This window comes from Burkholderia sp. 22313 (genome assembly GCF_052045245.1).
Taxonomy (GTDB): Bacteria; Pseudomonadota; Gammaproteobacteria; order Burkholderiales; family Burkholderiaceae; genus Burkholderia.
Genome location: NZ_JBQEON010000036.1, coordinates 1 through 56,623 on the forward strand (window position 1 = coordinate 1; position 56,623 = coordinate 56,623).

At 67.0% G+C, this 56,623-nt stretch carries 50 protein-coding genes, 1 other RNA gene, 1 pseudogene and 1 riboswitch (1 of these 53 cut by a window edge); of the genes and pseudogenes, 22 read left to right on the forward strand and 30 right to left on the reverse strand.

Annotated features, from left to right (window positions below; all coding sequences use genetic code 11):
• The 5 genes from ACTJKF_RS25245 to ACTJKF_RS25265 all read right to left on the reverse strand — a co-directional run.
• Positions 1-908: electron transfer flavoprotein subunit alpha/FixB family protein (locus ACTJKF_RS25245; RefSeq protein WP_440626763.1), on the reverse strand; the 908-nt coding region annotated here is incomplete at its 3' end.
• A gap of 16 nt (positions 909-924) precedes the next feature.
• A complete protein-coding gene (locus ACTJKF_RS25250; protein WP_440627099.1) occupies positions 925-1,674 on the reverse strand; it encodes an electron transfer flavoprotein subunit beta/FixA family protein in 750 nt (249 codons plus the stop codon).
• 230 nt (positions 1,675-1,904) lie between these two features.
• Positions 1,905-2,699, reverse strand: a complete 795-nt coding sequence (locus ACTJKF_RS25255) for a MetQ/NlpA family ABC transporter substrate-binding protein (RefSeq protein WP_440627101.1) — start codon at positions 2,697-2,699, stop codon at positions 1,905-1,907.
• Positions 2,700-2,726: 27 nt separating this feature from the next.
• The gene (locus tag ACTJKF_RS25260; protein WP_175690000.1) at positions 2,727-3,380 is read right to left on the reverse strand and encodes a methionine ABC transporter permease; all 654 of its coding nucleotides are present in this window, start codon (positions 3,378-3,380) and stop codon (positions 2,727-2,729) included.
• Positions 3,370-4,404: a methionine ABC transporter ATP-binding protein gene (locus ACTJKF_RS25265; RefSeq protein ID WP_440627103.1), complete on the reverse strand. Its 1,035-nt coding sequence runs from the start codon at positions 4,402-4,404 to the stop codon at positions 3,370-3,372. The genes ACTJKF_RS25260 and ACTJKF_RS25265 overlap by 11 nt, the downstream gene beginning before the upstream one ends.
• A 204-nt stretch (positions 4,405-4,608) precedes the next feature.
• On the opposite strand from ACTJKF_RS25265, the gene ACTJKF_RS25270 reads away from it, so the two are divergent.
• A complete protein-coding gene (locus tag ACTJKF_RS25270) occupies positions 4,609-5,529 on the forward strand; it encodes a lysophospholipase (RefSeq protein ID WP_440627105.1) in 921 nt (306 codons plus the stop codon).
• A gap of 22 nt (positions 5,530-5,551) precedes the next feature.
• Here ACTJKF_RS25270 and ACTJKF_RS25275 read toward each other — a convergent pair whose 3' ends face one another.
• Complete coding sequence (locus ACTJKF_RS25275; RefSeq protein ID WP_440627107.1) at positions 5,552-6,475, reverse strand: histone deacetylase family protein; 924 nt, start codon at positions 6,473-6,475, stop codon at positions 5,552-5,554.
• A 168-nt stretch (positions 6,476-6,643) separates the two neighbouring features.
• On the opposite strand from ACTJKF_RS25275, the gene mltB reads away from it, so the two are divergent.
• Positions 6,644-7,861: a lytic murein transglycosylase B gene (mltB, locus tag ACTJKF_RS25280; protein ID WP_440627109.1), complete on the forward strand. Its 1,218-nt coding sequence runs from the start codon at positions 6,644-6,646 to the stop codon at positions 7,859-7,861.
• 75 nt (positions 7,862-7,936) lie between these two features.
• On the opposite strand, the gene cysM is transcribed toward mltB, so the two are convergent.
• The 16 genes from cysM to gyrA all read right to left on the reverse strand — a co-directional run bounded on the left by cysM (position 7,937) and on the right by gyrA (position 25,687).
• Positions 7,937-8,839 carry a cysteine synthase CysM gene (cysM, locus tag ACTJKF_RS25285; RefSeq protein WP_440627111.1) on the reverse strand — a complete coding sequence of 301 codons (903 nt, stop codon included), beginning with the start codon at positions 8,837-8,839 and terminating at the stop codon, positions 7,937-7,939.
• Positions 8,840-9,045: 206 nt separating this feature from the next.
• Positions 9,046-9,390: a ComEA family DNA-binding protein gene (locus ACTJKF_RS25290; RefSeq protein ID WP_440627113.1), complete on the reverse strand. Its 345-nt coding sequence runs from the start codon at positions 9,388-9,390 to the stop codon at positions 9,046-9,048.
• A 73-nt stretch (positions 9,391-9,463) separates the two neighbouring features.
• Positions 9,464-10,456 carry an ADP-glyceromanno-heptose 6-epimerase gene (rfaD, locus tag ACTJKF_RS25295; protein WP_440627114.1) on the reverse strand — a complete coding sequence of 331 codons (993 nt, stop codon included), beginning with the start codon at positions 10,454-10,456 and terminating at the stop codon, positions 9,464-9,466.
• 58 nt (positions 10,457-10,514) lie between these two features.
• Positions 10,515-11,465 (reverse strand): D-glycero-beta-D-manno-heptose-7-phosphate kinase, encoded by a 951-nt coding sequence (rfaE1, locus tag ACTJKF_RS25300; protein WP_440627116.1) that lies wholly within the window; start codon positions 11,463-11,465, stop codon positions 10,515-10,517.
• A 7-nt stretch (positions 11,466-11,472) separates the two neighbouring features.
• A complete protein-coding gene (locus tag ACTJKF_RS25305) occupies positions 11,473-12,873 on the reverse strand; it encodes a UDP-glucose dehydrogenase family protein (protein WP_440627117.1) in 1,401 nt (466 codons plus the stop codon).
• 90 nt (positions 12,874-12,963) lie between these two features.
• Positions 12,964-14,136, reverse strand: coding sequence for a lipopolysaccharide assembly protein LapB (lapB, locus tag ACTJKF_RS25310; protein ID WP_440627118.1), 1,173 nt, complete (start codon positions 14,134-14,136; stop codon positions 12,964-12,966).
• A 53-nt stretch (positions 14,137-14,189) separates the two neighbouring features.
• Positions 14,190-14,483, reverse strand: coding sequence for a lipopolysaccharide assembly protein LapA domain-containing protein (locus tag ACTJKF_RS25315; protein ID WP_440627119.1), 294 nt, complete (start codon positions 14,481-14,483; stop codon positions 14,190-14,192).
• A 210-nt stretch (positions 14,484-14,693) separates the two neighbouring features.
• On the reverse strand, positions 14,694-15,017 hold the full coding sequence (locus ACTJKF_RS25320; RefSeq protein ID WP_034187427.1) for an integration host factor subunit beta: 324 nt from the start codon (positions 15,015-15,017) through the stop codon (positions 14,694-14,696).
• 22 nt (positions 15,018-15,039) lie between these two features.
• Positions 15,040-16,752, reverse strand: a complete 1,713-nt coding sequence (rpsA, locus tag ACTJKF_RS25325; protein ID WP_440627121.1) for a 30S ribosomal protein S1 — start codon at positions 16,750-16,752, stop codon at positions 15,040-15,042.
• Between the two features lie 145 nt (positions 16,753-16,897).
• A complete protein-coding gene (cmk, locus tag ACTJKF_RS25330) occupies positions 16,898-17,584 on the reverse strand; it encodes a (d)CMP kinase (RefSeq protein ID WP_440627123.1) in 687 nt (228 codons plus the stop codon).
• 14 nt (positions 17,585-17,598) lie between these two features.
• Positions 17,599-18,903, reverse strand: coding sequence for a 3-phosphoshikimate 1-carboxyvinyltransferase (gene aroA / locus ACTJKF_RS25335; RefSeq protein ID WP_440627125.1), 1,305 nt, complete (start codon positions 18,901-18,903; stop codon positions 17,599-17,601).
• Between the two features lie 13 nt (positions 18,904-18,916).
• Positions 18,917-19,843 carry a prephenate dehydrogenase/arogenate dehydrogenase family protein gene (locus ACTJKF_RS25340; RefSeq protein WP_440627127.1) on the reverse strand — a complete coding sequence of 309 codons (927 nt, stop codon included), beginning with the start codon at positions 19,841-19,843 and terminating at the stop codon, positions 18,917-18,919.
• Between the two features lie 187 nt (positions 19,844-20,030).
• A complete protein-coding gene (gene pheA / locus ACTJKF_RS25345; RefSeq protein WP_440627128.1) occupies positions 20,031-21,113 on the reverse strand; it encodes a prephenate dehydratase in 1,083 nt (360 codons plus the stop codon).
• Between the two features lie 33 nt (positions 21,114-21,146).
• Entirely contained in the window at positions 21,147-22,229 is a 1,083-nt protein-coding gene (serC, locus tag ACTJKF_RS25350) for a 3-phosphoserine/phosphohydroxythreonine transaminase (protein WP_440627130.1), read from the reverse strand.
• 172 nt (positions 22,230-22,401) lie between these two features.
• Entirely contained in the window at positions 22,402-23,001 is a 600-nt protein-coding gene (locus ACTJKF_RS25355; RefSeq protein ID WP_440627132.1) for a DUF2059 domain-containing protein, read from the reverse strand.
• Between the two features lie 82 nt (positions 23,002-23,083).
• A complete protein-coding gene (gene gyrA / locus ACTJKF_RS25360) occupies positions 23,084-25,687 on the reverse strand; it encodes a DNA gyrase subunit A (RefSeq protein ID WP_440627133.1) in 2,604 nt (867 codons plus the stop codon).
• A 535-nt stretch (positions 25,688-26,222) separates the two neighbouring features.
• Between gyrA and ompA the strand changes: the two genes are divergently transcribed.
• From ompA to ssrA, 4 genes are all read left to right on the forward strand, one after another.
• Positions 26,223-26,891, forward strand: a complete 669-nt coding sequence (ompA, locus tag ACTJKF_RS25365; RefSeq protein ID WP_440627135.1) for an outer membrane protein OmpA — start codon at positions 26,223-26,225, stop codon at positions 26,889-26,891.
• 152 nt (positions 26,892-27,043) lie between these two features.
• A complete protein-coding gene (ubiG, locus tag ACTJKF_RS25370; protein WP_440627137.1) occupies positions 27,044-27,742 on the forward strand; it encodes a bifunctional 2-polyprenyl-6-hydroxyphenol methylase/3-demethylubiquinol 3-O-methyltransferase UbiG in 699 nt (232 codons plus the stop codon).
• A gap of 13 nt (positions 27,743-27,755) precedes the next feature.
• The gene (gene gph / locus ACTJKF_RS25375) at positions 27,756-28,472 is read left to right on the forward strand and encodes a phosphoglycolate phosphatase (RefSeq protein WP_440627139.1); all 717 of its coding nucleotides are present in this window, start codon (positions 27,756-27,758) and stop codon (positions 28,470-28,472) included.
• Between the two features lie 17 nt (positions 28,473-28,489).
• Positions 28,490-28,859: a transfer-messenger RNA gene (gene ssrA / locus ACTJKF_RS25380) on the forward strand.
• Between the two features lie 271 nt (positions 28,860-29,130).
• On the opposite strand, the gene ACTJKF_RS25385 is transcribed toward ssrA, so the two are convergent.
• The 3 genes from ACTJKF_RS25385 to ACTJKF_RS25395 all read right to left on the reverse strand — a co-directional run bounded on the left by ACTJKF_RS25385 (position 29,131) and on the right by ACTJKF_RS25395 (position 31,266).
• Positions 29,131-29,484 carry a DUF4148 domain-containing protein gene (locus tag ACTJKF_RS25385; protein WP_440627141.1) on the reverse strand — a complete coding sequence of 118 codons (354 nt, stop codon included), beginning with the start codon at positions 29,482-29,484 and terminating at the stop codon, positions 29,131-29,133.
• Between the two features lie 304 nt (positions 29,485-29,788).
• Complete coding sequence (locus ACTJKF_RS25390; RefSeq protein ID WP_440627199.1) at positions 29,789-30,058, reverse strand: hypothetical protein; 270 nt, start codon at positions 30,056-30,058, stop codon at positions 29,789-29,791.
• 101 nt (positions 30,059-30,159) lie between these two features.
• Complete coding sequence (locus ACTJKF_RS25395; protein ID WP_440627143.1) at positions 30,160-31,266, reverse strand: substrate-binding domain-containing protein; 1,107 nt, start codon at positions 31,264-31,266, stop codon at positions 30,160-30,162.
• Between the two features lie 131 nt (positions 31,267-31,397).
• On the opposite strand from ACTJKF_RS25395, the gene ACTJKF_RS25400 reads away from it, so the two are divergent.
• From ACTJKF_RS25400 to ACTJKF_RS25415, 4 genes are read left to right on the forward strand one after another with little or no spacing between them, the layout of a single operon-like run.
• A complete protein-coding gene (locus ACTJKF_RS25400; RefSeq protein WP_440627145.1) occupies positions 31,398-31,898 on the forward strand; it encodes an NAD(P)H-dependent oxidoreductase subunit E in 501 nt (166 codons plus the stop codon).
• Complete coding sequence (locus tag ACTJKF_RS25405; protein WP_440627147.1) at positions 31,895-33,472, forward strand: formate dehydrogenase beta subunit; 1,578 nt, start codon at positions 31,895-31,897, stop codon at positions 33,470-33,472. The genes ACTJKF_RS25400 and ACTJKF_RS25405 overlap by 4 nt, the downstream gene beginning before the upstream one ends.
• Positions 33,473-33,489: 17 nt before the next feature.
• Positions 33,490-36,441, forward strand: a complete 2,952-nt coding sequence (gene fdhF / locus ACTJKF_RS25410; protein ID WP_440627149.1) for a formate dehydrogenase subunit alpha — start codon at positions 33,490-33,492, stop codon at positions 36,439-36,441.
• Positions 36,442-36,448: 7 nt separating this feature from the next.
• Positions 36,449-36,700 carry a formate dehydrogenase subunit delta gene (locus tag ACTJKF_RS25415; RefSeq protein WP_440627151.1) on the forward strand — a complete coding sequence of 84 codons (252 nt, stop codon included), beginning with the start codon at positions 36,449-36,451 and terminating at the stop codon, positions 36,698-36,700.
• An 8-nt stretch (positions 36,701-36,708) separates the two neighbouring features.
• Here the strand turns inward: ACTJKF_RS25415 and ACTJKF_RS25420 are convergent, their stop codons facing one another.
• Positions 36,709-38,355: an FAD-dependent monooxygenase gene (locus ACTJKF_RS25420; RefSeq protein ID WP_440627153.1), complete on the reverse strand. Its 1,647-nt coding sequence runs from the start codon at positions 38,353-38,355 to the stop codon at positions 36,709-36,711.
• 131 nt (positions 38,356-38,486) lie between these two features.
• On the opposite strand from ACTJKF_RS25420, the gene ACTJKF_RS25425 reads away from it, so the two are divergent.
• Positions 38,487-40,325, forward strand: a complete 1,839-nt coding sequence (locus tag ACTJKF_RS25425; protein ID WP_440627154.1) for a tetratricopeptide repeat protein — start codon at positions 38,487-38,489, stop codon at positions 40,323-40,325.
• Positions 40,326-40,402: 77 nt separating this feature from the next.
• On the opposite strand, the pseudogene ACTJKF_RS25430 reads toward ACTJKF_RS25425, so the two are convergent.
• A pseudogene (locus ACTJKF_RS25430) lies at positions 40,403-40,630 on the reverse strand (MFS transporter); the annotation flags it as partial.
• A 123-nt stretch (positions 40,631-40,753) separates the two neighbouring features.
• On the opposite strand from ACTJKF_RS25430, the gene ACTJKF_RS25435 reads away from it, so the two are divergent.
• Positions 40,754-41,782 (forward strand): hypothetical protein, encoded by a 1,029-nt coding sequence (locus tag ACTJKF_RS25435; RefSeq protein WP_440627156.1) that lies wholly within the window; start codon positions 40,754-40,756, stop codon positions 41,780-41,782.
• A gap of 79 nt (positions 41,783-41,861) precedes the next feature.
• Here ACTJKF_RS25435 and ACTJKF_RS25440 read toward each other — a convergent pair whose 3' ends face one another.
• Together ACTJKF_RS25440 and ACTJKF_RS25445 are read right to left on the reverse strand one after the other, a co-directional pair.
• Positions 41,862-42,557, reverse strand: a complete 696-nt coding sequence (locus ACTJKF_RS25440; protein WP_440627158.1) for a DUF2968 domain-containing protein — start codon at positions 42,555-42,557, stop codon at positions 41,862-41,864.
• A 113-nt stretch (positions 42,558-42,670) separates the two neighbouring features.
• Positions 42,671-43,867: a gamma-glutamyl-gamma-aminobutyrate hydrolase family protein gene (locus ACTJKF_RS25445; RefSeq protein ID WP_440627160.1), complete on the reverse strand. Its 1,197-nt coding sequence runs from the start codon at positions 43,865-43,867 to the stop codon at positions 42,671-42,673.
• Between the two features lie 279 nt (positions 43,868-44,146).
• Here ACTJKF_RS25445 and ACTJKF_RS25450 point away from each other — a divergent pair, with 279 nt between their 5' ends.
• The 8 genes from ACTJKF_RS25450 to ACTJKF_RS25485 all read left to right on the forward strand — a co-directional run bounded on the left by ACTJKF_RS25450 (position 44,147) and on the right by ACTJKF_RS25485 (position 52,121).
• Entirely contained in the window at positions 44,147-44,827 is a 681-nt protein-coding gene (locus tag ACTJKF_RS25450; protein ID WP_440627162.1) for a GntR family transcriptional regulator, read from the forward strand.
• 7 nt (positions 44,828-44,834) lie between these two features.
• A complete protein-coding gene (locus ACTJKF_RS25455) occupies positions 44,835-46,211 on the forward strand; it encodes an amidase (RefSeq protein ID WP_440627164.1) in 1,377 nt (458 codons plus the stop codon).
• A gap of 139 nt (positions 46,212-46,350) precedes the next feature.
• A complete protein-coding gene (locus ACTJKF_RS25460; protein ID WP_440627165.1) occupies positions 46,351-46,863 on the forward strand; it encodes a disulfide bond formation protein B in 513 nt (170 codons plus the stop codon).
• Positions 46,864-47,461: 598 nt separating this feature from the next.
• Positions 47,462-48,466: a xanthine dehydrogenase accessory protein XdhC gene (xdhC, locus tag ACTJKF_RS25465; RefSeq protein WP_440627167.1), complete on the forward strand. Its 1,005-nt coding sequence runs from the start codon at positions 47,462-47,464 to the stop codon at positions 48,464-48,466.
• A gap of 18 nt (positions 48,467-48,484) precedes the next feature.
• Positions 48,485-49,510 (forward strand): adenosine deaminase, encoded by a 1,026-nt coding sequence (locus tag ACTJKF_RS25470; RefSeq protein ID WP_440627168.1) that lies wholly within the window; start codon positions 48,485-48,487, stop codon positions 49,508-49,510.
• 27 nt (positions 49,511-49,537) lie between these two features.
• Entirely contained in the window at positions 49,538-49,921 is a 384-nt protein-coding gene (locus tag ACTJKF_RS25475; protein ID WP_440627170.1) for a hypothetical protein, read from the forward strand.
• Entirely contained in the window at positions 49,918-51,240 is a 1,323-nt protein-coding gene (guaD, locus tag ACTJKF_RS25480) for a guanine deaminase (protein ID WP_440627171.1), read from the forward strand. Before ACTJKF_RS25475 ends, guaD begins: the two co-directional genes overlap by 4 nt.
• A gap of 92 nt (positions 51,241-51,332) precedes the next feature.
• Positions 51,333-51,470: riboswitch (yybP-ykoY riboswitch) on the forward strand.
• Positions 51,471-51,548: 78 nt separating this feature from the next.
• Positions 51,549-52,121, forward strand: a complete 573-nt coding sequence (locus ACTJKF_RS25485; protein ID WP_012328109.1) for a TMEM165/GDT1 family protein — start codon at positions 51,549-51,551, stop codon at positions 52,119-52,121.
• 50 nt (positions 52,122-52,171) lie between these two features.
• Here ACTJKF_RS25485 and ACTJKF_RS25490 read toward each other — a convergent pair whose 3' ends face one another.
• On the reverse strand, positions 52,172-52,873 hold the full coding sequence (locus tag ACTJKF_RS25490; RefSeq protein WP_440627173.1) for a DUF4136 domain-containing protein: 702 nt from the start codon (positions 52,871-52,873) through the stop codon (positions 52,172-52,174).
• A 186-nt stretch (positions 52,874-53,059) separates the two neighbouring features.
• On the opposite strand from ACTJKF_RS25490, the gene pepN reads away from it, so the two are divergent.
• Both pepN and ACTJKF_RS25500 read left to right on the forward strand, forming a co-directional pair.
• A complete protein-coding gene (gene pepN, locus ACTJKF_RS25495) occupies positions 53,060-55,753 on the forward strand; it encodes an aminopeptidase N (RefSeq protein ID WP_440627175.1) in 2,694 nt (897 codons plus the stop codon).
• Positions 55,754-56,044: 291 nt separating this feature from the next.
• Positions 56,045-56,623: the 5' portion of a class 1 fructose-bisphosphatase gene (locus ACTJKF_RS25500; protein ID WP_440627177.1), read on the forward strand. Its footprint extends 435 nt past the window's final position; the window shows 579 of its 1,014 coding nt (coding positions 1-579); its start codon is at positions 56,045-56,047; its stop codon lies off the right edge, out of view.

The following is a 56,623-nucleotide window of genomic DNA, read 5'->3' on the forward strand; positions in this document are numbered from 1 at the left end:
AGATCGCCGACGAGGCCGTAGTCGGCCACGCTGAAGATCGGCGCTTCCGGATCCTTGTTGATCGCGACGATCACCTTCGAATCCTTCATGCCGGCCAGATGCTGGATCGCACCCGAGATGCCGACCGCGATGTACAGCTGCGGTGCGACGATCTTGCCGGTCTGGCCAACCTGGTAGTCGTTCGGCACGTAGCCGGCGTCGACTGCGGCGCGCGAGGCGCCCAGTGCTGCCGACAGCTTGTCCGCCAGCGGCTCCAGCACCTTCGTGTAGTTTTCGCTGCTGCCCAGACCGCGGCCGCCCGACACGATGATCTTCGCGCTGGTGAGTTCGGGACGGTCCAGCTTCGTCACTTCACGGCTCACGAACTGCGACTTGCCGGCATCTGCCGCCGCTTCGATCTTGTCGACCGATGCGCTGCCGCCTTCCGCGGCAACCGGATCGAAACCCGTTGCACGCACCGTGATGACCTTGATCGGGTCGCTCGACTGCACCGTCGCGATCGCATTGCCTGCGTAGATCGGGCGTTCGAACGTGTCAGCGCTGACGACCGCCGTGATGTCCGAGATCTGCGCGACGTCCAGCTTCGCGGCGATCCGCGGCGCGATGTTCTTGCCGTACGCGGTGGCCGGCGCGAGGATGTGCGAGTAATCCTTCGCGATGTTCAGCGCGGTCGCCTCGACGTTTTCCGCCAGGCCTTCGGCCAGTTGCGGCGCGTCGGCCAGCAGTACCTTCGAAACACCTGCGATCTTCGCTGCTGCGTCGGCTGCCGCTTGCGCGTTGTGACCCGCGACCAGCACGTGGATGTCACCGCCAACGAATTTGCCAACTTCGGCCGCCGCTGCCACCGTGTTCAGCGTCGCGGCCTTGATCGACGCGTTGCCGTGTTCTGCAATCACCAGAATCGTCATTTCTTTGCGCTCCCTCTTACAGCACCTTGGCTTCGGTCTTCAGCTTCTCGACCAGCGTCTTCACGTCCGGCACCTTCACGCCGGCCGCGCGCTTCGGCGGCTCGACCACCTTCAGCGTCTTCAGACGCGGCGCGACGTCCACGCCCAGCTCTTCCGGCTTCACCGTTTCCAGCGGCTTCTTCTTCGCCTTCATGATGTTCGGCAGCGTCACGTAGCGCGGCTCGTTCAGGCGCAGGTCGGTGGTGACGACCGCCGGCAGCGTCAGCGACAGCGTTTCCGCGCCGCCGTCGACTTCGCGTGCGACCGTTGCCTTGCCGTCGGCGATCGTGACCTTCGATGCGAACGTCGCTTGCGGCAGCCCTGCCAGCGCGGCCAGCATCTGGCCGGTCTGGTTCGAATCGTCGTCGATCGCCTGCTTGCCGAGGATCACCAGCTGCGGCTGCTCCTTGTCGACCAGCGCCTTCAGGATCTTCGCGACGGCCAGCGGCTCGACGCTGTCGTTCGATTCGACGAGGATCGCGCGATCCGCGCCGATCGCCAGCGCCGTGCGCAGCGTTTCCTGCGCTTGCGCCACGCCGACCGACACGGCGATCACTTCGGTCGCCACGCCCGCTTCCTTCAGGCGCACCGCTTCTTCAACAGCGATTTCGTCGAACGGGTTCATCGACATCTTCACGTTCGCGATGTCGACGCCCGTTTGATCCGACTTCACGCGGACCTTCACGTTGTAATCGACCACTCTTTTCACTGGCACCAGGATTTTCATGCACACGCTCCAAAGTTACGAATACGACCAGAGGCCATTCTATAGCGAGGCCTCATGACTGCGCGGCCAAGCGGCCCAATCCATCGCGGCTATCGAGGATAGCGCTCCTCGTCGGCGCGCCGGCAATAGCGAACGGTCGTTCTATTTTAAAAGAGAAAAAACCCGGACGCAAAGCCCGGGGTTTCGATCATCGACTCTAATCGTCAGCCGGGCGCGCCCTGTACCTCGTGTTACCAGGCGGCGATGACCGCGCCGCCGAACTTCTGTTCGATGAACTGCTTCACTTCCGCGGAATGATAGGCCGCGACCAGCTTCGCGACCCACGGCTTGCTCCGGTCGGCCTCGCGAATCGCGAGAATGTTCGCGTACGGGCCGTTCGGGCCCTCGATAGCGATCGCGTCCTGTTTCGGTTTCAACCCCGCTTCCATCGCGTAGTTGGTGTTGATCGCCGCCGCATCGACGTCGCCAAGCGAGCGGGGAATCTGCGCCGCATCGAGTTCGACGATCTTCAGCTTGCGCGGATTGTCGACGATGTCGAGCGGCGTCGCCTTCAGTCCGGCGTCCGCGCGCAGCTTCAGCAGCCCCTGCTTCTGCAGTAACAGCAGCGCACGGCCGCCGTTGGTCGGATCGTTCGGCACCGCGATGCGCGCGCCGGCCTTCAGCTCGGCCAGCGACTTCACCCGCTTCGAATAGATGCCCATCGGGAACGTGACGGTATCCGCGACCTTGATCAGCTTGTAGCCGCGATCTTTCACCTGCGCCTGCAGATACGGATCGTGCTGGTAGCTGTTCGCGTCGAGATCGCCCGACGCGAGCGCCGCGTTCGGCTGCACGTAGTCGGAGAATTCGACGACGCGGATGTCGAGGCCGCTCTTGGCCGCGACCTTCTTCACCACGTCCATGATCTGCGCGTGCGGGCCGCCCGTCACGCCGACCTTGATGGTTTCGGCCTGCGCGTGCGCGCTCGCGAACAGCGCGGCCGCGCCGAGTGCGGCCGCGAACTTCAGCATGAAGCGTCGTTGCATCGTCTCCCCCAACGGATGAATCTGGTTTTACTTGTGGCTCAGCCGGCGCACGAGCCAGTCGCCGAACGATTGCGCGATCTGCACGAACACGATCAGGATCGCGACGACCGTCCACATCACTTCCGGCAGATAGCGCTGGTAGCCATAGCGGATCCCCAGATCGCCAAGCCCGCCGCCGCCGATCGCACCGGCCATCGCAGAATAACCGACGAGCGACACGAACGTGATCGTCAAGCCCGCGACGATGCCCGGCAGCGATTCGGGCAGCAGCACCTTGAACACGATCTGCGACGTCGTCGCGCCCATCGACTGCGCGGCCTCGATCAGCCCGCGATCGACCTCGCGCAGCGCGGTCTCGACCAGTCGCGCGACGAACGGCGCGGCCGCGAGCGTCAGCGGCACGATCGCCGCGGCCGTGCCGATCGACGAGCCCGTGACGAGCCGCGTGAACGGAATGACCGCGACCAGCAGGATGATGAACGGCGTCGAGCGCACCGCGTTCACGATGCCGCCGAGCACGCGATTCACGCCGAGGTTCTGCAGCACGCCCTGGCGGTCGGTCAGGTACAGCAGCACGCCGAGCGGCAGCCCGACGAGCGCGCCGACCGCTCCCGAGATGCCGACCATGATCAGCGTCTCCCAGAACGACTGCACGAACATATCGAACATCTCACTCAACATACGAAAGCTCCTCTACCACCACACCTTGCTCGCGCAGGAACGCGAGCGCCTGCCCGACCTTGCCCGGTTCGCCGCCCGCGAGCACGGCGAGCGACCCGAACGCCTGCCCCTGGATCTCGTCGATCTGGCCGTGCAGGATGTTGAAATCGAGTTCGTACCGGCGGATCGTCTCCGACAGGATCGGCTGATCGACGCCGGAGCCGGTGAACGCAAGCCGCAGCAAATGCCCGCTGCCCGTCTTCAACCGCTCGGCCACGCGTGCCTTCATCGCCGGCGGCAGTTCCTGCGCGATCACGTCGCCGATCAGCGCGCGCGTCACTTCGTGATGCGGCTGCAGGAATACGTCGATCACACGGCCTTCCTCGACCACGCGGCCCGCGTCGAGCACCGCCACGCGATCGCACACCTGCTTGATCACTTCCATCTGGTGCGTGATCAGCACGATCGTCAGGCCGAGCTCGCGGTTGATGCGCTTCAGCAGGTCGAGAATCGAGCGCGTGGTCTCGGGGTCGAGCGCCGACGTCGCCTCGTCCGACAGCAGCACCTTCGGCTTGCTCGCGAGCGCACGGGCGATGCCGACGCGCTGCTTCTGGCCGCCGCTGATCTGCGCCGGATAGCGATCCTTCTGCGCGGACAGCCCGACGAGGTCGAGCAGCGGCAGCACGGCCGCCTCGATGTCGGCACGGCTCGCGCCGGCGAGCTCGAGCGGCAGCGCGACGTTGTCGAACACCGTGCGCGACGACAGCAGGTTGAAGTGCTGGAAGATCATGCCGATTTCGCGGCGCGCTTCGCGCAGCGCACCGGCCGGCAACAGCGTGAGATCGCGCCCGCCGACGACGACGTTGCCTTCGGTCGGCCGCGTGAGCAGGTTGATGGTGCGCACGAGCGTGCTCTTGCCGGCGCCGCTTCGGCCGATGATGCCGAACACCTCGCCCTGCGGGATCGTCAGGTTGACGTTGTGCAATGCGTCGACCCAGCCGGACGGCCCGGGGAAACGCTGCGACAGATTGCGTAATTCGATCATGTAAACAAAACGGCGGCCGACAGGCGGTCGGCCGCCGATGCATCTGGAATAACCGGCGATTTTACCGCAAACGCCTCATTCCCCTTAATAATCGATTTCGATCTTTTCATAACCAGACGAAATTAGAGGCGCGCCGCTGGGCCGCTGCGGGAATGCCGCGACTATGATCGCGATCACGACGCCAACGAACAGGGGACCCGCCAGATGACCGCCACCACTACGCCGGCCGCCGCGCCCGCCGCCACCGCACCGGGCCCGACGTCGCCGCCCGCGCCCCGCATGGGCCGGCTGCGCACCGGGGACGGGCTCGAACTGGCGTCGTACCGCTGGCCGGTCGGCGACGGCACGGCGCCGCCGCGCGCGACGATCGCGCTCGTGCATGGCCTCGCCGAGCATGCAGGCCGCTACGCGGCGCTCGCTGCCCGACTGAACGCGGCCGGCATCGACGTGCTGGCGATCGATCTGCGCGGGCACGGCCAGTCGCCCGGCAAACGCGCGTGGGTCGAGCGTTTCGACGGATACCTGAACGATGCCGATGCGCTCGTGGCCGAGGCCGCCCGCGGCAATTCGCCGCTCTTCCTGATGGGACACAGCATGGGCGGCGCCATCGCGGCGCTGTATGCGATCGAACGCGCGCCGGCCCGCGGCCATGCGCTGACGGGCCTCGTGCTGTCGAGCCCCGCGCTTGCACCGGGACGCGACGTGCCGCGCTGGATGCTCGCGATGAGCCGCTTCATCAGCCGCGTGTGGCCGAGCTTTCCCGCGATCAGGATCGATGCGGCGCTGCTGTCGCGCGATCCGGCCGTCGTCGCGGCCAATCGTGCCGATCCGCTCGTGCACCACGGCGCGGTGCCGGCGCGCACCGGGGCCGAAATCCTCGACGCGATGGGGCGCATCGAATGCGGTCGCGGCACGCTGCGCGTGCCGGTGCTCGTCTATCACGGCACCGAAGACAAGCTGACCGAGCCCGACGGCAGCCGCGCGTTCGGCACCCGCGTCGGCTCGCCCGATCGCACGCTGACGCTATACGAAGGCGGGTTCCACGAAACGATGAACGATCTCGAGCGCGACCGCGTGATCGATGCGCTGATCGCATGGATTCACGCGCGCGTGCCGGCGCGCTGAACGCGCGCCGCCCCGCTGCCGGTCAGATGCCGGCCAGCACGCGCAAGTGCGCGACGACGCTGCGCCCGAGTGCGGACAGGTTGTAGCCGCCCTCGAGACAGCTCACGATGCGGCCCTGTGCATGCCGCCGCGCGACGTCGACGACCTGCGCCGTCAGCCATTCGAAATCGGCCTCGACGAGACCGAGGTTGCCGATGTCGTCCTCGCGATGTGCGTCGAAACCGGCCGACACGAACAGCATTTGCGGCTTGAACGCGTCGAGACGCGGCAGCCAGAACATGTCGACCGCTTCGCGGATCGCCATCCCGTTGCTGCGCGCGGGCATCGGCAGGTTGACCATGTTCGGCGCCTGGTGATCGACGCCCGAGAACGGGTACAACGGATGCTGGAAGAAGCTGCACATCAGCACGCGCTCGTCGTTCGCGAACGCGGCTTCGGTGCCGTTGCCGTGATGCACGTCGAAATCGATGATCGCGACGCGCTCGATCCCATGGACGTCGAGCGCATGGCGCGCCGCGATTGCAACGTTGTTGAAGAAGCAGAAGCCCATCGCACGCGCGGGTTCCGCATGATGGCCGGGCGGCCGGACGCTGCAGAACGCATTCGCGTAGCGGCCTTCGATCACCGCGTCGGTCGCCGCGATCGCGGCGCCGGCCGCACGCAGCGCAGCGCGCCAGGTGTCTCGGTTCATCAGCGTATCGGGATCGATCTCGACGTAGCCGTCGACGGGCGTCATGCTGCGGATGTAGTCGATATGTGCCTGCGTATGCACGCGGCCCAGTGCGACCTCGCTCGCGAACGGCGCGGATTCGTGCACGATCAGGTCGTCGATGCGGCTCGCGATCAGCTGATCCTGGATCGCCGACAGTCGGGCCGGGCATTCCGGATGCCATTCCCCCATCTCGTGCAGCATGCAGTCGGGGTGCGTATAGAAGGCGGTTGCCATAAGCTGTCATCCGCGGCGCGAGGTGCGCCGCAGGTCTCCATCAATGATGTCCATCGTCTGCCGCGAATTCGCCGCTAACTTACCACAACGGTGCGCTGCTTCGCCCCGGCGCGCCGGATGCGCGGGTATACTGCGCCGAACCCCATCGCCCTGTCCGCCCGCTTCGACATGAATTCCAGCAAGCCTGCCGCCCTTCTCTCCAGTCTGTTCCACGTTCGCGTTCCGCTCGTTGCCGCCGCCGTCGCCGCTACGCTGGCCGCCGCACCCGCCGTCGCGCAGACGCAGCCTGCGAAGTCCTCCGGCACGCTCGTCGCTCAGGCGCAACCGCAGCAGCCGGCGCCGCAAGGCCAGACCTTCGAAGAGGAAATCGTTCCGCAGCGTTACGCGAACAACCCGAAGGTCGATGCGTTCATCGACGAAGTGGCGAGCCGCGACGGTTTCGATTCCGCGAGCCTGCATGCGCTGTTCTCGCGCATCAGCTACTCGGCCACCGCCGTCAAGCTCGTGAAGCCCGCGCCGACGCCTTCGGTGAAGAACTGGCGCGTCTATCGTTCGCGCTTCATCGAGCCGATCCGCATCAACGCGGGCGTGAAATTCTGGAAGGCGAACCAGGCGACGCTACAGCGTGCGTCCGCGGAATTCGGCGTGCCGCCCGAAGTGATCGTCGGCATCATCGGCGTCGAAACGATCTATGGGCGCTACATGGGCAACTTCCGCGTGCTCGACGCGCTGACGACGCTCACGTTCGACTATCCGGACACGCCGAATCGCGACAGCCGCCAGGCGACCTTCCGCAAGAACCTCGAGGATTTCCTGGTCTGGGCCCGCGACAACCAGTTGGACCCGACCACCGTGCTCGGCTCGTACACGGGCGCGATCGGCATCCCGCAGTTCCTGCCGAGCAGCATCCGCGAGTACGCGGTCGATTATGACGGCGCAGGTCACGTCGATCTGCGCAGCAGTCCTGCCGATGCGATCGGCAGCGTCGCGAACTACCTGAAGCAGCACGGCTGGGAAACCGACCGCCCGGTGGTCTGGCGCATCACGCCCGACACGGGCAGCCTCGGCATCGCGCAGGCCGCCGCCGACGGCCAGCCCGAGCCGCACTGGGCGCTGTCGCAACTGCTGCGCGCGGGCATGACGCTCAACGAGCCGATGGTCAACATCACCACCGAGGCCGGCACGCCGGTCACCGTGGTCGACCTGCCGTCGCCGGGGCGCGCGACCGAATACATGCTCGGCCTGAAGAATTTCTACGTGCTGACGCGCTACAACCGCAGTTTCTTCTATGCACTCACCGTGTACCAGCTCGGCGAAGCCGTGAAGGCGCAGATGGAAGCGAGCGGCGCACTGCCGCTGCCGCCCGTGGACACGCAGGCGCAGTAAGCGCGGGTCCGCCAAACAATAAGCGCCGCTTGTGCGGCGCTTTTTTTCGCTTGATCCCGCGCGGGCCGACCGGACTCAGGCAGGAAACACGCCGGTCGACAAATAGCGATCGCCGCGATCGCAGACGATGAACACGATCGTCGCGTTCTCGACCTGGCGCGCGATGCGCATCGCGACTTCGCATGCGCCGCCCGACGAGATGCCGGCGAAAATGCCTTCGACGGCCGCGAGCCGGCGCGCCATCGTTTCCGCCGCGGCCTGGCCCACGTTCTCGACGCGATCGATGCGGCTGCGATCGAAGATCGTCGGCATATAAGCCTCCGGCCACTTGCGAATGCCCGGAATGCGCGACCCGTCTTCCGGCTGCGCGCCGACGATCTCGATCGCCGGATTCTGTTCCTTCAGATAGCGCGACGTGCCCATGATCGTGCCCGTCGTGCCCATTGCCGACACGAAGTGCGTGATGCGCCCTTCGGTGTCGCGCCAGATCTCCGGGCCGGTGGTTTCGTAGTGCGCGACCGGATTGTCGGGGTTGCCGAATTGATCGAGGATCACGCCCTTGCCTTCGCGCTGCATCTGCTCCGCGAGGTCGCGCGCCAGTTCCATCCCGCCCTTCACCGGCGTCAGGATGATTTCAGCGCCGTAAGCGGCCATGCTCTGCCGACGCTCGACCGACAAGTCCTCCGGCATGATCAGCACCATCTTGTAGCCGCGGATCGCCGCCGCCATGGCGAGCGCAATGCCCGTGTTGCCGCTCGTCGCCTCGATCAGCGTATCGCCCGGCTTGATGCGACCGCGCGCCTCGGCCTTGCTGATCATCGACAGCGCCGGGCGATCCTTCACGGAACCGGCCGGATTGTTGCCTTCCAGCTTCGCGAGCACCACGTTGTTGCGTGCGCGAATCTCGTCGTCCGGCAGGCGGACCAGTTGCACGAGCGGTGTGTTGCCGATCGTGTCTTCGATAGTTTTGTAAGCCATGGGGATACCGTGAGTGCGAGGCCGATCAATCGATTGATTGTAAACCACCGCAGGGGCCCGCGCCGGCAACCCCATTACGACGATGGAATAGGCATGCCGCACAATTCACGATGGTGCGCGTGCAGCATGCACGCAAAAAACCCGCGGCATGCCGCGGGAAGCCGTCGCAATGACGGCGACTGAAGGAGCCTTGTGTCGTGCGGGCGTTACTTCTGCGCCGTGCGGGCAGGTGCCGCGGCGGGTTTCGCCGCAGCGGGCTTGCCGGCGGCGGGCGCCGCCGCACCCGAACCGGCCGCACCGATCGTCAACCCCTCCTGCTGAAGGCGCTCGACCGTATGGCCACCCATGCCCTTCACGCGCGACGCGAGATCGTCCGCACTCCTGAACGGACCGCGTGCGCCGCGCTCGTCGAGAATCGCCTTTGCCCGCGCCGGGCCGATGCCCTTGATGCCGACGAGCGCATCCTCGTTCGCGGTGTTGACGTCGACGGCCGCCCAGGCCGACGCGATCGCGCCGAACATCGCGGCGGCGGCAAACCATTTCCTGATCATGTGCTGGATCTCCGATGAAAACGGCCGGCGGCTGCCGACCGTGAGACCCAGTCTAGCGATGCGACGCCTGCGTTTAAACCTGGCCGGACAGCCAACGAACGTAACGGTCGACACCTTCCTGCACCGTCAGGAACGGGGCATCGTAGCCAGCCGCACGGAGTTTCGTCTGGTCGGCCTGCGTGAAGCACTGGTACTTGCCGCGCAGCGCGTCCGGGAACGGCACGTATTCGATCAACCCTTGCTCGACCTGCTGCGCGAGCGTCAGCGGCGGCTGGTTGTCGAGCGCGCGCAGCGTGTTGACGACCGTCGACGCGATGTCGTTGAACGGCTGCGCACGGCCGGTGCCCAGGTTGAAGATGCCCGACTTCTCCGGATGATCGAAGAAGAACAGGTTCACCTTCGCGACATCCTCGACCGACACGAAATCGCGCGTCTGCTCGCCTGGCGCATAACCGTTGTACTCGCCGAACAGCTTGACCTTGCCTTCCGCGCGGAACTGGTTGAAGTTGTGGAACGCGACCGACGCCATGCGCCCCTTGTGCGTCTCGCGCTGGCCGTACACGTTGAAGTAGCGGAACCCGGCGATCTGGCTCTTCGCGCTCGGCAGCACGCGGCGGATCACCTGGTCGAACAGGAACTTCGAATAGCCGTAGACGTTCAGCGGCGCCTCGACCTCACGCTCCTCGACGAAACGCGTCGAGCCGCCGTAGATCGCTGCCGACGACGCGTACAGGAACTGCGCGCCCTGCGCGAGGCACGCATCGAGCACCGCGCGGCTGTAGCGGAAGTTGTTGTCCATCATGTAGCGGCCGTCGGTTTCCATCGTGTCCGAACAGGCGCCTTCGTGGAACACCGCACGCACCTTGCCGAAATCGCCGCGCGCGAAGCGCTCGACGAATTCTGTCTTGTCGAGATAGTCGTCGATCTCGCAATCGACGAGATTCCGGAACTTGTCCGCGCGCGTCAGATTGTCGACCGCGATGATGCGCGATTCGCCACGCTCGTTGAGCGCCTTGACGATGTTCGCGCCGATAAAACCGGCTGCGCCGGTGACGATGAGGGTCATGGTCGTCCTGCCTGAAAAATGGGAGGCATGCGTGCGGCGCACGCGCCGCACGCTACGCTCAGTGAAACAGTTCGTCGTAGTCGACGGTCGCCGTGCCAAGCTTGCCGACCACGATCCCCGCGGCGCGATTCGCAAGCACGACGGCATCGACGAGCGGCACGCCCGCGCCGAGCATCGTCGCGACGGTCGCGATCACGGTATCGCCCGCGCCCGACACGTCGTACACCTCGCGCGCGAGCGCCGGCGCGTGCAGTTCGCCCGAGGCGGAAAAGAGCGTCATCCCCTCTTCCGAACGCGTGAGCAACAGCGCATCGAGATCGAGCTCCGCGCGCAGCTTCGCGACGCGTGCACGCAGGTCGTCTTCCGAGTGCCACTGACCGACGACTTCGCGCAACTCGGCACGATTCGGCGTGATCAGCGATGCGCCGCGATAGCGCGCCCAGTCGCCGCCCTTCGGATCGACGAGCACCGCCTTGCCGGCCGCGCGCGCCTTCTCGATCATCGTCGTCACGTGTGTCAGGCCGCCTTTCGCGTAATCCGACATCAGCACGACGTCGTGCTGCGGCAGCAGCGCATCGAAACGCGCAAGCCCGGCGAGCAGCACTTCGTGGGTCGGCGTCGCCTCGAAGTCGACGCGCAGCAACTGCTGCTGGCGCGCGAGCACGCGCAGCTTGATGGTCGTCGGCAGCGCCGCATCGCGCTCGAGATGGGGTGTCACGCCGCTGCTGCCGAGCAGCTCGACGATCCGCTCGCCGGGTTCGTCGCAGCCGACCACGCACAGCAGCCCGGCCTGACCGCCGAGCGTCACGGCGTTGCGCGCGACGTTGGCCGCGCCGCCGAGCCGCTCTTCCTGACGCTGAACGTGCACGACGGGCACCGGCGCTTCCGGCGAGATACGGTCGACGTTGCCGAACCAGTAGCGGTCGAGCATCACGTCACCGACGACGAGCACGCGGGCGCGCGCGAGCTGCGCGCGCGGTACCGGCACCACTTCGCGAAGGGCAGTCATCGTGCGCTCATCCTCGGGAAAGAGACTGGGGATCGACACGCGGGCGTCCGATCGCATGGTAGTCGATGCCGAGTTCGGCCATCGCGTCCGGCTCGTACAGGTTGCGCCCGTCGAAGATCACCGGCGCCTTCAGCTCCGCCTTCAGGCGCGTGAAATCCGGGCTTCGGAATTCCTTCCACTCGGTGACGATCACGAGCGCATCCGCGGCGCTCACGGCCGCGTCCTGGGTATCGACGAAGTGCAGGCGCGCGAGCGCGTCGGCATCTTCGCCGAGATCGAGTGCGAACACGCGGCGCGCCTCGTCGATCGCAACCGGGTCATAGGCGCGCACGGTAGCACCGCGCCCGAGCAGCGCGGCGATCAGCCGACGGCTCGGCGCCTCGCGCATGTCATCCGTATTCGGCTTGAACGCAAGGCCCCAGACCGCGAATTCGCGACCAGTCAGGTCCGAGCCGAAGCGCTGCTCGATCTTGCCGATCAAGACATCCTTCTGCGCGGAGTTGGCCGCTTCGACGGCCTCCAGGATCCGCAGCGGCTGGCCGTTCTCGCCCGCGGTGCGGATCAGCGCCTGCACGTCCTTCGGGAAGCACGAGCCACCGTAACCGACGCCCGCGTACAGGAAGTGATAACCGATGCGCGGATCGGAGCCGATCCCGCGGCGTACCGCCTCGATGTCGGCGCCGACCTTGTCCGCAAGGTTCGACATCTCGTTCATGAACGAGATACGCGTCGCGAGCATCGCGTTCGCCGCGTATTTCGCGAATTCCGCCGAACGCACGTCCATGTAGATCGTACGCTCGTGATTGCGGTTGAACGGCGCGTAAAGCTTCTTTATCTTCTCGCGCGCCACCGTGCCCGTCTCGTCGTCGTCGACGCCGATGATGATCCGGTCCGGGCGCATGAAGTCCTCGACGGCCGCCCCCTCCTTCAGGAATTCCGGATTCGATACGACCGAGAAGCGATGCGCGACGCTGCCGCCGAGCCCGCGGGCGGCAAGCGCCTCGTCGACCACGCCGCGCACGCGCTGCGCGGTGCCGACCGGCACCGTCGACTTGTCGACGATCACCTTGAAACCCGTCATGTGACGGCCGATGTTGCGCGCGGCCTCGAGCACGTATTGCAGGTCGGCCGACCCGTCCTCGTCGGGCGGCGTGCCGACCGCGATGAACTGGATCTCGCCGTGCGCGACGCTGGCCTCGATGTCGGTCGAGAAGCGCAGGCGCCCGGCCGCGCGGTTGCGCGCGATGATGTCCAGCAGACCCGGTTCGTGAATCGGCATCCCGCCGTTGTTCAGGATGTCGATCTTGCGCGGATCGACATCCAGACAAAAGACGTCGTGGCCGATCTCGGCGAGACAGGAACCCGTGACAAGACCGACATAGCCGGTGCCGATGATCGTGATTTTCATAGATGTTCCGGTACGTCCCGGTAATTGACTAACTTGGCCGCCGGGCCAGACCCGGCGGCAACCGCGGCGCGTCGGCGCTGCCCGCCGGGATCAGCCCGGCATCGCAGGTTCGACGCGGCGCGGCGCATAGGTTTCCCAACCGCTGCATCCGGGGCACTGCCAGTAGAAGAGCCGTGCCCGGAAACCGCAATTCTGGCACGTATAGCGTGGCAGATTCTTGGTGCGCTGCTTGATCAGCGCGCGCATCATTTCAAGCTCCTTACGACGCGGCTCGTCGGCAGCCGCGATCTGCGCGTCGAGCAGATGCAGCATGCCCGACAGGTTCGGCGACTTCTCCATCTGCGTACGCGCGAGCGTATGCGCCGCTTCCTGGCCGCGCATCCCGGCGATGTGCTGATATGCGATATCGAGCAGGTCGTTCGACGGATAGCGCTCGACGTAATCCATCAGCAGCTCGGCGCCCTCGACCGGTTTGTCGAGCGCGACATGGGCCTTCATCAGCTTGTCGGCGACGAGCGGCAGATACGCCGGGTTTTGCGCTTCGACACGCTTCCAGTGCTCGATCGCGGCCGCGGAATCGCCCGCCGCCGCCGCCGCATCGCCGGACAGGATCGTCGCACGGACATTCTGCGGGTTTTCGGCAAGCGCAAGCTTCAACTGTTCGGCTGCAGCCGCCGCGTCCTTGCGCTGCAGCGCGTCCTGCGCGAGCTCGCAATGGAACTGCGCGATTTCGGTGCCAAGCGGCTTGTCGCTCATCGACTCGATGCGCTTCGCGGTATCGATCGACTTGTTCCAGTCCTTCTCGATCTCGTAGATCGTCAGCAACGCCCGCTGCGCGCCCAGCGCGTAGTCGCCGTCGGCGAGCCGGTGGAACGCCTCCTCGGCACGATCGAGCAGGCCGGCCTTCAGGAAGTCCTGGCCGAGCTCGTACAGCGCATGGTCGCGCTCGTTGACCGGCAGGTCCGTGCGGCTCAGCAGGTTCTGGTGCACGCGAATCGCACGGTCCGTTTCACCGCGGCGGCGAAACAGGTTGCCGAGCGCGAAGTGCAGCTCGACCGTCTCGGGGTCGAGCTTCGCAACCTCGATGAACGCGTCGATTGCCTTGTCCGGTTGTTCGTTCAACAGAAAATTCAGGCCGCGGAAATACGATCGCGGCAGGTTGGCGCTCTCCGACAGGAGATTCTTCAGGTCATAGCGTGACGCCGCCCAGCCGAGCGCAAACGCCACCGGAATCGCGAGCAACCACCAGAAATCCAGATCCATGCGAAATATCGAAGCAGAGACGAAAACCGCGCGAGGGTCGCGCGGCGTCCGTGTTAAATGACGGGCGGCATCGGCGGCTGATCGACGACGGCCGGGGTTTCGCGCGCCGCGCGCAGATCGCGCTTCAGGCGCCCGTTCTCGAGACGCAGGCGGAAGATCGCCGGCAGTGCGGACAACAGACCGGCCAGCAGGCCCACGACGAAGAACGCGAGGCCGATCAGGATCAGCGGCGCTTGCCAAGCATAGCCGGCCAGGAAATTCAGCGTCGCGGTTTGCGTATTGGCCAGCGCGAGCACCAGCAGCAGCACGAACACCAATACCCGGATCAGCCAGACGATAAACTTCATGTAGCCCTCTCTTTGTTGAGGTTTGCCGTAGCGCGCGACTCCCCTTCGCGGCGCCGAATCGACCCGTATTGTAAAGGAAGCGTTTCCGCGTCACCGCACATCCTGCGGGTACGCATGGCCACACGGCCGCTGGAAATGAAAAAAGCGCCCGCAAGGGGCGCTTTTCTTTTCAGCCTTCGCCGGACAGGTTCCGGGCAAACCGAATGACGCTCAACGCTCGTCATCCGGATCGTCAGCCTTCAGCGGTTCACCCGCGCGGCCGTCGACGCGTTCACGCAATTCCTTGCCAGGCTTGAAGTGCGGCACGAACTTCTCGGGCACCTGCACTTTCTCCCCCGACTTCGGGTTGCGTCCGACGCGCGCCGGGCGACGGTTGAGGCCAAAGCTGCCGAAACCCCGAATTTCAATGCGATGCCCTTTGGCCAGGGCGTCGGACATCGCATCGAGCATCGTTTTCACCGCGAAATCCGCATCCTTGAGGACAAGTTGCGGAAATCGCAGTGCCAGCTGCGCGACCAACTCGGATTTGGTCATACTTCAGCAGACCTCGTAAGGCTTACTGGTTCTGGCCGTCGAGCTTCGCCTTCAGCAGCGCGCCGAGGTTGGTCGTACCGGTCGCAGCAGCGCTGGTGTCGGACTGCAGGCCGCGGATCGCTTCCTGTTGTTCAGCCGAATCCTTCGCCTTGATCGACAGGTTGATGCCGCGCGACTTGCGATCGATGTTGATCACCATCGCGTTGACCTTGTCGCCTTCCTTCAGCACGTTGCGCGCATCTTCGACGCGATCCTGTGCGATTTCCGATGCGCGCAGGTAGCCTTCGATGTCGCCCGTCAGCGTGATGACCGCGCCCTTTGCATCGACCGACTTCACGACGCCGTCGACGATCGAGCCCTTGTCGTTCATTGCAACGTAGTTGCTGAACGGGTCGCCTTCGAGCTGCTTGATGCCGAGCGAAATACGCTCCTTCTCGACGTCGATACCGAGCACGATTGCTTCGACTTCGTCGCCCTTCTTGTACTTGCGAACAGCTTCTTCGCCGGTTTCGCTCCACGACAGGTCCGACAGGTGGACCAGGCCGTCGATGCCGCCCGGCAGACCGATGAACACGCCGAAGTCGGTGATCGACTTGATTGCGCCCGTGATCTTGTCGCCCTTCTTGAAGTTGCGGCTGAAGTCATCCCACGGATTCGGCTTGCACTGCTTCATGCCGAGGCTGATACGACGGCGGTCTTCGTCGATCTCGAGGACCATGACTTCGACTTCGTCGCCCAGCTGGACAACCTTCGACGGCGCAACGTTCTTGTTGGTCCAGTCCATTTCCGACACGTGGACCAGGCCTTCGATGCCCGATTCCACTTCGACGAATGCGCCGTAGTCGGTGATGTTCGTGACCTTGCCGAACAGACGCGTGCCCGACGGGTAACGGCGCGAGATGCCTTCCCACGGATCGTCGCCCAGTTGCTTGATGCCCAGCGAGACGCGGTTCTTCTCCTGGTCGAACTTGAGGATCTTCGCGGTGACTTCCTGGCCAACCGACAGGACTTCGCTCGGGTGACGCACGCGACGCCATGCGATGTCGGTGATGTGCAGCAGGCCGTCGATGCCGCCGAGGTCCACGAACGCGCCGTAGTCGGTGATGTTCTTGACCACGCCGTTGACGATCGCGCCTTCCTTCAGCGTCTCGAGCAGCTTTGCGCGCTCTTCGCCCTGGGTCGCTTCGATCACTGCACGACGCGACAGCACGACGTTGTTACGCTTGCGATCGAGCTTGATCACGCGGAATTCGAGCGTCTTGCCTTCGTACGGGGTCGTGTCCTTGACCGGACGGGTGTCGACCAGCGAACCCGGCAGGAACGCGCGGATGCCGTTGACCATCACGGTCATGCCGCCCTTCACCTTGCCGGTGATCGTGCCGGTGACGAGTTCGTTGTTGTCGAGGGCCTTTTCCAGCGACAGCCACGATGCAAGGCGCTTCGCCTTGTCGCGCGACAGGATCGTGTCGCCGTAGCCGTTTTCGAGTGCGTCGATCGCGACGGACACGAAATCGCCCGACTGCACCTCAACCTCGCCCTGATCGTTCAGGAATTCCTCGATCGGAATGTAAGCCTCGGACTTCAGGCCTGCATTGACGACCACGAAGTTGTGGTCGACGCGCACGACTTCGGCGGAAATCACTTCGCCGGCGCGCATGTCTTGACGGGTCAGCGACTCTTCGAACAGAGCCGCAAAGGATTCGGTATTCGGGGTGGAGGTTTGCAGGTCGGACATAAAAATCTGATTGTGCATGGATCGCTGTGCCACGCCGGCCGGAATGGCAGGCTGAAAGGGCCAGATCGAGGTCCACACGGGGTTAAGGGTTTGAAACACGCTTCGCACACACTTGCGCGCGAAGCACCTACTGCTGCCCGCCTTCTCAGGCGGGCTGGCCGAGCGCCCGGTACCACTGCAGCACCTGGTCGACGGCTTCGTCGACCGAAAGCGCCGACGTATCGAGCAGCTCGGCATCTGCCGCAGGCTTCAGCGGCGCGGCTGCGCGATTGCTGTCGCGCGCGTCACGTTCACGAAGATCCCGGAGCAAGTCATCTATATTAGCAGAAAAACCTTTTTGCATCAATTGCTTATGCCGTCTGGTCGCGCGTGCCTCGACGCTGGCCGTCAGGAACACCTTCAGCACGGCGTCCGGGAAGATCACGGTGCCCATGTCACGCCCGTCGGCAACGAGGCCCGGCGTCTTGCGGAACGCGCGCTGGCGCGCGACCAGCGCGGCGCGCACCGGCCCGTGCACGGCGATCGCCGACGCGCGGTTGCCGATCGCTTCCGCGCGGATGTCGTTCGACACATCGACGCCGTCGAGCTGTGCGCAGCCTTCGCGGAATGTGATGTGAAGATCGTCGATCAGCTTCACGAGCGCATCGATGTCCTCCGCCGCGATGCCGTAGCGCACGCTCGCGAGCGCCGCTAGACGGTACAGCGCACCGCTGTCCAGCAGGTGGAAGCCAAGGTGCGCGGCGACGAGTGCCGCGACGGTGCCCTTGCCGGAAGCAGTGGGGCCGTCGATCGTGATGACGGGAGTCGGGTGAAAGGGTCGGGTCGATTTCATCGGATACGGTCGGGTCAGGCTTTGGCGAGCGCGGCGAAGCGGTCGAAATAGTCGGGGAACGTCTTGCCGACGCACTTCGGATCGTTGATCCGCACGGGCACGCCGCCCAGGCTGACGAGCGAGAAGCACATCGCCATCCGGTGATCGTCGTACGTATCGATCGCCGCGTTCGGCGTGAGCTGCTGCGGCGGCGTGACGACCAGATAGTCGGGGCCTTCCTCGACGATCGCGCCGACCTTGCGCAGCTCAGTCGCCATCGCGGCGATGCGGTCGGTTTCCTTCACGCGCCAGCTCGCGATGTTGCGCAGCGTGCTCGTGCCGCTCGCGAACAGCGCCGCGACCGCGATGGTCATCGCCGCGTCCGGAATCAGGTTGAAGTCCATGTCGATCGGCTCGAGCCTGCCGTGGTCGTGGCCGATGCCGCGCACCTCGATCCAGTCGTCGCCCATCGATACGTTCGCGCCCATCTGCATCAGCGCGTTCGCGAAGCCGACGTCGCCCTGGATGCTCGCGCGCCCCACGCCCTCGACGCGCAGCGGGCCGCCGCCGAGCGCGCCGGCCGCAAGGAAGTACGACGCCGACGACGCATCGCCCTCGACCATGATCCGGCCCGGCGACTGGTAGCGAACGCCGGCCGGCACGACGAAGCGCTGCCAGCCGTCGCGCTCGACGGTCACGCCGAAGCGCGCCATCAGCTTGATCGTGATGTCGATGTACGGCTTCGAGATCAGCTCGCCGTCGACCTCGACGACGATCCTGCCGTCCTTCGCCTTCACGAGCGGCAGCGTCATCAGCAGCGCCGTGAGGAACTGGCTCGACACGTCGCCGCGCACGCGGATCGGCGCGTCGACCGTGATCGACGCGGGCTTGATCCGCAGCGGCGGGAAGCCTTCGTCCTGTTCGTAGTCGATCTGCGCACCGATCTGTCGGAGGCCGTCGACGAGATCGCCGATCGGGCGCTCGTGCATGCGCGGCACGCCGTGCACGCGATAGTCGCCGCCGTTGACCGCGAGCGCCGCCGTCAGCGGCCGCACCGCGGTGCCCGCGTTGCCGAGGAACAGGTCGGCGGTCTTCGCGGTGAACGCACCGCGCGTGCCGGCGACGACACAGGTGTCGCCATCACGCGCGAGCTTCACGCCGAGCTTGCCGAGCGCATCGAGCATCACGCGCGTGTCGTCGGAATCCAGCAGGTTCGTGATCGTCGTGTCGCCTTCGCTGAGCGCCGCGAGCAGCAGCACGCGGTTCGAGATGCTTTTCGAGCCGGGCAGGCGCACGGTGCCCGATGCGCTGGAATACGGGCCGAGATCGAGATAGTCCATGGGAATCGTCCTGTTATTTCTTGAGCGGTTCGGCAGCGGGCTGCGCGCCACGCTCCTGCCATGCCTTGCGTGCGGCGCGCGAGCGCGTGAAGACGGCTTCGAGCGCCGCGCCGTCGCCGGCGTCGATCGCCTCGCGCAGCCGTGCGAGCACGCGCGTATAGCCGTCGAGCTCGTCGAGCAGCGCCGCGCGATTCGCGACGCACACGTCGCGCCACATTTCCGGGCTCGACGCGGCGATGCGCGTGAAGTCGCGGAAGCCGCCCGCCGCGTACGAGAATTTCAGCTCGGCATCCGCCTCGCCGAGGATCTGCTCGACGAGCGCGAACGACAGCACGTGCGGCAGATGGCTGATCGATGCAAATACGCGGTCGTGCTGCGCCGTGCTCATCGTGCGCACGTCGGCGCCGGTCGCCCGCCACATCGCATCGATCCGCGCAACCGCCTCGGGGGCGTTCTCCGGCAGCGGACACAGCACGACATTGCGGCCGACGTACAGATCCGGCAACGCGGCCTCGACACCGCTCGACTCGCGTCCGGCAATCGGATGCCCCGGCACGAACTGCGCGATCCGCGTACCGAGCGCTTCGCGCGCGGCCGCGACGACGTCGGACTTGGTGCTGCCCGCGTCGGTGACGATCGTCGCTGCGTCGAGCCACGGCGCGATGCGCGCGAGCAATGGGCCCGTTTGCGCGACGGGCGCAGCCAATAGCACGAGATCGGCGCCGGCAAGCGCGTCGCGCAGTTGCGCATCGTCATCGAGCGCCGCCGCGCGATCGATCACGCCGAGCGCCAGCGCGCGCTCGACCGATGCACGCGAACGGCCGACGCCGACGACCTCGCCCGCGCCGCCCGGCGCACGCTCGCGCAGCGCGCGCGCCAGCGATCCGCCGATCAGGCCGACGCCGAAGATGACCAGTTTGTTGAATGCAAAGCCTGACACGACAAGAGCCAAGTGACGCGCACGGAACGACGCCCCGCACACGGAGATCCAGATTCCGGGCTACGGGCCCGCATCCGGCGCGACCTGCACCGGATACCGCCCGAACCCGCCTTCGGCAGCGCCGCCCGGCCTGCCCTGCCCGCTTCGCCGCGCCGCCGGCACGTGGCAGGCGACGGGCCGCTGCGCGTCAGCGCGCGCGCGGATACGAACCGAGTATCTTCAGGAACGCGGCCTTCTGGCCGAGCTCCGCGAGCGCGGCAGCCACGGCCGCCTCGTCCCGGTGCCCTTCGATGTCGATGTAGAAGTAATACTCCCACGTGCCGACGCGTGCCGGACGCGACTCGAAGCGCGTCATCGACACACCATGCCGCGCGAGCGGTTCGAGCAGCTTGAATACGGCGCCCGGCTCGTTCTTCACCGATACGATCAGCGACGTCTGGTCGTGACCGCTCTGCCCGGCCGGCTGCTTGCCGACGATCACGAAGCGCGTGCGGTTGTGCGGATCGTCCTGGATCAGCGAAAACGCGATCTGCAGCCCGTAGTGCGCGGCCGCGCGATCGCCCGCGATCGCCGCGACGCTCGGGTCGGCCGCTGCGAGACGCGCGGCCTCCGCGTTGCTCGACACCGCTTGCCGCTCGAGCTGCGGCGCGTTCGCGGCAAGCCACTGCTGGCATTGCGCGAGCGCCTGCGCATGCGCGCAGACGCGCGTCACGCCGTCGAGCGTGCCGCTCTGCGTGAGCAGGTTGTGATGGATCGGCAGCGCGAGTTCGCCGCTGATCAGCAGCTGAGTCTGCAGCAACAGGTCGAGCGTGCGCGACACCGCGCCTTCGGTCGAATTCTCGACCGGCGCGATACCGAATGCGGATGCGCCTGCCTCGACCGAGCGGAACACTTCATCGATCGACGGGCACGGCAGCCCTTCGATCGACTGGCCGAAATACTCGAACATCGCCTGTTCGCTATACGTGCCGACCGGGCCGAGGAACGCGACGTGAATCGTCTGCTCGAGCGCGCGACTCGCGGCCATGATCTCGCGCCAGATGGCGCTGATGTGCTCGCTCGCGAGCGGCCCCGCGCTCATGTCCTGCAGGCGTGCGATCACCTGCAGTTCGCGCTCGGGCCGAAACACCGGTGCATTGAAATGCTTCTTGACCTCGCCCACCTCGAGCGCCACCGCGGCGCGCTGGTTGAGGAGCGCAATCAGCTGCGCGTCGATCGCATCGATGCGATCGCGCAGCGGTTTCAGGCTGGAATTCAGTTCGTCGTCCATGCGTTTTGCCGTGCTGTTTGAACAGCGCCGCCGTCAGGCGCCGTGCTGTTCGAAGTCCTTCATGTACTCGACGAGCGCTTTCACGCCCGCGAGCGGCACCGCGTTGTAGATCGACGCCCGCATGCCGCCGACGGACTTGTGGCCCTTCAGCTGCAGCAGCCCGCGCGCCTTTGCGCCGGCAAGGAAGTCTTCATTGCGCGTTTCGTCGGCCAGGAAAAAGGGCACGTTCATCCGCGAACGCGCCGCCGGCTCGACCTTGTTCAGATAGAAGCTGCTCGCATCGATCGTGTCGTAGAGCAGCTTCGCCTTCTCGATATTGCGGGCCTCGATCGCCTCGAGGCCGCCCTGCCGCTTCAGCCACTGGAACACGAGGCCCGCGACGTAGATCGCGTAAGTGGGCGGCGTGTTGTACAGCGAGTTGTTCGCGGCGATGGTCTTCCATTCGAATGCGGACGGGCAGATCGACAGCGCGCGATCGAGCAGATCCTCGCGCACGATCACGACCGTCACGCCGGCCATCCCGATGTTCTTCTGCGCACCGCCGAACAGCACGCCGTACTTCGCGACGTCCATCGGGCGCGACAGGATGTGCGACGAGACGTCCGCGACGAGCGGCACGTCGCCGAGGTCGGGAATCTCGAACGTCTCGACGCCGTCGATCGTCTCGTTCGTGCACAGATGCACGTAGGCCGGATCGTCCGACAATTGCCAGTCGGCGCGGGTGGGCGCGCGCGTGAAGCCGTCCGCCGTCTTGCCGGAGGCGGCCAGATGCGGCGTGCCGTATTTCTTCGCCTCGTTGAACGACTTCTGCGACCACGAGCCCGTCACGACGAAGTCGGCGGTCTTGCGCGAGCCGAGCAGGTTCATCGGCACGATCGCGTTCTCGGCAATGCCGCCGCCCTGCAGGAACAGGATCCGGTGGCTGGCCGGCACGTCGAGCAGCTCGCGCAGGTCGGTCAGCGCCGCTTCGTGGATCGACATGAATTCCTTGCCGCGATGGCTCATCTCCATCACGCTCATGCCGCTGCCGTGCCAGTCGAGCATTTCGTCGGCGGCCTGCCGCAGCACTTCCTCGGGGAGCGCCGCAGGGCCGGCGGAGAAATTAAAGACGCGCATCGTGAAAACCTCGGGAGGGACGCGACCGGCTTGCGACCGGCTTGCCGCCGGCAGAAAGAACCGCGCCAGAAAAGGAATGGCCGCTTGCGCTCGCGCGCAAACGGCCATTATCGCACTGTCATCAGGCTCCCGCCAAACCCGGCCGAACGGCCGGGCCGCGTGCCCGGACGGCTTACTTGCCCGGCTTGACTGCCGCGACTTCCTTGTCAGCCTGCGCACGCGTCGCCTGGATCGCTTGCGGCATGTACTTCTGCATCAGGCCGTTGACCACGTCGCGGCCAACCTGATCCTGAACCTGGATGAACTTGCGGCCCGTCGGGCTCTTGTAGAACGTCGTCAGATCCTTGATCTCCGACGTGCTGTAGTACTTCGCATACGCGTCGTACTGAGCCGACATCGCGTCGTTCTGGAACTGCTGCGTGCCGAACACCTTGCCCGCGCCGTCAACCAGCTTCGGCACTGCGTTCTTCTGCAGCGACGGCACGGCGGCCTGCTTCTGCTTGTCGTTCAGCGACTTGTTTTCCGACAGCGCGTCCGACAGGATCGCCGGCACGAGCTGCTTTGCCTGCATTTCGGCGCTGTTGCCGATAGCCGACACGAGCTTCGGCGCGTCGATCGCGTCGAGCAGATCCTTGATCGCTGCCTTCTTGTCGGCGTCGATCGGCGCAGCTGCCGCGGTTGCAGCCGGTGCGGAATTCGACAGCGCTTGCGCCATCGCGAAAGTCGGCACCAGTGCAGCCAGCAGAACCAGTTGCTTGAATTGCTTTTGCATCATCACTCCCTTTTGGAAATATGAATGGTTGCTCGCCGACCGCGGCGCCATGCGCCGGCGGCGGCTCGAATCTCATTCGTTCTTAGGCTTCGCCGTCCGACGCCTCGTCGGCCTCGCCATCGCCCTCTTCGGCTTCCGCGATCTGCTGCAGGCCGGAGAGCTTCGTACCTTCATCAAGACTGATGAGTGTAACACCTTGCGTTGCGCGCCCCATCTCGCGGATCTCGGACACGCGGGTACGAATCAGCACGCCAGCCGTCGTGATCAGCATGATCTGATCCTCGGCGTCGACCAGCGTCGCGGCGACGACCTTGCCGTTGCGCTCGGACGTCTGGATCGCGATCATCCCCTTCGTGCCGCGGCCGTGACGCGTGTACTCGGTGATCGGCGTGCGCTTGCCGTAGCCGTTCTCGGTCGCGGTGAGCACGGTCTGCTCTTCGCTGCCGGCGACCAGCAGCGCGATGACCTGCTGCCCGTCCTCGAGCTGCATGCCGCGCACGCCGCGCGCTTCGCGCCCCATCGGGCGCACGTCGTTTTCGTCGAAGCGCACGGCCTTGCCGGCGTCGGAGAACAGCATCACGTCGTGCGCGCCGTCAGTGATCGATGCACCGATCAGGTAGTCGCCGTCGTCGAGACCGACCGCGATGATGCCCTTCTTCATCGGGCGGCTGAATGCTTCGAGCGGGGTCTTCTTCACGGTGCCGAGCGACGTCGCCATGAAGATGAACTTGTCGGCCGAGAATTCCTTGACCGGCAGCACGACGTTGATCTTCTCGCCTTCCTGCAGCGGGAACATGTTGACGATCGGACGGCCGCGCGAGTTGCGCGAGCCCTGCGGCACTTCATAGACCTTGACCCAGTACACGCGGCCGCGGTTCGAGAAGCATAGGATGTAATCGTGCGTGTTCGCGATGAACAGCGTCTCGATCCAGTCGTCTTCCTTCATCTGCGTCGCCTGCTTGCCGCGCCCGCCGCGCTTCTGCGCGCGATACTCGGACAGCGGCTGCGACTTCACGTAACCCGCGTGCGACATCGTGACGACCATGTCCTGCGGCGTGATCAGGTCTTCGGTATTCAGCTCGGTCGCGTTCAACTCGATCTTCGAGCGGCGTGCGTCGCCGAATTCGGCCTTCACCGTCGCCAGCTCTTCGCCGATCATCGTCGTGATCCGCTCGGGGCGCGCGAGGATGTCCAGCAGGTCGGCGATCTGCGCCATCACTTCGCGATACTCGCCGATGATCTTGTCCTGCTCGAGACCGGTCAGGCGCTGCAGACGCATCTGCAGGATTTCCTGCGCCTGCGTGTCCGACAGACGGTACAGCCCGTCGGCCTGCATGCCGAATGCCGGGTTCAGGCCTTCCGGACGATACGCGGAGCGGCCGCCCGCCGATGCGTTCTCGGCCTCGGCTCGCGTCAGCATCTCGCGCACGAGCGACGAATCCCACGGCTGGGCCATCAGCTCCTGCTTCGCGATCGGCGGCGTCGGCGCAGCCTTGATGATCGCGATGAACTCGTCGATGTTCGCGAGCGCGACCGCGAGACCTTCGAGCACGTGACCGCGTTCGCGGGCCTTGCGCAGTTCGTAGATCGTGCGGCGCGTCAGCACTTCGCGTCGATGCGACAGGAAGCACTGCAGGATTTCCTTCAGGTTCAGCAGCTTCGGCTGGCCATCGACGAGCGCGACCATGTTCATGCCGAACGTGTCCTGCAGCTGCGTCGCCTTGTACAGGTTGTTCAGCACCACTTCGGGCACTTCACCGCGCTTCAGCTCGATCACGACGCGCATGCCGCTCTTGTCGGATTCGTCGCGGATGTCGGAGATGCCCTCGAGCTTCTTCTCGTTGACGAGCTCCGCGATGCGCTCGAGCAGCGAACGCTTGTTCACCTGGTACGGCAGCTCGTCGACGATGATCGCCATCCGCTGGCCGCGGTCGATCTCCTCGAAGTGCGTGGCCGCGCGCATCACGACACGGCCGCGGCCGGTGCGGTAGCCGTCGCGCACACCGGCGACGCCGTAGATGATGCCGGCCGTCGGGAAGTCCGGCGCCGGGATGATCTCGATCAGCTCGTCGATCGTCGCTTCCGGGTTGCCCAGCAGATGCTGGCACGCGTCGACGACTTCGTTCAGGTTGTGCGGCGGGATGTTGGTCGCCATGCCGACCGCGATGCCCGACGAGCCATTGATCAGCAGATTCGGGATGCGCGCCGGCAGGACCGACGGCTGCATCTCGTTGCCGTCGTAGTTCGGCTCGAAGTCGACCGTTTCCTTGTCGATGTCGGCAAGCAGTTCGTGACCGATCTTCGCCATGCGAATTTCGGTGTAACGCATCGCCGCGGCATTGTCGCCGTCGATCGAGCCGAAGTTGCCCTGTCCGTCGATCAGCATGTAGCGCAGCGAGAAGTCCTGCGCCATCCGCACGATCGTGTCGTACACCGCGGTATCGCCGTGAGGGTGATACTTACCGATCACGTCACCGACGATACGCGCCGATTTCTTGTACGCGCGGTTCCAGTCGTTGTTCAGTTCGTGCATCGCGAACAGTACGCGCCGGTGCACGGGCTTCAGGCCATCGCGGACATCCGGAAGGGCACGTCCGACGATCACGCTCATCGCGTAATCGAGATACGAACGGCGCATTTCCTCCTCGAGGGAGGTGGGCAGGGTCTCTTTGGCGAATTGATCCATGTATCCGTATCGTTTCGGAGCGAAGACGGCGAACGCCTTTCGCGTGGGCGCTGCATGCGCAACGCAACGCGAGATTCTAACATGCGCCCATCAGCCGCCAGTTCGCCGCCCCCTCTATATGTAAACAGCAAAAATCGTGGCGACGACAACGGCACCCCGAACCAATCGCGATCGCGCCCTTTCAGGCACCCGGGTTTTCACGCAAATCCGTTTCCGCACGCCAGTAAACATTTGCGGCCTCCCGCGCAATTTCGCGGACACGCTCTTGACAATTCCTGAAAGTTACAGCAGGCCGGTGTTGCGCATGCACCACAAAGTTGAAGCGATCTTAGGGTGGGGAGGATTTTTTTTCGTAGGAAGGGAACGATATGGCAAAATGCCAACGCACTGAAAGTTAGACGCTGCTCGAAGTCTACACAGAGCGGCGCCGCGTTTTTTGTGCCGCACCAATGTTATACTTCGAGCAATGTATGACTTGTCACCGTCAACAGGCTCGCAGTAAACCTGCGGTAATCTCAATTTCGAGAGGAGAAATATGAATAAACTTTCAAAGCTCGCGTTCATTGCAGCTACCGCAGTTATGGCTGCATCCGCTTCGGCACAGTCCGTGCCGGCGTCGCGTCAAGCCGTCAACGACAACTGGGTGAACGGCACGGGCGAATGGGTGTGGATGAACGGCACGAACGAGCTCTGCTGGCGTGACGCGTTCTGGACGCCGGCCACCGCCAATGCAAAGTGCGATGGCGCGCTGGTCGCCCAAGCACCGCAGCCGCCGGTCGCTCCGGTCGCTCCGGCCATCTCGAGCCAGAAGATCACGTACCAGGCCGACGCACTGTTCGACTTTGACAAGGCAACGCTCAAGCCGGTCGGCAAGCAGAAGCTGGACGAGCTCGCAGCGAAGATCGAAGGCATGAACACGGAAGTGGTCGTCGCCACGGGCTACACGGACCGCATCGGTTCGGACAAGTACAACGACCGTCTGTCGCTGCGCCGTGCGCAAGCAGTCAAGTCGTACCTGGTCAGCAAGGGTGTCCCGGCCAACAAGGTCTACACGGAAGGCAAGGGCAAGCGCAACCCGGTCACGACCGGCTGCAACCAGAAGAACCGCAAGCAACTGATCGCCTGCCTCGCACCGGACCGCCGCGTCGAAGTCGAAGTGGTCGGTACGCAAGAAGTTCAGAAGACGACCGTTCCGGCACAGTAAGCCGCGGTTTTCGACTGCTTCAAAGCCCCGCTCCGGCGGGGCTTTTTCTTTGACGCCCGTCCAGGCGCTCGCTGGCCTCGTCGTCCGCCCGCTTATATACTCGGGGCTGACGTACCGACGCACCGCCCTCCTTCCGTAGCCCGTTTGCCGACATGACCAACGCCGATCCGCACGAACTCCAGAAATTCAGCGACCTCGCCCATCGGTGGTGGGACCCGAATGCCGAATTCAAACCCTTGCACGACCTGAACCCGGTCCGGCTCGGCTGGATCGACGCGCATGCGCACCTGGCCGGCAAGCGCGCGCTCGATGTCGGCTGCGGCGGGGGCATCCTGTCCGAATCGATGGCCGGGCTCGGCGCGCTGGTCAAAGGCATCGACCTGTCGACCGAAGCGCTCGGCGTCGCCGATCTGCACAGCCTCGAAAGCGGCATCACGGTCGACTACGAGGCGATCGCCGCCGAAGCGATCGCCGAACGCGAGCCGGGCACCTACGACGTCGTCACGTGCATGGAGATGCTCGAGCACGTGCCGTCGCCGGCAGGCGTCGTCGCCGCGTGCGCGACGCTCGTGAAGCCCGGCGGCTGGGTGTTCTTCTCGACGCTGAACCGCAACCTGAAGTCCTACCTGTTCGCCGTCATCGGCGCGGAGTACATCGCGCAGATGCTGCCGAAGGGCACGCACGACTATGCGCGGTTCATCCGCCCGTCGGAACTGGCGAGCTTCGTGCGCGGGACCAACCTCCACATCGTCGAGATCAAGGGCATCACCTATCACCCGATCGGCAAGCGCTTCGCGCTGTCGAACGACACGGACATCAACTATCTCGTCGCGTGCCGCCGCGGCGCCTGACCTTCCGACCGGCATGACGACTCCCCTTTCGACCGAGCAGGTCGCACTCGACGCGCCGCGCCTGCTGCACTGCGATGCCGTGCTGTTCGACCTCGACGGCACGCTCGCCGACACGGCGCCCGATCTCGCCGCCGCCGTGAACAAGATGCAGCGCGTGCGCGGCCTGCCCGAAACGCCGCTTGGCGTGCTGCGGCCGCTGGCATCGGCCGGCGCGCGCGGCCTGCTCGGCGGCGCATTCGGCATCAACCCGCAATCGCCCGGTTATGACGCGATGCGCGACGAATTCCTCGCCAATTACGCGTCGGACATCTGCGTGCACACGGCGCTGTTCCCCGGCATCGACGACGCGCTCGATGAACTCGATGCGCGCGGCGTACGCTGGGGCATCGTCACGAACAAGGTGATGCGCCTCACCGCACCGCTCGCCGACCTGCTCGGCCTGACGCCGCGCGCGGCCTGCATCGTCGGGGGCGACACGACGCCGCACTCGAAGCCCCATCCGGCCCCGCTGCTGCATGCGGCCGAGCAAATGACACTCGCGCCCGAGCGCATCGTCTATGTCGGCGACGATCTTCGCGACATCCAGGCCGGCAGCGCAGCGGGCATGGCGACGATCGCGGCCGCGTACGGCTACTGCGGCGACGGCCCCGCGCCGGCCGACTGGCAAGCGCAGCATCTCGTCGACACGACGCAGCAACTGCGCCAACTGCTGCGCGATGTTGGGCTATAATGCTTGATCTTATCCGCGGGGGCGACCTGGTTTCGACAGGGGTTGTGAAGCGGCTAGGGCATGTCGAGGACCCGTCACCTCGTTAATCAATGGGAAAATCGTAACTGCAAACGACGATACGTTCGCACTGGCAGCCTAACGGCCGCCGTCCTCTGCCTAGTTCACTGACGGGCTAGTGTCGCAAGACCGGTAGCAATACCGCCAGAGGTCATTTACGTCAGTTAAGCCCTGTCGGCGTCGCGACGCCAGGGTCGAAAACCTAGCGAATCGCCGTAGTGCAGCGTGTTCGTCCGCGTCGCTGCGGTTAAATCAAATGACTGAACTAAACATGTAGAACTAGTCGTGGAGCGCTTCTGGACGCGGGTTCGATTCCCGCCGCCTCCACCAAATTCCGCGCTTGACGCACAAACCCCGCATGACGCGAGTCTGCGGGGTTTTTTGTTGGCCGGACACGTCGCATCCGATCCTGCCGAAAAAGCGCCCGGCCCCGGACGGGCCGGGCTGAATGCCGCCGGTGTTCCAGCGGCAGGAGGTGACGGAGGGTCGGTGCCGTCCGCGCGGAAATCGATTGCACCGAACGACACCCTGCCCGGCACTGCGGCCCAGGGCACGACGCGTCGTCGCGCCCGGCCCGCGGTCTCGCCGGGCAATGCGCAGCTTAGCTGCCGCGATAGAGCGACTTCATTTCTTCCGCGCTGGCGGGACGCACGTCGATCGCACGCAAACCCGCTGCCGATGCGCCCTGCACTTGCGCGCCATAGCCGCTGGCATCGGCGCCTTGCGCCTGCGCGAGCGCGCTGCGCTGCTGCTCGGCAACCCGGGCGGTGGCAGCCTGGATCGCTTCCGGATAGTGCGGATCTTCGCCGCTGGCGGTGTTGTAACCGGCCTGCTGGAGCTGAACCAGTTCGGCACGAACCTGGGCGCGGGTGAGTGCCGAGCCGGACTGCGCGAACGACACGACCGGGGCAACGAGAGCGGCAGCAACGACAACGGCTTGAACGAGCGACTTCATGATGACCTACCTCCAGATTTATCTGATTTCGCGGTGAACACCCGTTCATCGCTGACAAACCGAAGTTTATGTAGGTGAGTGCTTAAGAATAAGGCAGGTTTCTGGAAGACATTCTTCCTGAATCCAGGGTTAACCCTAGATTCCGCATTCATCACGTCGTCACCGCCTGGCACGACGACGCCCCACAAAACACGAGCCCCGCGAAGCAGCAAGCTTCACGGGGCTCGAGGAGACCGCGCGGCAGGTGTGCGGTCATTGATCAGGCGCGTGCCGATACGTGCGCCGGCACCGGCGCGTGGTGTTTTTACTGCGTATCCATCGGGCACTTCAGGTTGCAGCCGTTCGGGTCACCCAGGTCGCCCTTGCGGCGCAGCGCCGACTTCTTGCCGCTCTGGTATTTCTGCGACGGGCTCGACGCCGCGAACGGCATCTGCGGATGCTCGTTCAGGCGAAACTGCTCGCTCAGGATCCCGCCAGGCACGCCCGGGGAATTCTGCGCAAGCGCAAACGGCGAAACAGCGACCAGAAGCCCCGCGGTCAACGCTGCCGCAGAGAAGGGAACGGAAAATTTCATGGCGGGATGACGCCTGAACGGCGTGCTTGTTGGAACGTTGATCAAGCGGCAAGCGTAGCGCAAATCCCCCGCTGCTGCAGCGCAGTTCTCGCGTGTCGCCATTACCGTGCATTGCCGTCCGGGGCAGCCGCCCCGCTGCCGCCGGCAAGCCCTGCCGCGATGCCGGTCAGCGCCCCGCACGCGGCCGGATCGTAGCCGTCGAGATGCGCGACGCGCTCGACGAAGCGCGCGTCGCGCAGCAGCTCCAGCACGCCGGCGAGCGGCCGCGCGTCGAGCCGCGCGCGTTCGCACGCGAAGTAATAGTCCTCATCGACGACCGGGATGAAATCGAGCCCGAAGTGATGGGCGGCCGGCTCGACGCCGAAGCCGAGATCGGCCATCCCGCTCGCGACGAACGCCGCGATCGCCGAATGCGTGAGTTCGGCCGACGCATAGCCGTCGATACGCTCGGGGTCGATGCCGATCGCGCGCAGCGCGAGATCGAGCAGCATGCGCGTGCCCGACCCCGGTTGCCGGTTGACGAAGCGGATGTCGTTGCGGGCGAGATCGGCGAGCCCGCGGACCTGCTTCGGGTTGCCGCGCGGCACGAACAGCCCCTGCTGGCGACGCGTCAGATGAATCAGTACGTGACGCGTGTCGTCGAGCCACGGCCGGTAGATCTGAGCACACTGCTCGCGGAACGCGCCGCGCGGCAGATGGAAGCCGGCCAGGTCGCATTCGCCGCGCGCAAGCGCCTGCACGGCCTCGACGCTCTCGCGATACTTGATGTCGACGGCGGCCTGCGCGTCGACGAGCGCGGAGACGAGCGTCGCGACCGCATAGCCGTGCGATGCGTGGATGCGCACGGCGCCGTCGCGCTGCGCGAGCCGCCGGTTCAGGTCACTTGCCACCTCGGCCGCCAGCGCGCGCAAGTTCCCGTCGAGACGGCTGCGCGCGAGGCGCTGCGCGTCGACGACAGCCTGCCCCAGTTCCGACAACGTCGATCCCTTGCCGCGGGCGGTCTCGATCAATTCGCCGCCGACGCACGATTCCAGCGCGCGCAGCATGCCCCACGCGTGCCGATACGACAGCCCCTTCGCCTGCGCGGCTTGCGCGATGCTGCCCGTGTCGGCCACGAGCTCCAGCAACGGCGCGACGTCCGACAGGCTCGCCGTGCGCCCCTCCGTGTCGCGTACGGTCAGATACGCGTCGCATTCGATTCGAATCAATTATGTACTCCGATTTCCTATTGCGACCGCGAAATCTTCCGCTTATCGTTGGTCAAAATCAATCAGAACGAAGTCTCGTTGCGCACTATATGCATTCCCAGCGCATATGAGACTTTGGAGGAGCATAACCGATGTCCCCGAATTCCCCTGCGCCCGACGCGCTCGTCGAGCGCCATGCACGCGCCGGCCGCTCGCTCGTCGCGATCCTGCATGCGATCCAGGACGACGCCGGCTACGTGCCGGCGGGCTGCGTCGCGCCGCTCGCGAAGGCGTTGAACCTGTCGCGCGCGGAAGTCCACGGCGTGCTCACCTACTATCACCATTTCCGCACCGCGCCGCCCGCCCGCGTGACGATCCAGATGTGCCGCGCCGAGGCGTGTCGCAGCATGGGCTGCGAAGCGCTGGCCGCGCACGCGGAAGCCCGCACCGGTTGCCGGTTCGACGCCGCGCACGGCGATGGCGCCGATGCGCACGCGCCGGGCGACGTCGCGCTCGAGTCGGTCTACTGCCTCGGACTGTGCGCGCAATCGCCGTCGATGACGGTCAACGGCGTGCTGCACGCAAAGGTCACGCCGGAGAAGTTCGACGCCCTGCTCGCCGACGCGGCCGCCCACACCCCGGAGGCCGCATGACGACCCGCATCTACGTTCCGCGCGATTCGTCCGCGCTGGCGCTCGGCGCCGATGCCCTCGCCGCCGCGATCGTCGCGGAAGCCGAGCGGCGCGGCGTCGCGGTCGAACTGATCCGCAACGGCTCGCGCGGTTTGCTGTGGCTCGAGCCGCTCGTCGAGGTCGGCACGGCCGCCGGACGCGTCGGCTACGCGAACCTGTCGGCCGCTGACGTGCCCGCCCTCTTCGACGCCAACTGGCTCGACGGCGGCACGCATCCGAGCGGCGTCGGCCTCGTCGATGCGCTGCCGTATCTCGCGCGCCAGCAGCGCCTCACGTTCGCGCGCATCGGCCTGACCGATCCGCTGTCGATCGACGACTACCTGAAGCACGACGGCCTCGCCGGCCTGAAGAACGCTCTCGCGCTCGACGGCGACGCCGCCTGCGAGACGCTGATCGAATCGGGGTTGCGCGGCCGTGGCGGCGCGGCCTTCCCGGCCGGCATCAAATGGCGCACGGTGCGGCAGGCCAGCGCGACGCAGAAGTACATCGTCTGCAACGCGGACGAAGGCGATTCGGGCACGTTCTCCGATCGCCTGATCATGGAAAGCGACCCGTACTGCCTGATCGAAGGGATGATCATCGCAGGCATCGCGACGGGTGCGACGCTCGGCTACATCTACGTGCGCAGCGAATACCCGCACGCGATCGCCGCACTCGAAACCGCGATCGAGCGCGCCCGCGAAGCCGGCTGGCTCGGCGAGCACGTGCTCGGCTCCGCGCATGCGTTCGACCTGCTCGTCGCGAAGGGTGCCGGTTCGTACGTGTGCGGCGAGGAAACGGCGCTGCTCGAATCGCTCGAAGGCAAGCGCGGCGTGGTGCGCGCGAAGCCGCCGCTGCCTGCGCTCGCCGGCCTGTTCAGCCAGCCGACCGTGATCAACAACGTGATCACGCTCGCGACCGCGCCGGTGATCTTCGCGCGGGGCGCCGCGTTCTATCGCGACTACGGGATGGGCCGCTCGCGCGGCACGCTGCCGTTCCAGCTCGCAGGCAACATTCGCCACGGCGGCCTCGTCGAGCTCGCCTTCGGCGTCACGCTGCGCGAGCTGCTGTTCGACTACGGCGGCGGCACGGCAAGCGGCCGGCCCGCGCGCGCCGCCCAAGTGGGGGGCCCGCTCGGCACCTATCTGCCCGAACATCAATGGGACGTGCCGCTCGACTACGAGGCGTACACGGCAATCGGCGCGGTCGTCGGCCACGGCGGCATCGTGCTGCACGACGACACGTCGAATCTCGCCGAGCTCGCCGAATACGCGATGAAGTTCTGCGCGATCGAATCGTGCGGCAAGTGCACGCCGTGCCGGATCGGCTCGACGCGCGGCGTCGAGACGATCGCACGGATTCGCGAAGGCGATACGTCGGAGCGGCAGGTCACGCTGCTGCGCGATCTGTGCGACACGATGCTCGCCGGCTCGCTGTGCGCGATGGGCGGGATGACGCCGTATCCGGTGCTGTCCGCGCTCGACCATTTCCCCGAAGATTTCGGGCTCGCCGACGGCAAGCAAGCCGCGGCGGGTCCGGTCAAGGCTGCGGCCTGACCCAGAAGGAGCCCTGCATGTCCCTCGACACGAACAACGTCCGCCAAGGCGGCTGCGGCTCGGGCCAATGCGCGTGCAAGAGCGCCGCACAGGCGCGCGCATTCGATCCGTTCGACGATACCGACTACGGCACGCCGCAACGGCATGCCGATACCGACGTCACGCTCGAAATCGACGGCCAGCCGGTCACGGTGCCGGCCGGCACGTCGGTGATGCGCGCGGCGATCGAAGCCGGCGTCAATGTCCCCAAGCTCTGCGCGACCGATTCGCTCGAGCCGTTCGGCTCGTGCCGTCTGTGCCTCGTCGAGATTGAAGGCCGGCGCGGCTACCCGGCATCGTGCACGACACCCGCCGAAGCCGGGATGAAGGTGCGCACGCAGTCGGACCGGCTGCAGTCGCTGCGCCGCAACGTGATGGAGCTATACATCTCCGACCACCCGCTCGACTGCCTCACCTGCCCCGCCAACGGCGACTGCGAACTGCAGGACATGGCCGGTGTGGTGGGCTTGCGCGAAGTACGTTACGGCAACGACTGCGCAAACCACCTGCGCGAGCAGAAGGACGAATCGAACCCGTACTTCACGTACGACCCGTCGAAATGCATCGTCTGCAACCGCTGCGTGCGCGCGTGCGAGGAAACGCAAGGCACGTTCGCGCTGACGATCACCGCGCGCGGTTTTGAATCGCGTGTCGCGGCCGGCGAGAGCGAATCGTTCATGGCATCGGAATGCGTATCGTGCGGCGCGTGCGTCGCCGCGTGCCCGACCGCCACGCTGCAGGAAAAGACCGTCGTCCAGCTCGGCCAGGCCGAGCACTCGGTCGTCACGACCTGCGCGTACTGCGGCGTCGGCTGCTCGTTCAAGGCCGAAATGAAGGGCACGCAGGTCGTGCGGATGACGCCGCACAAGAACGGCCTCGCGAACGAAGGCCACGCGTGCGTGAAGGGCCGCTTCGCGTGGGGCTATGCAACGCACAAGGACCGCATCACGAAGCCGATGATCCGCGAGAAGATCACCGACCCGTGGCGCGAGGTCAGCTGGGAAGAGGCGCTCACCTACGCGGCGACGCAATTCCGCAAGCTGCAGCAGAAGTACGGCCGCGATTCGATCGGCGGCATCACGTCGTCGCGCTGCACGAACGAGGAAACCTACCTCGTGCAGAAGCTCGTGCGCGCCGCGTTCGGCAACAACAACGTCGACACCTGCGCACGCGTGTGCCATTCGCCGACCGGCTATGGGCTGAAGACGACGCTCGGCGAATCGGCCGGCACGCAGACCTTCGCGTCGGTCGGCCACGCCGACGTGATCGTCGTGATGGGCGCGAACCCGACCGACGGCCATCCGGTGTTCGGCTCGCGCCTGAAACGGCGCATCCGCGAAGGCGCGAAGCTGATCGTGATCGACCCGCGCCGCATCGACGTGGTCGACGGCCCGCACGTGAAGGCCACGCATCACCTGCCGCTGCGCCCCGGCACCAACGTCGCGATGATCAATGCGCTCGCGCACGTGATCGTCACCGAAGGGCTGGTGGCCGACGCGTTCGTCGCCGAACGCTGCGAAACGCGTGCGTTCGAGCAATGGCGCGATTTCGTGTCGCGTGCCGAGAACTCGCCGGAAGCAACCGCCGATGTGACGGGCGTGCCGGCCGAGCTGGTGCGCGAAGCCGCGCGCCTCTATGCGACGGGCGGCAACGCCGCGATCTACTACGGCCTCGGCGTGACCGAGCACGCGCAAGGCTCGACGACGGTGATGGGCATCGCGAACCTCGCGATGGCGACCGGCAACATCGGCCGGGAAGGCGTCGGCGTCAATCCGCTGCGCGGGCAGAACAACGTACAGGGTTCGTGCGACATGGGCTCGTTCCCGCACGAGCTGCCCGGCTATCGTCACATCGGTGACGAAACCGTACGCACGCAGTTCGAGCAGGCATGGTCGGCGACGTTGCAACCGGAACCGGGGCTGCGCATTCCGAACATGTTCGACGCGGCGCTCGACGGCAGCTTCAAGGGGCTCTACTGCCAAGGCGAGGACATCGTCCAGTCGGATCCGAACACGCAGCATGTCGCGGCCGCGCTGTCGTCGATGGAATGCATCGTCGTGCAGGACATCTTCCTGAACGAGACCGCGAAATACGCACACGTGCTGCTGCCGGGCTCGACGTTCCTTGAGAAGGACGGCACGTTCACGAACGCGGAGCGCCGCATCTCGCGCGTGCGCAAGGTGATGCCGCCGCTCGCGGGCTACGCGGACTGGGAAGTGACGCTGCTGCTGTCGCAAGCGCTCGGCTACGACATGCACTACACGCATCCGTCGGAAATCATGGACGAGATCGCGCGGCTCACGCCGACCTTCTCGGGCGTGTCGTACGAGAAGCTCGACGCGCTCGGCAGTATCCAGTGGCCGTGCAACGAAGACGCGCCGGAAGGCACGCCGACGATGCATATCGACGAGTTCGTGCGCGGCAAGGGCCGGTTCGTGATCACGCAGTTCATTCCGACGCCGGAAAAGGTCACGCAGCGCTATCCGCTGATCCTGACGACGGGCCGTATCCTGTCGCAATACAACGTCGGCGCCCAGACGCGCCGGACCGAGAACGTGCAGTGGCACGAAGAGGACCGCCTCGAGATCCACCCGCATGACGCGGAGGATCGCGGGATCCGGACCGGCGACTGGGTCGGCATCGAGTCGCGTGCCGGTCAGACGGTGCTGCGCGCGCTCGTGTCCGACCGCATGCAGCCGGGCGTGGTGTACACGACGTTCCACTTCCCCGAGTCGGGCGCGAACGTGATCACGACGGACAGCTCCGACTGGGCGACGAACTGCCCGGAATACAAGGTGACGGCCGTGCAGGTGATGCCGGTTGCGCAACCGTCCGAGTGGCAACAAGCGTATGCGCGCTTCAACTCGGAGCAGCTCGACCTGCTCGAGCGCCGCGCCGCCGCACCGGCTGCCGTGACGACGGGCAAGTGAGGACGGAATGGACAACGGACACCTGATCGACATGGCCAACCAGATCGGCGCATTCTTCGAGTCGATGCCCGATCGCGAAGAAGCGCTGACCGGCATCGCCGAGCATATCCGGCGCTTCTGGGAACCGCGGATGCGGCGCGCGTTTCTCGCCGCGCTCGACGATCCGTCGGGCGCGGCCGCGCAACGCGCGATACCGATCGTGCGCGACGCGATCGCCGCGCACCGCGCGTCGCTCGTGCCGGCCGCCGCCTCCGCCTGAGCGCCCCGCTACGCGGGCAGCGACATGCCCGCGAACCAGCTTTCGCAATGACGCAGCAGCGTGTTCGCGTCGGTGGCCGTACGGCCGCGCGCCGCGATATAGCCATCCGGCCGCAACAGGTAGAACGACGGCCGCGAGCGGCCGTACGCCTGCATCAGCCCTTCCGCTCCATCGCTTTCGGCATCGGCGACGCGCCATGCACGCACGGCACCCGGCATGATCCGTTCCAGCCCCTGCGCGAGCGCCTGCGCATCCGCGGCAATCGGCGGCACATCGCCCGGATCGGTACTCGACGGCGCTTCGAGCAGCAACAGCGTGAAGCTCGCCGGATCGTGCAGGTCGTATAGCCGCGCGGTGCCGGGCGCCTGACCGAGCGGCCCGTCGACCACATGCACGAGTGCGTCGGGGGCGCGCTCGCCTGCGCGCGGCCCGCCATCGAGCACGCGTTCGAGCGTGAGCGGACTCTTCCGGTACTGCACGCCAAGCTCGCTGAACGTGCGCCGCACCGCGTCGCGCACCGGGCCGAACGACGACAGCAGCGGCACGACGTGATCGCGCAGCAGCTTGATCGCACCGTGGTCGGCTTCGACCATCTGCGTGACGAAACTGGTCTGCCGCAACACGTCGCGCTCGATCGGGTGGCGTTCCGCGTGATACGTGTCGAGCAGCCGCTCGGGCGTACCTGCGCCGAGCACGCGCGCGAGCTTCCAGCCGAGATTGAACGCTTCCTGGATGCCCGTGTTCATCCCCTGCGCCCCGGCCGGGCTATGGACATGTGCGGCGTCGCCCGCGAAAAACACGCGCCCGTAGCGCAGCCGGTCGACCATCCGGCTGTGCAGATGGAAATACGACGACCACGCGAGATCGCTCGGCGCGATCGATACGCCCATGCGGGCACGCACGATCGCGTCGCATTCGTCGAGCGACGGGGGCTGCGCGTCGGGGGACGGGCCGCCGCCGGGCGGCCGGTCGGCGACGAGCCGGTAGCGGCCGCTCCCCATCGGGAACAGGCCGGCGATGCCGTCGGGCGTCGTGAACAGGTGGATCTCTTCGTCGGGCCAGTCGGGTATCGCCGCGAAATCGGCAAGCAGGAACGTCTGTTCGAACGCACGGCCCGCGAAGCCCACGTGAAGCAGATGCCGTACCGAGCTGTGCGCGCCGTCGGCGGCGATCAGGTACGACGGCGCGAATCGCTCGTCCCGGCCATCGGCGCCGCGCAGCGTCACGTCGAGCGACGTGCCGCCGGCGTCGCACGCGGCAAGCGTGACGCCGCGCTCGACCGTCACCCCGAGCCCGGCCAGATGCTCCGCGAGCACCCGCTCCGTGACGCTCTGGTCGAGCAGCAGCAGGTACGGGTAGCGCGTTTGCAGCGGATCGAAATCGAGCCGCGCGATCACGCGGCCGTCGGCATGCATCGCGGCCGCATGCACGCGATGACCGAGCGCGAGAAACGGTTCGACCGTGCGGTGCTGCTCCAGTAGTTCGAGCGTGCGCGCCTGGATGCCGATCGCGCGCGAATGCGGCGCGGGCGCGGCGAGCCGGTCGATGATGCGCACCGGCACGCGGGCACGCGCGAGACTCATCGCCGCGGCAAGGCCGGTCGGGCCTGCGCCGACGATCAGCACGGGCGGGATATCGAGCAGTGTGTCAGCCATGAGCGCCTCGATGACACGCAATCCCGCCAGTCTACGCCGCTCCGCGTGACGGGGCCATATGCCGACCGGCCGATCTGGGGCAGCCGCGCGCAGTGTGGGAAAATACGCGCTTTCCGTCAGTTTTTCGCGTCATGGATTCCGCATTCGACCGAGCGTTTGCCGCGCACCGCGCGGGCCGCCTCGCCGAGGCCGAGCACGGCTATCGCACCGCACTCGCCACCAATCCCGCCGACGCCGACGCGCTGCATCTGTTCGGTGTGTTGCGGCATCAGCAGGGGCAACATGCCGAGGCGGCCGATCTCGTCGGGCGCGCGGTCGAGTTGCGCCCGGGCGATGCCGCGCTGCAGCTCAATCTCGGCAACGCGCTGAAGGCGCTCGGCCGGCTCGACGATGCAATCGACCGCTTTCGCAACGCGCTGACGCTCGCGCCCGACTTTCCGCTCGCGCACTACAACCTCGGCAATGCGTACGCGGCGCTGCAGCGCCACGAAGATGCGGTCGACGCGTTCGCGCGCGCGCTGCGGCTCACGCCCGACGACGCGTCGATCCACAACAATCTCGGCAACGCGCTGAACGCGCTCGGTCGTCACGACGACGCGCTCGCCGCATTCCATCGCGCACTCGAGCTGCGGCCCGGGCACGCCGGCGCGCACAACAATCTCGCGATGGCGCTGAACGCGATGGGCCGGGCCGACGACGCGATCGCGCACTTTCAGGCGGCGATCGCGGCCGAGCCGCGCTTCGTCGCCGCGCATTTCAATCTCGGCAATACCTTCGAGGCCGTCGGCCGTCACGGCGAAGCCGCCGCCGCGTTCGAAACCGCGCTCGCGCTGCACCCGCCGTTTCCGCTCGCGCTCTTCGGGCTCGCGAACGCGCTGAGCGCGCAGTCACGCCAGCGCGACGCGCTGCCCTACTACGAACGCGCGGTCGGCCTCGATCCATCGTTCAGCCTCGCATGGCTGAATCTCGGCAATGCGCATCACGCGCTCGGCGCGCACGAGATGGCATTGCGCGCATTCGACCAGGCGCTGCGCGTCGCGCCCGACCTGAAGCTCGCGCAACTGCACCGCGCCGTCACGCTGCTGACGCTGGGCGACTTCACCCGCGGCCTGCCCGCGTACGAAACGCGCCACGACACGCCGGGCGCGACGCCGCTCGGCGCGCTGCCGCGCTGGCAAGGCGAACCGATTGCGTCGCACACGTTGCTGATCCGCGCGGAACAGGGCTTCGGCGACACGCTGCAGTTCGTCCGCTTCGTGCCGCTGGCCCGCGCGCGCTGCGCACGCATCGTGCTCGAAGTGCAGCCGGAACTCGTCGCGCTGCTCGCGCCGGCCGCGACGCGCTGGCATGTCACGCTCGTCGCACCGGGTGCCGCGAAGCCGCCGGCGGCGGACATCGCGTGCACGCTGATGAGCCTGCCGTTCCTGCTCGGGCTGCAACCGGCCGACATCGTCGCGAACACGCGCTACCTCGGCGCACCCGACACCGCGCGCCGGCGCTTTCGCGGCTCGCTCGGCGGCCAGGCGAAGCGCAAGTTCGGTCTCGCCTGGTCGGGGCGCCGGCAGGCGCAGGAAAACCGCTCGATGCCGTTCGACGCGCTTGCGCCGCTGCTCGCGCTGCCGGACATCGACTGGATCGTGCTGCAGCCCGCGCTCGACGCCGACGAACGGGCGCGCGTCGACGCGCATCCGCGCGTGCATCGCCTCGACGGCCGGCTGAACGACTTCGCCGATACGGCCGCGCTGATCGAACGGCTCGACGGCGTCGTCACGATCGATACGGCGGTCGCGCACCTCGCGGGCGCGCTCGGCAAGCCGCTGTGGATCATGCTGCCGTTCGCCGCCGACTGGCGCTGGTTCACCGGCGACGACTGCCCGTGGTATCCGCACGCCCGGCTCGCCCGCCAGTCCACGCCCGGACAATGGCTCGACGTGGCGGCCGCGGTCGCCGGCGCGCTGCGCGACGCCTGAATACACCCGAAGGGCATAAGCCAAAGGGAGTGCGACGCGCTCCCTTTGGCATCCAACGTGACGCGATGCAGGCGTCGTCAGGCCGCCTTGTACCGATTGCGCGACTCGGGCGTGCGATACAGCACGAGCGTCGCGATCAGTCCGCAGATCGCGGCAACGCTCAGCCACAGCCCCGGCGCCGCCTTGTTGCCCGTCTGGTGAATCAGCAGCGTCGAGATCGCAGGCGTGAAGCCGCCAATCGTCGTCGAGAGGCTGTATGTGAGCGAGAAGTCGGCCGTGCGCAAGTCGGCCGGCATCACAAAAGTGCGTTGTGCCGGGCCTGCAGTCGTCATCGCTGCATCCGGCTCGTACGTATCGCCCCGAAAGGCACATCAAAATCAGACCGATCTGATCGACCGATCGCCGTCGCCTCACCACAATGACACGATTTGCGACGCTATCGCGCCGCGGTCGGCATGGTCACCCGTGTCGCACGGCGCACCGCCCTCATGACCCCATCGCCCCTTGTTTACGTCGAAGGCGCCCTCGCCCGCCCTCGCGTCGCTCCGCTCGACGGCGTGCCGCCGTTCGGCCGCGAGTGGACGTTCCACGGCTCGTCCGGCGCCCGGCCCGGCAAGCGCGGTCTTGCCACGCTGACGACATCCTGCATCGACGTCGATTCCCCGCATCGCGCGTGTCGCTGGCAACCGCTGCCGGCTGCGCAACCGGCGTCAGCCTGCGCGCCAACCATTGCCGCCATTGCGGACGGCGCAGCCGAACGGCGCGCGGAACGTACGCCCGGTCGCACGCGGGACCGGCGCGCGATGCATGCCACCTGCTGGAGCATCGGCGCGCTCGGTATCATCGGCGGGTTGATCGCCGTGCACGAACCGATCCCGGGTCTCGCACCCGTACTCGCGGTTGTGACCGCCGGCGACGTGCCGGCGCACCTCACGCAATCCGCGGGCATCGTGCGTGTCGCCGCGGTCGAGCCCGCCACGCCGGTCATCGCTCCCGCGCAGCACATCGCGGCGCGTCCCGCCGCAACGCCGTCCGGATCGTCGCTGCCCGTACGCGATACCACGCCCGAGCCAGCACCGCGACTCGCCGGCGCGATACCCGACGTACACCGCGTTGCCACCGCATCGCCGGCGTCACCGGATCGACCGAACGGCAAGCGCACGACACGGGCCCCCGTGCGCGCGCCCTCCGCTGCGCGGCTCGCGGCCAGTCCGCCGGTCACTCGCCATGCGTCGCGCGCGCCGTCACGCGATCGGCATGATCGTCTCGCGCGGCCGGCGCATCCGGACGCCCGGCACGATCCGCTCGACGATCCGCTCGCGCTGATCGCAATGGCGAACGCGCTGCAAGCCGATCGCCCCGCACGGTCGACCAATGCGGCCGCCGCCGGCTTCGACTGGACGGCACAACTGTCCCATCGTCGACTGACCGACGCCCCCGACACATTCACCCGCTGACGCGCGCCCAATAAAAAACCCGGCGAAGCATGCTTCGCCGGGTTTCGTTCATCCGTCGATCCATCGGACCGACACGTCATCACTTGTGCGTGGGCAACCCCGTTTCGGCCTGTCGCTCGAGTTGCCGTACCTGCTCCTGCAGATCACGCAGCTGCACCTGCGCCGCCCGCTTCTCGACCTGCAACGCCTGCGTCTGCTCCTGCGCGGACTTCTGCCGCTGCGCGACCTCGACTTGCTGGCTGCGCGCGACGTTCAGATCGGCCTGCAGTTGCTCCGCACGATTCGCCTGCAGCGCAATCACGCGCTCGAGGAACAGCTTCTGCGCCTGCAGTTCGGTACGGCGAATCTCGACGTCCGCGAGCTGGGCCGTCTGCTGGACGAAGTTCGCGTAGACCAGCTCCGCACGGTTCTTCTCCTGCGACTTGATCACGCGCCACAGATGCTTGTCCTGGAACAGCGCGACGTAATACGTCATCTCGCGCGGATCGAACATCAGGCTCGCGCCATAGCTGCCGTTGTAGGTCGTGCGCATCTCGACGATCCGCCCGTCGTGCAGCATTTGCGCGAGTTCGGCGACGTTGCCTTGCGCGGCCGCCTCGGTCGCGGAGGCGGCCGAAGCCGGCGCGGCATCGCCGCTCAGGCTTGTCACGGCAGGGCGAGTGCCCGCGACGGGGGCGGTCGCATCGGCGGACCAGGCCGCGCCCGCGTGCGCGCAGGCAGCCATCGCAACGATCCACGTTGCGCATCGTGCAGGGAAAAAATTTCGGAAGGCCAACGTCAGACTCCGGCGAACGAATCGGGAGTCGCGATTATCGTTCAAAACGAAACGGCCGCATCTCGAATTTCACGGGATGCGGCCGGCCCTCCTGTGCGCAATGCGAATACCGGCTACAGACGGGTTTCGCGTGCCGCGCGCAGGAACGCGTCGAGCAGCGGCGTGCAGTCGAGCAACTCGGCGCCGCCCGCACGATGAAACTCCGGGTGCCATTGCACGCCGACGACGAACGGCGCGCGCCGGTAGCGGATGCCCTCGATGATCCCGTCACCGGCCGACACGGCCTCGATGTTCAGGTCGCGGCCGAGATCGCGGATCGCCTGATGGTGGATCGAGTTGACGATCGCTTCGCTGCGCCCGGGAAACATGCTTGCGAGCGTCGACGAGTCGGGAAAGCGAATCGCGTGGCGATGCTGATCGTAATGCTCGCTCACGTGCGGATTCGCGGTCGGCACGTCCGTCGCGATGTCCTGGTACAGCGACCCGCCGAACGCGACGTTGATCAGCTGGCAGCCGCGGCATACACCGAGCACCGGCTTGCCGGACTCGACGAATTCGTGAAAGAGCTCGAGCTCGTACATGTCGCGCACGCGGTCGCCCGGCCATTCGGGGCGCGCATCCGACGCCGCGTAGGTTTGCGGCGACACGTCGGCGCCGCCTTGCAGCAGCAGACCGTCGAGATGCTTCGCGTAGTCGCGCAGGCGGATGTTGCTCGGGTGCAGCATGCCCTGGTGGCCAACGGTCGGAATCATGAACACGAGCACGTCGCGCGACATCACCCAGTGCGCGATCGATTCCTCGAGATACTGCAGGGTCTTGCCGCGCAGGCCCTTCGCACCCGGCTCCGGATGGAAGATCCGCGCCGATACGCCGATGCGCAACGTGCGCTGCGTGATGCGCTGGCCGGCGCGATCGAACAACCGGCGCGCCCGCGCCGCGACGATCCGGCCGAACACCGACCACGGCGTGTCGCTGTTTTTCAGATAGGCCGGTGGCGCATTCTGCGCGCTCGCGGGCGGCGGCCGCGGCGTGTCGAAATCGGGCTGCGCGCCGAAACCGGGCGGCGCGGCACCGGGTTTTGGCGGCGCTGCACCGGCGGCGGCAGCGGTGCCCGTCGTGCCGGTCGTGCCCGCGGCGCCCGGCTCGGACGCCGTCGTGACCGGCGATGCGCCGTCCTCGGCAACGTCATGCGCAGCAGCTGCCTGCGCGGCGGGCACGTCGGGCGTCTTCGCCGGATCGGAACGGGGGAAATTGGCAGAAGCGGAAGAGGTGCCGGGCAGACCGGCCGGGGAAGGCGTGTTTTCGCTCATGACGATGGTCTGGTACGTCGCTCGCGCGTATTGGATTGACGAGGATTCATTATGCTTCAGTGCACGATCGCGCGGTAAACCTGCAACATCCTGTCGATATTGTTGCAAGTCGTCGCACCCTGCGCCGGGCGCGCCATCAAGCCCCGCCTGGCGGCGCCGGCAATCGGCCCGGCGAACTGGACATCAGTGATATATCACAATAGTATTCACGAATCGTCCACGCTCCCCGTTCGCCCGCGCCATGATCGCGCCTCGTCCGGCCACCGCGCCGCCGTCCGCATGAACGCCCTGACCGACGCCCTCCACCACCGGCCAGCGGCATCGGCCGTCAGTCTCGCCGACCGCGCGTACGCGCTGATCCAGCGCGACATCATCACGATGCGCCTGAAACCGGGCGCCGCGCTCAACGAAGCCGACCTCGTCGCGCGTACGGGCATCGGGCGCACGCCCGTCCATCAGGCCGTGCACCGGCTGGTGCTCGAAGGGCTGCTGTCGGTGATGCCGCGCAAGGGGCTGATGGTGCGGCCGCTATCGCTCGACGACATCGTCGCGGTGATCGACGTGCGCCGCATCAACGAAGCGCATTGCGTCGAACTCGCCGCCCGCCACGCGACACCCGACGACCTCGCGCGCATGGCCGCGCTGCTCGACGACGGGCAGGGCTGCGTCGACACGCACGACGTCGAGGCGATGATGGAGCTCGACCGAGCGTTTCATCAGGCGATCGCCGCGGCGGCACGCAACCCGGTGCTCGCGGAAATCCTGCGCGCCCTGCACGAGCGCTCGCTGCGCTTCTGGTTCGTCACGCTGTCCGAACCGCACCATCTGTCCGACGTGCAGCGCGAACACCGCGAACTGTTCGAGCGGCTGTCCGCGCGCGATGCCGCCGGCGCGCGCGCGGCCGTCGAACACCATATCGATTCGTTTCGCGCCACGCTTGTCCAACACCTTCGCCCCTGAGCCGCTCATGACCACTTTCACGCCCTTCCCTCCGCTCGCCCAGCTCGCCGCCGACCTCGCCGCCGGCCGGACCACGAGCCGCGCGCTCGTCGACGTCGCGCTCGAACGGATCGCCGATCCGGCGGGCCAGGGTGCCACCGTCTTCACGGAAGTCGACGCCGACAACGCGCGTGCGGCCGCCGACGCGCACGATCGCCTGCGTGCCGCCGGCACCGTGCTGTCGCCGCTCGCGGGCATCCCCGTATCGGTGAAGGACCTGTTCGACGTCGCGGGCCAGGTGACGCGCGCCGGTTCGCGCGTGCTCGACGGCGCGCCGCCGGCGCAAACCGATGCGGTCGCCGTCGCGCGGCTCAAGCGCGCCGGCGCGGTGCTGGTCGGCCGTACCAACATGAGCGAGTTCGCATTCTCCGGGCTCGGCCTGAATCCGCACTTCGGCACGCCGCGCTCGCCGTACCGGCGTGACGTGCCGGGCGATGCGCGCATTGCCGGCGGCTCGTCGTCCGGCGCTGCCGCGTCCGTCGCCGACGGGATGGCGGCCGTCGCGCTCGGCACCGACACCGGCGGCTCGATCCGGATTCCGGCCGCCCTGTGCGGGCTCACGGGCTTCAAGCCGACCGCGAGCCGGATCCCGACACAAGGCGGCGTGCCGCTGTCGACCACGCTCGACTCGTTCGGCCCGATCGGCCTGACCGTCGCCTGCTGCGCGCTCGTCGACCGGATGCTCGCAGGCCTCGAGCCGCACGTGCCGGCCGCGCGGCCGCTGGAAGGCGTGCGGCTCGGCGTGCTGACCAACCATGTGACGGACGGCGTCGATGCCGACGTCGCCGCCGCGCTCGACGCATCGCTGAAGCATCTCGAGGCCGCCGGCGCGATCGTCACGGAAGTCCGGTTCTCGGCGCTCGACCGGCTACCGGACATCAACCGCTTCGGTTTCTCGCCGATCGAGGCGTACGCGTGGCATCGCCCGCTGCTCGCGCGGCATCGCGACCAATACGACCCGCGCGTGCTGTCGCGCATCCTGAAGGGCGAGCCGGCGAGCGCGGCCGACTATCTCGACCTGCTCGCCGCCCGCAACGCGATGCTGGACGAAGCGGCACACACGGTCTGGTCGCGCGTCGACGCGCTCGTCGCGCCGACGGTGCCCATCGTGCCGCCGCGCATCGCCGAACTCGAAGCGGACGACGCCGCGTTCACGCGCACCAATGCGCTGATCCTGCGCAACCCGAGCGCGTTCAACTTCCTCGATGCGTGCGCACTGTCGCTGCCGTGCCATCCGCGCGACGCCGCGCCGGTCGGCCTGATGCTCGCGGCCGCGCCGCATCGCGACGACGCGCTGCTCGCGATCGGCCAGGCCGTCGAGGCCGTGCTGAACACGATCCGGTGACCGCGCCACGCCATGACGGCCGATGGCGCGCCGGCTGCGGCGGGGTGCCGCATGTGCGCTGTCAGTTTCGTGCCAGATCGTTCGCGCTAAAATCGCGCGATTGTTTATCGGACCGACCAACGACAGGAATCCCGCCGACATGAACGACACCACGCTCGCCCTCCGCCGTGAACGCCGCCTGCTGATGCTGCTCGGCTGGGCATGCATCGCCTTGCTGGCCGGCGCGCTGTACCTGCAGTACGTGAAGAACGAAGATCCGTGCCCGCTGTGCATCATCCAGCGCTACTTCTTCGCGGCGATCGGGATCTTCGCGTTCCTGGCCGCCGGGATGCGCAACTGGCGCGGCATCTGGGTGCTCGAGCTGCTGATCGCGGTCGCCGCGGCCGGCGGCGTCGGCACCGCCGCACGGCATCTGTCGATCCAGATGAATCCGGGCTTCAGCTGCGGCTTCGACACGCTGCAGCCGATCGTCGACAGCCTGCCGCCCGCGCAATGGTTCCCCGGCATGTTCAAGGTCGCCGGCCTGTGCGAGACGGTCTATCCGCCGATCTTCGGCGTCCTGCTGCCTGGCTGGGCGCTGATCGGTTTCGCCGTGATCCTGGTTGCCGTCGTCTCGAGCCTCTGGCGCCATCGCCGCATGCTGGCAGGCTGACCGGCCACGCCGCGCGGTCCAGCAGCCCGGCACCGCGCGGCAAGCCCTCGTTCGCCCGGCTATGCCGGCAANCGACGGCCCCCGCCGGACGCGCGTAAACACCTACCCCCGCCGCAGCCCGGATTGCCGGGCGAGCGCGCATCGCGCGACATCGGCGCGCACGCCCCGCCACGCATGGGTTTCGGCGCGATGCACGCGCATCCGCACCCCGATCCCGCGCGGCGGGCCTATGATCGACATGATCGCCGCCTGATAGCCCGGATCACCGCGCGACGATGTTCCCGTCGCCTTGCGGTGCTATCTTCGCAACTGGATGGCGATCTACGTGCGCGAGGCCAGGCGGTCTCACCTCCTGCGTAACGCGCGCCCGATCCGCAATGTCGACTGGATTCATCATGACAACGCACACCATCCGCATCCATCACCCTCATGGCGTCCGCACGTCGCGCGGCGTCGCTCGCGCGCGCCCTCGGCGCACCGCCACCGCATCGCATCGGCCGTGCGGCCGGCCCGCCCTGCTCCCGTCCGTCCTCGTTGCCGCCGCGCCCGCCAGCCCGCGCCGCGTGTCGTGCCACGTCGTCCCGAACGGAGCGTGCTGATGGAAGCCTGGCTCGGCGATCTGCAGCACCTGCTCGCGCACGGCGAAGCGGCCGTGCTCGTGACGGTCGCGCATACCGACGGCTCCGCGCCGCGCGAGGCCGGCACCAAGATGCTCGTCACGCGCGACACGGCCCGCCATACGATCGGCGGCGGTCATCTGGAATGGAAGGCGATCGAGATCGCGCGGCATCTGCTGAAGGACGGCGCGCACGTGCCGCACGCGCGCCGGCTCGAACGGCTCGCGCTCGGCCCGAGCCTCGGCCAGTGCTGCGGCGGCGCGGTCGTGCTCGCGTTCGAGCGGCTCGACGTGGGCGACCTCGGCTGGATCATGTCGCTCGCGAAGCGCGTCGCGGCCGGCGCCGCGACCGTGCGTAGCGTATCATTCGGCCCCTCGCCGGGCGCGCCGCTGCTGAGCGAGCCCGAATCGCCCGCCGCACGCGCCGATTGCCTGCTGTGGGAAACCGGCGGCGTGTCGTTGATGACCGAAACGATCGCGCCCTATGCGTTCCCCGTCGTGCTGTTCGGCGCGGGACACATCGGCACCGCACTCGTGAAGGTGCTGGCGACCCTGCCGTGCCACGTGCGCTGGATCGACGGGCCCGATGCGGTATTCCCGCCAGCCGACGCGCTCGCCGGGATCGGCAATCTCGCGATCGACGCGGTGGCCAGCCCCGCCGATGCCGTCGACACGGCACCGCCGCACGCGTACTTCGTCGTGATGACGCACGACCACACGCTCGATTTCGTGCTGGCCGAGCGCATCCTGCGGCGCGGCGACTACGCGTACTTCGGGATGACCGGCTCGCACACCAAGCGCGTGCAGTTCGATCACCGGCTGGCCGCGATCGGCATCGACCCGGCGCAGGTCGCGCGGATGCGCTGCCCGATCGGCGTCGAAGGCATCATCGACAAGGCACCCGAAGTAATCGCGATCTCGGTGGCCGCGCAGTTGCTGCAGGCCGTCGAGGCAAACGCGCCCGCGCACGCTTCCCCCACAATCTGACCGACCAAGCCCAACGCCATGACCCCGACATTCAAGGACAAGATTGCCCGCGCTCCGAAAGCCGAGCTGCACATCCATATCGAAGGCTCGCTCGAGCCCGAACTGATTTTCGCGCTCGCGCAGCGCAACGGCGTGAAGCTCGCGTACGAGTCGATCGACGCGCTGCGCGCCGCGTACGCGTTCACCGACCTGCAGTCGTTCCTCGACATCTATTACGCCGGCGCGAGCGTGCTGCTGACCGAGCAGGATTTCTACGACATGACGGCCGCGTACTGCGCACGCGCGCTCGCCGACAACGTGGTCCATACCGAGCTGTTCTTCGATCCGCAGACGCATACCGAACGCGGCGTGCCGATCGAGACGGTCGTCGCGGGCATCGACCGTGCGCTCGCCGACGCCGAGCAGCGCGGGCTGTCGAGCAAGCTGATCCTGTGTTTCCTGCGTCACCTGTCCGAAGACGACGCGCTCGCGACGTTCGAATCCGCGCTGCCGCTGTTCGAGCGCTATCGCCATCGGCTGATCGGCGTCGGCCTCGATTCGTCCGAGCTCGGCCATCCGCCGACGAAGTTCGCGCGCGTGTTCGAGAAGGCGCGCGCGCTCGGGCTGAAGCTCGTCGCGCATGCGGGCGAGGAAGGCCCGCCCGCCTACATCTACGAAGCGCTCGACGTGCTGAAAGTCGACCGGATCGACCACGGCGTGCGCAGCATCGAAGACGCGGCGCTCATCGAACGTCTCGCACGCACGCGCACGGCGCTGACCGTGTGCCCACTGTCGAACCTGAAGCTGTGCGTGTTCGACGACATGGCGAAGCACACGCTGAAGGCGCTGCTCGATCGCGGCGTCGCGGTGACGATCAACTCGGACGATCCGGCCTATTTCGGCGGCTACGTCAACGACAACTATTTCGCGACGGTCGACGGGCTGCAGCTGACGGATGCCGAAGTGCACGCGGTGATCCGCAACGGCTTCGAGGCGTCGTTCGTCGATGCCGCGCAGCGCGATGCGCTGATCGCGCGGCTCGATTCGTACTGGCAGGCCGCGTGACGGCCGGCATCGAGGTTCGCTAGACAGATGAAAGGCCGCAACGACCTCCGCTTCGCGACGACCGGCTCGGCCTCGCGCCGTGCCGGCCGCATGCGTGCGCCGCACACGGATGCCGGCATCGCGTCCGTCGCACGCGTGGCGACGACGTCATGCTCCGTCGCACGCGGAAGCCTGTCGTTGCGGCGCGTCAGGCAGCTCGCCACAGCGCCGCTCGTCGCGATTGCGATCGCAACCGCCGCGCTGTCCGCCGGCAACCCGGCAATGGCGGCAATGGCCGCCGCCGCCACGCTCGCGTGCGCAATCGCACGCCGCATCGCGCTTGCACGGGCAGCGTCCTTCATGCCGTCGCCCGCCCGGCGCCGACCGTTTTCTTCTGTTCGCCTTACCTTGATGCAGGACCATTCGTCATGACGCAAACCGCTTTTCGTTCCCAGCTGCTGACCTTCCACGGCGACCCGGCGCAATCGAGCCAGGCCGCGAACTACGAGACCGACGGCCTCCTGATCGTCGACGACGGCAAGGTCGTCGCGGCCGGCCCGTATGCGCGGCTCGCCGCGACGCTCGCGCGCGACGCGGTCGTCCACGACCTGCGCGACAAGCTGATCGTGCCCGGCTTCATCGACACGCACATCCACTATCCGCAGACGGACATGATCGCGTCGCCGGCGCCCGGCCTGCTGCCGTGGCTCGACAAGTACACGTTCCCGACCGAGCGCCAGTTCGGCGATCCGGAACATGCGCGCGAGGTCGCCGACTTCTTCGTCGACGAACTGCTCGCCTGCGGCACGACGAGCGCGCTCGTCTACTGCACCGTGCACAAGCAGTCGGCCGACGCGCTGTTCGCGGCGAGCGACGCGCGCGACCTGCGGATGATCGCGGGCAAGGTGCTGATGGACCGCAACTGCCCCGAGTTCCTGCGCGATACCGCGCAATCGGGCTATGACGACAGCGCCGAGCTGATCGACCGCTGGCACGGCAACGGCCGCCAGATGTACGCGCTCACGCCGCGCTTCGCACCGACGTCCACCGAAGCGCAGCTCGAAGCGTGCAGCGAGCTCGCGCGCCGCCATCCGGACGTGTTCGTGCAGAGCCACGTCGCGGAAAACGTCGATGAAGTGAAATGGGTGGCCGAGCTGTTCCCCGGCCACCGCAGCTATCTCGACATCTACGATCGCTACGGGCTGCTGCGGCCGCGCGCGGTGTACGGCCACTGCATCCATCTCGACGACGACGACCGCCGCCGGATGGCCGAGACGCGCACCGTCGTCGCGCACTGCCCGACGTCGAACTTCTTCCTCGGCAGCGGGCTGTTCGACTTCGACAAGGCCGGCGAATACGACGTACCCGTCACGCTCGCGACCGACGTCGGCGGCGGCACGTCGTTCTCGATGCTGCAGACGATGAACGAGGCGCACAAGGTCGCACGGCTGTCCGGTCACCACCTCACCGCAACGCGGATGTTCTGGCTCGCGACGGCCGGCGCGGCGCAGGCGCTCGATCTCGCCGACACGATCGGCACGCTCGCGCCGCGCGCCGAAGCCGACTTCGTCGTGCTCGATCCGCAAGCGACGCCGCTGCTCGCGCGCCGCACCAAGCGCGCGGATTCGCTCGAGGAACTGCTGTTTGCGTTCGCGCTGCTCGGCGACGACCGCGCGGTGTACCGCACGTACGCGGCCGGCCGGCTCGTGCACGAGCGCGGTGCCGCGCGCAGCGCCGCCGCTGCCGTGTAGGGTTCGTTTGCCCCGCCCTGCCCGGGCGTGCGCCGACGCGCATGCCCGGGCCGCCGAATTCGCACCGTACGCGGCACGCGCCGTGCTAGAATTCGCCGCTCATTGGGGAGTAGCCGCTCCGCTCGATGTCCCGCGCCCCCGGCGCGCATCGTGATGGAGGCGTCCGTCAACAGACTTGGCCAATCGGCCATGGCGGACGCAGCCACCGAGGCCTGGCGAGACCGATGGTTCACTGCGCGCCGCATCAGGGCCCGGCGCGCGGCGGATCGTCGCTCGCACGCACGACACCGGCCCGTGGAACCCCATACGTGTCCCAAGCCTTCCTGATCTCGACCGGCGCCGTCGCTCTCGCTGAAATCGGCGACAAGACCCAACTGCTTTCCCTCGTGCTGGCCGCGCGCTATCGCAAGCCCGTGCCGATCATTCTTGGCGTGCTCGTCGCGACGCTCGTGAACCACGGCTTCGCCGGCGCGCTCGGCGAATGGCTCGGCGTGCTCGTCACGCCGTCGATCATGCGCTGGGCGCTCGCGTTCTCGTTCATCGCGATGGGGCTGTGGATCCTCGTGCCGGACAAGCTCGACGAGGACGAAGCAAATGCGACCCGCTCGCGGCTCGGCGTGTTCGGCGCGACGCTGGTGGCGTTCTTCCTCGCGGAAATGGGCGACAAGACGCAGATCGCGACCGTCGCACTGGCCGCACGCTTCCAGGATTACATCGGCGTGGTGGCCGGCACGACGTTCGGGATGATGCTCGCGAACGTGCCCGCGATCCTGCTGGGCGACCGTTTCGCGCACCGCCTGCCGACGAAGCTGGTGCACGGCATCGCGGCCGTGCTGTTCGTCGTGCTGGGCGCGCTGGCGTTGCTGGGCGTCGGCGTCTGACGCACGCCACGCGTGCGCGGCCAGGCGGCCGCGCCAGTCTCGATATCGCGTTACTTCGCGGGCGCCGCGCCCGACGCCGGCGCAGCCGGCACCGCACGCTCGTTGGCGGCCGGCGCTGCCGGCCCGCCGCGCTTGTCGACCGGCAGCCGCACCGTGCGGATCGCGCCGTTCGCCAGCGGGAAATCAGCGAGCGCGCTGCGCGCGAGGAACGGCATCGCGTACAGCAGCGCACCGTTGTCGCCGGTCGTGCGCGCGGTCACGTTGTAGACCTCCTTGCCGGTCGCGCGCTCGGTGATCCGGATGCCGAGCGTGTAGTCGAAGACCTGGTAGGTCTGCGCGACGTAGCCGGCCGGCATCGGCCCCCAGGGCCCCCACGGGCCCCATGGCCCGCGCCGCCAGTACGGCCCCGGCCCCATGAACCACGGGTCGTAGTAGACCGGCTGCGGCACCGTCACCAGATCGCTGCCCACCCCGTAGGTCAGCCCGACCAGATAGCGCGCCTGCGCGGGCGGCACCTGCCGGAACGCATACGAGGACAGCTCGCTCGCGACGATCGGCTCGTAGGTCGACTGCTCGATGCTGTGCTTCTGCGCATCGGTGCGCGTGAACGCGTACGTGCGTGTCGCGTCGCTACCGCTCCAGTCGGAGAAGGCCGTGACCTGGGTTGTCACATAGCTGGTGCAGCCGGTCAGCAGCGCCAGGCACAGCAGCGCCGCCCAGCCCGCACCGCGTTGTATCCAATTGCGTTTCATGTCGATCCTCGTCGATCCGTCACCCGTTCGTCGCACCGCGCGTACCGCACGGGATGCCGATAATACGCGGACTGCCGGAACCGGTAAAAAGTTCGCCCGGCACGCGGCCGCAAGCCTTTGTACAATGGCCCGGTCCGCCCGGCCCGCGCTGCGGGCCCGATCCCCACTCCACCGATCTCGACGACCATGTCCGACAACGCCTCCTCCACCGTGATCCGCCGCGCCGACTACACGCCGCCGGCCTTCCTCATCGATTCCGTCGCACTCGAATTCGATCTCGCGCCGGCCCGCACGATCGTCAGGAATACGATGCGCGTGCGCCGCAATCCGGACGCCGCACCCGCTCCGCATCTGGAGCTGATGGGCGAGGCGCTCGAATGCCTCGGCGCGCAGCTCGACGGCGCACCGTACGGCGCGGTGCGCGCGCACGAACACGGGCTGACCGTCGAGAACGTGCCCGATGCGTTCGAGCTCACGCTCGACAGCGCATGCGCACCGGACCAGAACACGACGCTGTCCGGCCTCTACGTGTCGAGCGGCAACTTCTTCACGCAGTGCGAGGCCGAAGGCTTTCGCCGCATCACCTACTTCCTCGACCGCCCCGACGTGATGGCGTCGTACACCGTCACGCTGCGCGCCGACAAGGCCGCGTATCCGGTGCTGCTGTCGAACGGCAATCTCGTCGACTCGGGCGAACTGCCCGACGGCCGCCACTTCGCGAAATGGGAAGACCCGTTCCGCAAGCCGAGCTACCTGTTCGCGCTGGTCGCAGGCAAGCTCGTCGCGATCGAGGAAAAGATCACGTCCGGCTCCGGCAAGGAAAAACTGCTGCAGGTGTGGGTCGAGCCGGCCGATCTCGACAAGACCCGTCACGCGATGGATTCGCTGATCCACTCGATCCGCTGGGACGAGAAGCGCTTCGGTCTCGAGCTCGATCTCGACCGCTTCATGATCGTCGCGGTCGGCGACTTCAACATGGGCGCGATGGAGAACAAGGGGCTCAACATCTTCAACACGAAGTACGTGCTGGCGAACCCCGAGACCGCGACCGACACCGACTTCGCGAACATCGAATCGGTGGTCGGCCACGAGTACTTCCACAACTGGACCGGCAATCGCGTGACATGCCGCGACTGGTTCCAGTTGAGCCTGAAAGAAGGGCTGACGGTGTTCCGCGACCAGGAATTCTCGGCCGACATGGCCGCCGGCGACGACGTTGCATCCGCGGCCCGCGCGGTCAAGCGCATCGAGGACGTGCGCGTGCTGCGCCAGTTGCAGTTCGCCGAGGACGCGGGGCCGATGGCGCATCCGGTGCGCCCGGAAAGCTACGTCGAGATCAACAACTTCTACACGATGACCGTCTACGAGAAAGGCTCGGAAGTCGTGCGGATGTACCAGACGCTGTTCGGCCGCGACGGGTTCCGCAAGGGCATGGACCTGTACTTCCAGCGCCACGACGGCCATGCGGTGACCTGCGACGACTTCCGCCACGCGATGGCCGACGCGAACGGGCGCGACCTCGCGCAATTCGAGCGCTGGTACAGCCAGGCCGGCACGCCGCGCGTGTCGGTGCGCACCGCGTACGACGCAGCCGCGCGCCGCTACACGGTCACGCTCGCGCAGGGCTACGGCGACGCGTCGCCGGCCGCGCGCGACACGCAACAGGGGCCGCTGCTGATCCCGTTCGCGATCGGCCTGATCGGCCGCGACGGACGCGATCTGCCGTTGCGCCTCGACGGCGAAGCCGCCGCGTCGGGCACGACGCGCGTGCTCGACTTCACCGACACCGAGCAGACCTTCACGTTCGTCGACGTGCCGGAACAACCGCTGCCGTCGCTGCTGCGCAACTTCTCGGCACCGGTGATCGTCGAGTACGACTACAGCGACGACGACCTCGCGTTCCTGCTCGCGCACGACAGCGATCCGTTCAACCGCTGGGAAGCCGGCCAGCGCCTTGCGACGCGCGCGCTGCTGACGCTCGCCGCGCGCGCCGCGGCGAACCAGCCGCTCACGCTCGGCGAGAACTTCGTCGCCGCGTTCCGCCGCGTGCTGACCGACGAGAACCTGTCGCCCGCGTTCCGCGAACTCGCGCTGACGCTGCCGTCGGAAACCTATCTGGCCGACCAGATGGCCGAAGCCGATCCGGCGGCCGTGCATCGCGCGCGCCAGTTCGTGCGCCGCCAGCTCGCGACCGCGCTGCGCGCCGAGTGGCTCGCCGCGCACGAGCAGCAGCAGACGCCGGGGGCGTACGAGCCGACGCCTGAAGCGTCCGGCCGCCGCGCGCTGAAGAACCTCGCGCTCGCGTATCTCGCCGAACTCGAGGATCCGGCCGACGCCGTGCGCATCGCGACCGCGCAGTACGACGCAGCCAACAACATGACCGATCGCGCCGCCGCGCTCGGCGCGCTGCTGTCCGCGGCGGCGGCGGGCGCGAACGACGCGGCCGCACGTGCGCTCGACGATTTTTACCGTCGCTTCGAGAAGGAAGCGCTCGTGATCGACAAGTGGTTCGCGATGCAGGCCGCGCAGCGCGGCACGCCGGCCCGGCCGACGCTCGCGAAGGTCCGTACGCTGATGGCCCACCCCGCGTTCAACCTGAAGAACCCGAACCGCGCACGCTCGCTGATCTTCAGCTTCTGCGCGGCGAACCCCGCGCAATTCCACGCGGCGGACGGCTCGGGCTACGCGTTCTGGGCCGAACAGGTGCTCGCGCTCGACGCGATCAACCCGCAGGTCGCCGCGCGCCTCGCGCGTTCGCTCGAATTGTGGCGCCGCTTCACGCCGGCGCTGCGCGACCGGATGCGCGACGCGCTCGAGCGGGTCGCGACCGGCGCGAAATCGCGCGACGTGCGCGAGATCGTCGAGAAGGCGCTCGCGTAACGCAGCGTCCGCGCTCGGGCGCCTCGCGCCTTTCGCCGATGAAGCCGGCGCCGCCCCGTTGCGGCGCCGGCTTTTTTATCGGCTGAAGGTTGGCGGGGTCGGAGCCGGACACTGCGTTCGAGCGCCCCGCTTTCCCGCCGCTGCCGGTCCGCCCGGCTGCGCCACGCACGCCGGAACCCGGCCGGATTGGCCGCCCGGCCATGTAACCGGACGAAAAAAGGCGGCGGGCCGGGAGGCACGCCGGGTAAAATTGCGGCAATTCAAGGATTCTTTGGCCTCTCGGAGTCTGTCATGTCCATTGCCCGCCGCACCACGCTGTCCAAGTTCCTGATCGAGCAGCAGCGTGAGACCAACAACCTCCCCGCCGACCTCCGCCTGCTGATCGAAGTCGTCGCTCGCGCGTGCAAGGCGATCAGCTACAACGTGTCGAAGGGCGCGCTCGGCGATGCGCTCGGCACCGCCGGCAGCGAGAACGTCCAGGGCGAAGTGCAGAAGAAACTCGACATCCTGTCGAACGAAATCCTGCTCGACGCAAACGAATGGGGCGGCAACCTTGCCGCGATGGCATCGGAGGAAATGGAAACGTTCTTCCCGATCCCCGCGAACTATCCGCGCGGCGAATACCTGCTCGTGTTCGATCCGCTCGACGGCTCGTCGAACATCGACGTGAACGTGTCGATCGGCACGATCTTCTCGGTGCTGCGCTGCCCTGACGCCAAGCAGCCCTCCGAGGAATCGTTCCTGCAGCCGGGCACCGAGCAGGTCGCGGCCGGCTACGCGGTGTACGGCCCGCAAACCGTGTTCGTGCTGACGACCGGCAACGGCGTGAACTGCTTCACGCTCGACCGCGAAGTCGGCTCGTGGGTGCTC

What these genes read in the sequence shown, in the direction of transcription:
- ACTJKF_RS25475 (WP_440627170.1), top strand. Translation starts at nt 49,538, where the DNA reads ATGAAAGGCCGCAACGACCTCCGCTTCGCGACGACCGGCTCGGCCTCG.
- ACTJKF_RS25420 (WP_440627153.1), bottom strand. Translation starts at nt 38,355, where the DNA reads ATGGCTGACACACTGCTCGATATCCCGCCCGTGCTGATCGTCGGCGCA.
- ACTJKF_RS25275 (WP_440627107.1), bottom strand. Translation starts at nt 6,475, where the DNA reads ATGGCAACCGCCTTCTATACGCACCCCGACTGCATGCTGCACGAGATG.
- serC (WP_440627130.1), bottom strand. Translation starts at nt 22,229, where the DNA reads ATGCGCGTCTTTAATTTCTCCGCCGGCCCTGCGGCGCTCCCCGAGGAA.
- ACTJKF_RS25265 (WP_440627103.1), bottom strand. Translation starts at nt 4,404, where the DNA reads ATGATCGAATTACGCAATCTGTCGCAGCGTTTCCCCGGGCCGTCCGGC.
- pheA (WP_440627128.1), bottom strand. Translation starts at nt 21,113, where the DNA reads ATGGACGACGAACTGAATTCCAGCCTGAAACCGCTGCGCGATCGCATC.
- ACTJKF_RS25260 (WP_175690000.1), bottom strand. Translation starts at nt 3,380, where the DNA reads ATGTTGAGTGAGATGTTCGATATGTTCGTGCAGTCGTTCTGGGAGACG.
- ACTJKF_RS25305 (WP_440627117.1), bottom strand. Translation starts at nt 12,873, where the DNA reads ATGAAAATCACGATCATCGGCACCGGCTATGTCGGTCTTGTCACGGGT.
- ACTJKF_RS25250 (WP_440627099.1), bottom strand. Translation starts at nt 1,674, where the DNA reads ATGAAAATCCTGGTGCCAGTGAAAAGAGTGGTCGATTACAACGTGAAG.
- gph (WP_440627139.1), top strand. Translation starts at nt 27,756, where the DNA reads ATGACGACTCCCCTTTCGACCGAGCAGGTCGCACTCGACGCGCCGCGC.
- ubiG (WP_440627137.1), top strand. Translation starts at nt 27,044, where the DNA reads ATGACCAACGCCGATCCGCACGAACTCCAGAAATTCAGCGACCTCGCC.
- ACTJKF_RS25320 (WP_034187427.1), bottom strand. Translation starts at nt 15,017, where the DNA reads ATGACCAAATCCGAGTTGGTCGCGCAGCTGGCACTGCGATTTCCGCAA.
- ACTJKF_RS25415 (WP_440627151.1), top strand. Translation starts at nt 36,449, where the DNA reads ATGGACAACGGACACCTGATCGACATGGCCAACCAGATCGGCGCATTC.
- ACTJKF_RS25405 (WP_440627147.1), top strand. Translation starts at nt 31,895, where the DNA reads ATGACGACCCGCATCTACGTTCCGCGCGATTCGTCCGCGCTGGCGCTC.
- ACTJKF_RS25470 (WP_440627168.1), top strand. Translation starts at nt 48,485, where the DNA reads ATGACCCCGACATTCAAGGACAAGATTGCCCGCGCTCCGAAAGCCGAG.
- ompA (WP_440627135.1), top strand. Translation starts at nt 26,223, where the DNA reads ATGAATAAACTTTCAAAGCTCGCGTTCATTGCAGCTACCGCAGTTATG.
- ACTJKF_RS25390 (WP_440627199.1), bottom strand. Translation starts at nt 30,058, where the DNA reads ATGAAATTTTCCGTTCCCTTCTCTGCGGCAGCGTTGACCGCGGGGCTT.
- ACTJKF_RS25270 (WP_440627105.1), top strand. Translation starts at nt 4,609, where the DNA reads ATGACCGCCACCACTACGCCGGCCGCCGCGCCCGCCGCCACCGCACCG.
- ACTJKF_RS25445 (WP_440627160.1), bottom strand. Translation starts at nt 43,867, where the DNA reads ATGAGCGAAAACACGCCTTCCCCGGCCGGTCTGCCCGGCACCTCTTCC.
- ACTJKF_RS25425 (WP_440627154.1), top strand. Translation starts at nt 38,487, where the DNA reads ATGGATTCCGCATTCGACCGAGCGTTTGCCGCGCACCGCGCGGGCCGC.
- mltB (WP_440627109.1), top strand. Translation starts at nt 6,644, where the DNA reads ATGAATTCCAGCAAGCCTGCCGCCCTTCTCTCCAGTCTGTTCCACGTT.
- ACTJKF_RS25450 (WP_440627162.1), top strand. Translation starts at nt 44,147, where the DNA reads ATGAACGCCCTGACCGACGCCCTCCACCACCGGCCAGCGGCATCGGCC.
- pepN (WP_440627175.1), top strand. Translation starts at nt 53,060, where the DNA reads ATGTCCGACAACGCCTCCTCCACCGTGATCCGCCGCGCCGACTACACG.
- ACTJKF_RS25490 (WP_440627173.1), bottom strand. Translation starts at nt 52,873, where the DNA reads ATGAAACGCAATTGGATACAACGCGGTGCGGGCTGGGCGGCGCTGCTG.
- ACTJKF_RS25315 (WP_440627119.1), bottom strand. Translation starts at nt 14,483, where the DNA reads ATGAAGTTTATCGTCTGGCTGATCCGGGTATTGGTGTTCGTGCTGCTG.
- aroA (WP_440627125.1), bottom strand. Translation starts at nt 18,903, where the DNA reads ATGGACTATCTCGATCTCGGCCCGTATTCCAGCGCATCGGGCACCGTG.
- ACTJKF_RS25400 (WP_440627145.1), top strand. Translation starts at nt 31,398, where the DNA reads ATGTCCCCGAATTCCCCTGCGCCCGACGCGCTCGTCGAGCGCCATGCA.
- gyrA (WP_440627133.1), bottom strand. Translation starts at nt 25,687, where the DNA reads ATGGATCAATTCGCCAAAGAGACCCTGCCCACCTCCCTCGAGGAGGAA.
- guaD (WP_440627171.1), top strand. Translation starts at nt 49,918, where the DNA reads ATGACGCAAACCGCTTTTCGTTCCCAGCTGCTGACCTTCCACGGCGAC.
- rfaD (WP_440627114.1), bottom strand. Translation starts at nt 10,456, where the DNA reads ATGACCCTCATCGTCACCGGCGCAGCCGGTTTTATCGGCGCGAACATC.
- xdhC (WP_440627167.1), top strand. Translation starts at nt 47,462, where the DNA reads ATGGAAGCCTGGCTCGGCGATCTGCAGCACCTGCTCGCGCACGGCGAA.
- rpsA (WP_440627121.1), bottom strand. Translation starts at nt 16,752, where the DNA reads ATGTCCGACCTGCAAACCTCCACCCCGAATACCGAATCCTTTGCGGCT.
- rfaE1 (WP_440627116.1), bottom strand. Translation starts at nt 11,465, where the DNA reads ATGACTGCCCTTCGCGAAGTGGTGCCGGTACCGCGCGCGCAGCTCGCG.
- cmk (WP_440627123.1), bottom strand. Translation starts at nt 17,584, where the DNA reads ATGAAATCGACCCGACCCTTTCACCCGACTCCCGTCATCACGATCGAC.
- lapB (WP_440627118.1), bottom strand. Translation starts at nt 14,136, where the DNA reads ATGGATCTGGATTTCTGGTGGTTGCTCGCGATTCCGGTGGCGTTTGCG.
- cysM (WP_440627111.1), bottom strand. Translation starts at nt 8,839, where the DNA reads ATGGCTTACAAAACTATCGAAGACACGATCGGCAACACACCGCTCGTG.
- ACTJKF_RS25255 (WP_440627101.1), bottom strand. Translation starts at nt 2,699, where the DNA reads ATGCAACGACGCTTCATGCTGAAGTTCGCGGCCGCACTCGGCGCGGCC.
- ACTJKF_RS25290 (WP_440627113.1), bottom strand. Translation starts at nt 9,390, where the DNA reads ATGATCAGGAAATGGTTTGCCGCCGCCGCGATGTTCGGCGCGATCGCG.
- ACTJKF_RS25460 (WP_440627165.1), top strand. Translation starts at nt 46,351, where the DNA reads ATGAACGACACCACGCTCGCCCTCCGCCGTGAACGCCGCCTGCTGATG.
- ACTJKF_RS25455 (WP_440627164.1), top strand. Translation starts at nt 44,835, where the DNA reads ATGACCACTTTCACGCCCTTCCCTCCGCTCGCCCAGCTCGCCGCCGAC.
- fdhF (WP_440627149.1), top strand. Translation starts at nt 33,490, where the DNA reads ATGTCCCTCGACACGAACAACGTCCGCCAAGGCGGCTGCGGCTCGGGC.
- ACTJKF_RS25385 (WP_440627141.1), bottom strand. Translation starts at nt 29,484, where the DNA reads ATGAAGTCGCTCGTTCAAGCCGTTGTCGTTGCTGCCGCTCTCGTTGCC.
- ACTJKF_RS25355 (WP_440627132.1), bottom strand. Translation starts at nt 23,001, where the DNA reads ATGCAAAAGCAATTCAAGCAACTGGTTCTGCTGGCTGCACTGGTGCCG.